This is a genomic window from Mucilaginibacter arboris, assembly GCF_009754915.1.
GTDB lineage: Bacteria > Bacteroidota > Bacteroidia > Sphingobacteriales > Sphingobacteriaceae > Mucilaginibacter_A > Mucilaginibacter_A arboris.
In genome coordinates this window covers 57,672-114,413 of record NZ_WPIK01000002.1, presented here as the reverse complement: position 1 = coordinate 114,413, position 56,742 = coordinate 57,672, and the positions used below count along the sequence as shown (strand labels likewise).

The 56,742-nt window shown below is 39.3% G+C and carries 61 protein-coding genes and 1 other RNA gene (2 of these 62 running past the window's edge); 26 read left to right on the top strand and 36 right to left on the bottom strand.

Annotated elements, in window-relative coordinates:
- From GO621_RS02455 to GO621_RS02435, 5 genes are all read left to right on the top strand, one after another.
- Positions 1-351, top strand: partial view of a prephenate dehydratase gene (locus GO621_RS02455; protein WP_157563873.1) — the 3' end only. It extends 480 nt beyond the left edge of the window; only the last 351 of its 831 coding nucleotides appear in the window; the start codon falls outside the window, past its left edge; the stop codon is at positions 349-351.
- 56 nt (positions 352-407) lie between these two features.
- The gene (locus tag GO621_RS02450) at positions 408-1,514 is read left to right on the top strand and encodes a chorismate mutase (protein WP_157563871.1); all 1,107 of its coding nucleotides are present in this window, start codon (positions 408-410) and stop codon (positions 1,512-1,514) included.
- Positions 1,514-2,806 (top strand): 3-phosphoshikimate 1-carboxyvinyltransferase, encoded by a 1,293-nt coding sequence (aroA, locus tag GO621_RS02445; protein ID WP_157563869.1) that lies wholly within the window; start codon positions 1,514-1,516, stop codon positions 2,804-2,806. Before GO621_RS02450 ends, aroA begins: the two co-directional genes overlap by 1 nt.
- A 124-nt stretch (positions 2,807-2,930) precedes the next feature.
- A complete protein-coding gene (gene aroC, locus GO621_RS02440) occupies positions 2,931-4,022 on the top strand; it encodes a chorismate synthase (RefSeq protein ID WP_157564114.1) in 1,092 nt (363 codons plus the stop codon).
- Between the two features lie 604 nt (positions 4,023-4,626).
- Positions 4,627-5,061 (top strand): hypothetical protein, encoded by a 435-nt coding sequence (locus GO621_RS02435; RefSeq protein ID WP_157563867.1) that lies wholly within the window; start codon positions 4,627-4,629, stop codon positions 5,059-5,061.
- Between the two features lie 10 nt (positions 5,062-5,071).
- On the opposite strand, the gene GO621_RS02430 is transcribed toward GO621_RS02435, so the two are convergent.
- Positions 5,072-5,539 (bottom strand): RES family NAD+ phosphorylase, encoded by a 468-nt coding sequence (locus GO621_RS02430; RefSeq protein ID WP_157563865.1) that lies wholly within the window; start codon positions 5,537-5,539, stop codon positions 5,072-5,074.
- Positions 5,540-5,546: 7 nt separating this feature from the next.
- The gene (locus GO621_RS02425; RefSeq protein ID WP_157563863.1) at positions 5,547-6,023 is read right to left on the bottom strand and encodes an antitoxin Xre/MbcA/ParS toxin-binding domain-containing protein; all 477 of its coding nucleotides are present in this window, start codon (positions 6,021-6,023) and stop codon (positions 5,547-5,549) included.
- A gap of 156 nt (positions 6,024-6,179) precedes the next feature.
- Here GO621_RS02425 and GO621_RS02420 point away from each other — a divergent pair, with 156 nt between their 5' ends.
- Complete coding sequence (locus GO621_RS02420; RefSeq protein ID WP_157563861.1) at positions 6,180-6,617, top strand: hypothetical protein; 438 nt, start codon at positions 6,180-6,182, stop codon at positions 6,615-6,617.
- Between the two features lie 161 nt (positions 6,618-6,778).
- Here GO621_RS02420 and GO621_RS02415 read toward each other — a convergent pair whose 3' ends face one another.
- The gene (locus GO621_RS02415) at positions 6,779-9,214 is read right to left on the bottom strand and encodes an alpha-ketoacid dehydrogenase subunit alpha/beta (protein WP_157563859.1); all 2,436 of its coding nucleotides are present in this window, start codon (positions 9,212-9,214) and stop codon (positions 6,779-6,781) included.
- A 143-nt stretch (positions 9,215-9,357) separates the two neighbouring features.
- Here GO621_RS02415 and GO621_RS02410 point away from each other — a divergent pair, with 143 nt between their 5' ends.
- The 3 genes from GO621_RS02410 to ssrA all read left to right on the top strand — a co-directional run bounded on the left by GO621_RS02410 (position 9,358) and on the right by ssrA (position 11,668).
- Positions 9,358-9,759 (top strand): DUF1573 domain-containing protein, encoded by a 402-nt coding sequence (locus tag GO621_RS02410; RefSeq protein WP_157563857.1) that lies wholly within the window; start codon positions 9,358-9,360, stop codon positions 9,757-9,759.
- 150 nt (positions 9,760-9,909) lie between these two features.
- A complete protein-coding gene (locus GO621_RS02405) occupies positions 9,910-11,109 on the top strand; it encodes a pyridoxal phosphate-dependent aminotransferase (RefSeq protein WP_157563855.1) in 1,200 nt (399 codons plus the stop codon).
- A 190-nt stretch (positions 11,110-11,299) separates the two neighbouring features.
- Positions 11,300-11,668: a transfer-messenger RNA gene (gene ssrA / locus GO621_RS02400) on the top strand.
- A gap of 49 nt (positions 11,669-11,717) precedes the next feature.
- Here the strand turns inward: ssrA and GO621_RS02395 are convergent.
- The 3 genes from GO621_RS02395 to GO621_RS02385 form a co-directional block, all read right to left on the bottom strand.
- On the bottom strand, positions 11,718-12,551 hold the full coding sequence (locus GO621_RS02395) for a Cof-type HAD-IIB family hydrolase (protein ID WP_157563853.1): 834 nt from the start codon (positions 12,549-12,551) through the stop codon (positions 11,718-11,720).
- A gap of 174 nt (positions 12,552-12,725) precedes the next feature.
- Positions 12,726-12,947 carry a DUF1456 family protein gene (locus tag GO621_RS02390; RefSeq protein ID WP_157563851.1) on the bottom strand — a complete coding sequence of 74 codons (222 nt, stop codon included), beginning with the start codon at positions 12,945-12,947 and terminating at the stop codon, positions 12,726-12,728.
- Positions 12,948-12,966: 19 nt separating this feature from the next.
- The gene (locus tag GO621_RS02385) at positions 12,967-14,268 is read right to left on the bottom strand and encodes a DEAD/DEAH box helicase (protein ID WP_157563850.1); all 1,302 of its coding nucleotides are present in this window, start codon (positions 14,266-14,268) and stop codon (positions 12,967-12,969) included.
- 245 nt (positions 14,269-14,513) lie between these two features.
- On the opposite strand from GO621_RS02385, the gene GO621_RS02380 reads away from it, so the two are divergent.
- Positions 14,514-14,963 carry a KTSC domain-containing protein gene (locus GO621_RS02380; RefSeq protein ID WP_157563848.1) on the top strand — a complete coding sequence of 150 codons (450 nt, stop codon included), beginning with the start codon at positions 14,514-14,516 and terminating at the stop codon, positions 14,961-14,963.
- Positions 14,964-15,299: 336 nt separating this feature from the next.
- Here GO621_RS02380 and GO621_RS02375 read toward each other — a convergent pair whose 3' ends face one another.
- From GO621_RS02375 to GO621_RS02365, 3 genes are all read right to left on the bottom strand, one after another.
- Positions 15,300-15,668 carry a hypothetical protein gene (locus tag GO621_RS02375; RefSeq protein WP_157563846.1) on the bottom strand — a complete coding sequence of 123 codons (369 nt, stop codon included), beginning with the start codon at positions 15,666-15,668 and terminating at the stop codon, positions 15,300-15,302.
- A gap of 58 nt (positions 15,669-15,726) precedes the next feature.
- A complete protein-coding gene (locus GO621_RS02370) occupies positions 15,727-16,308 on the bottom strand; it encodes a hypothetical protein (protein WP_157563845.1) in 582 nt (193 codons plus the stop codon).
- 407 nt (positions 16,309-16,715) lie between these two features.
- Positions 16,716-17,129, bottom strand: coding sequence for a winged helix-turn-helix transcriptional regulator (locus tag GO621_RS02365; RefSeq protein ID WP_157563843.1), 414 nt, complete (start codon positions 17,127-17,129; stop codon positions 16,716-16,718).
- 83 nt (positions 17,130-17,212) lie between these two features.
- Here GO621_RS02365 and fabF point away from each other — a divergent pair, with 83 nt between their 5' ends.
- Positions 17,213-18,457, top strand: coding sequence for a beta-ketoacyl-ACP synthase II (gene fabF, locus GO621_RS02360; RefSeq protein WP_157563841.1), 1,245 nt, complete (start codon positions 17,213-17,215; stop codon positions 18,455-18,457).
- A 257-nt stretch (positions 18,458-18,714) separates the two neighbouring features.
- Here fabF and GO621_RS02355 read toward each other — a convergent pair whose 3' ends face one another.
- Together GO621_RS02355 and GO621_RS02350 are read right to left on the bottom strand one after the other, a co-directional pair.
- Positions 18,715-19,416 carry a TMEM175 family protein gene (locus tag GO621_RS02355; protein ID WP_157563839.1) on the bottom strand — a complete coding sequence of 234 codons (702 nt, stop codon included), beginning with the start codon at positions 19,414-19,416 and terminating at the stop codon, positions 18,715-18,717.
- A 153-nt stretch (positions 19,417-19,569) separates the two neighbouring features.
- The gene (locus GO621_RS02350; RefSeq protein ID WP_157563838.1) at positions 19,570-20,019 is read right to left on the bottom strand and encodes a DoxX family protein; all 450 of its coding nucleotides are present in this window, start codon (positions 20,017-20,019) and stop codon (positions 19,570-19,572) included.
- 201 nt (positions 20,020-20,220) lie between these two features.
- Between GO621_RS02350 and GO621_RS02345 the strand changes: the two genes are divergently transcribed.
- On the top strand, positions 20,221-21,258 hold the full coding sequence (locus GO621_RS02345) for an aldo/keto reductase (protein ID WP_157563836.1): 1,038 nt from the start codon (positions 20,221-20,223) through the stop codon (positions 21,256-21,258).
- A gap of 263 nt (positions 21,259-21,521) precedes the next feature.
- Here GO621_RS02345 and GO621_RS02340 read toward each other — a convergent pair whose 3' ends face one another.
- Positions 21,522-21,719, bottom strand: coding sequence for a hypothetical protein (locus GO621_RS02340; RefSeq protein WP_157563834.1), 198 nt, complete (start codon positions 21,717-21,719; stop codon positions 21,522-21,524).
- A gap of 63 nt (positions 21,720-21,782) precedes the next feature.
- On the bottom strand, positions 21,783-24,524 hold the full coding sequence (locus GO621_RS02335) for a YncE family protein (protein ID WP_157563833.1): 2,742 nt from the start codon (positions 24,522-24,524) through the stop codon (positions 21,783-21,785).
- A gap of 531 nt (positions 24,525-25,055) precedes the next feature.
- Between GO621_RS02335 and GO621_RS02330 the strand changes: the two genes are divergently transcribed.
- Positions 25,056-25,664, top strand: coding sequence for a redoxin domain-containing protein (locus tag GO621_RS02330; protein ID WP_157563831.1), 609 nt, complete (start codon positions 25,056-25,058; stop codon positions 25,662-25,664).
- Positions 25,665-25,786: 122 nt separating this feature from the next.
- On the opposite strand, the gene GO621_RS02325 is transcribed toward GO621_RS02330, so the two are convergent.
- Positions 25,787-27,037, bottom strand: a complete 1,251-nt coding sequence (locus GO621_RS02325) for a DUF2130 domain-containing protein (protein ID WP_157563829.1) — start codon at positions 27,035-27,037, stop codon at positions 25,787-25,789.
- Positions 27,038-27,158: 121 nt separating this feature from the next.
- Here GO621_RS02325 and GO621_RS02320 point away from each other — a divergent pair, with 121 nt between their 5' ends.
- The 5 genes from GO621_RS02320 (at position 27,159) to GO621_RS02300 (ending at position 32,266) form a co-directional block, all read left to right on the top strand.
- Entirely contained in the window at positions 27,159-27,887 is a 729-nt protein-coding gene (locus tag GO621_RS02320; RefSeq protein ID WP_317163376.1) for a class I SAM-dependent methyltransferase, read from the top strand.
- Positions 27,888-27,962: 75 nt separating this feature from the next.
- A complete protein-coding gene (locus GO621_RS02315; protein ID WP_157563827.1) occupies positions 27,963-28,328 on the top strand; it encodes a SpoIIAA family protein in 366 nt (121 codons plus the stop codon).
- A 280-nt stretch (positions 28,329-28,608) separates the two neighbouring features.
- Entirely contained in the window at positions 28,609-29,889 is a 1,281-nt protein-coding gene (locus GO621_RS02310) for a neprosin family prolyl endopeptidase (RefSeq protein WP_198170102.1), read from the top strand.
- A 221-nt stretch (positions 29,890-30,110) separates the two neighbouring features.
- Positions 30,111-30,488, top strand: coding sequence for a BlaI/MecI/CopY family transcriptional regulator (locus GO621_RS02305; RefSeq protein ID WP_157563825.1), 378 nt, complete (start codon positions 30,111-30,113; stop codon positions 30,486-30,488).
- Positions 30,489-30,493: 5 nt separating this feature from the next.
- The gene (locus GO621_RS02300) at positions 30,494-32,266 is read left to right on the top strand and encodes a M56 family metallopeptidase (protein WP_157563824.1); all 1,773 of its coding nucleotides are present in this window, start codon (positions 30,494-30,496) and stop codon (positions 32,264-32,266) included.
- Between the two features lie 143 nt (positions 32,267-32,409).
- On the opposite strand, the gene GO621_RS02295 is transcribed toward GO621_RS02300, so the two are convergent.
- Both GO621_RS02295 and GO621_RS02290 read right to left on the bottom strand, forming a co-directional pair.
- Positions 32,410-32,910, bottom strand: coding sequence for an FKBP-type peptidyl-prolyl cis-trans isomerase (locus GO621_RS02295; protein WP_157563822.1), 501 nt, complete (start codon positions 32,908-32,910; stop codon positions 32,410-32,412).
- An 81-nt stretch (positions 32,911-32,991) separates the two neighbouring features.
- Positions 32,992-34,986 carry a thioredoxin domain-containing protein gene (locus GO621_RS02290; RefSeq protein ID WP_157563820.1) on the bottom strand — a complete coding sequence of 665 codons (1,995 nt, stop codon included), beginning with the start codon at positions 34,984-34,986 and terminating at the stop codon, positions 32,992-32,994.
- 200 nt (positions 34,987-35,186) lie between these two features.
- On the opposite strand from GO621_RS02290, the gene GO621_RS02285 reads away from it, so the two are divergent.
- Positions 35,187-36,233, top strand: a complete 1,047-nt coding sequence (locus GO621_RS02285; protein WP_157563818.1) for an NAD(P)-dependent alcohol dehydrogenase — start codon at positions 35,187-35,189, stop codon at positions 36,231-36,233.
- Positions 36,234-36,304: 71 nt separating this feature from the next.
- Here the strand turns inward: GO621_RS02285 and GO621_RS02280 are convergent, their stop codons facing one another.
- From GO621_RS02280 to GO621_RS02270, 3 genes are all read right to left on the bottom strand, one after another.
- Positions 36,305-36,646, bottom strand: coding sequence for a YMGG-like glycine zipper-containing protein (locus tag GO621_RS02280; RefSeq protein WP_157563816.1), 342 nt, complete (start codon positions 36,644-36,646; stop codon positions 36,305-36,307).
- A gap of 131 nt (positions 36,647-36,777) precedes the next feature.
- Positions 36,778-37,491: a hypothetical protein gene (locus GO621_RS02275; RefSeq protein WP_198170101.1), complete on the bottom strand. Its 714-nt coding sequence runs from the start codon at positions 37,489-37,491 to the stop codon at positions 36,778-36,780.
- A gap of 31 nt (positions 37,492-37,522) precedes the next feature.
- Positions 37,523-38,245 carry a dienelactone hydrolase family protein gene (locus GO621_RS02270; RefSeq protein WP_157563814.1) on the bottom strand — a complete coding sequence of 241 codons (723 nt, stop codon included), beginning with the start codon at positions 38,243-38,245 and terminating at the stop codon, positions 37,523-37,525.
- Positions 38,246-38,446: 201 nt separating this feature from the next.
- On the opposite strand from GO621_RS02270, the gene GO621_RS02265 reads away from it, so the two are divergent.
- Positions 38,447-38,653 (top strand): hypothetical protein, encoded by a 207-nt coding sequence (locus GO621_RS02265; protein ID WP_157563812.1) that lies wholly within the window; start codon positions 38,447-38,449, stop codon positions 38,651-38,653.
- Complete coding sequence (locus tag GO621_RS02260) at positions 38,653-38,817, top strand: hypothetical protein (RefSeq protein ID WP_157563810.1); 165 nt, start codon at positions 38,653-38,655, stop codon at positions 38,815-38,817. The genes GO621_RS02265 and GO621_RS02260 overlap by 1 nt, the downstream gene beginning before the upstream one ends.
- Positions 38,818-38,826: 9 nt before the next feature.
- Here the strand turns inward: GO621_RS02260 and GO621_RS18980 are convergent, their stop codons facing one another.
- Together GO621_RS18980 and GO621_RS02250 are read right to left on the bottom strand one after the other, a co-directional pair.
- Positions 38,827-38,985: a type II toxin-antitoxin system RelE/ParE family toxin gene (locus GO621_RS18980; protein WP_317163382.1), complete on the bottom strand. Its 159-nt coding sequence runs from the start codon at positions 38,983-38,985 to the stop codon at positions 38,827-38,829.
- Positions 38,986-39,141: 156 nt separating this feature from the next.
- The gene (locus tag GO621_RS02250) at positions 39,142-39,357 is read right to left on the bottom strand and encodes a hypothetical protein (protein WP_157563807.1); all 216 of its coding nucleotides are present in this window, start codon (positions 39,355-39,357) and stop codon (positions 39,142-39,144) included.
- A gap of 237 nt (positions 39,358-39,594) precedes the next feature.
- Between GO621_RS02250 and GO621_RS02245 the strand changes: the two genes are divergently transcribed.
- From GO621_RS02245 to GO621_RS02235, 3 genes are all read left to right on the top strand, one after another.
- Positions 39,595-40,497, top strand: coding sequence for an ABC transporter ATP-binding protein (locus GO621_RS02245; RefSeq protein ID WP_157563805.1), 903 nt, complete (start codon positions 39,595-39,597; stop codon positions 40,495-40,497).
- Between the two features lie 4 nt (positions 40,498-40,501).
- Positions 40,502-41,833, top strand: coding sequence for an ABC transporter permease (locus GO621_RS02240; RefSeq protein ID WP_157563802.1), 1,332 nt, complete (start codon positions 40,502-40,504; stop codon positions 41,831-41,833).
- A 378-nt stretch (positions 41,834-42,211) separates the two neighbouring features.
- Positions 42,212-43,156 (top strand): Ppx/GppA phosphatase family protein, encoded by a 945-nt coding sequence (locus GO621_RS02235; protein ID WP_157563801.1) that lies wholly within the window; start codon positions 42,212-42,214, stop codon positions 43,154-43,156.
- A 47-nt stretch (positions 43,157-43,203) separates the two neighbouring features.
- On the opposite strand, the gene GO621_RS02230 is transcribed toward GO621_RS02235, so the two are convergent.
- The 15 genes from GO621_RS02230 to GO621_RS02160 all read right to left on the bottom strand — a co-directional run bounded on the left by GO621_RS02230 (position 43,204) and on the right by GO621_RS02160 (position 53,835).
- The gene (locus GO621_RS02230) at positions 43,204-43,782 is read right to left on the bottom strand and encodes a Maf family nucleotide pyrophosphatase (protein ID WP_157563799.1); all 579 of its coding nucleotides are present in this window, start codon (positions 43,780-43,782) and stop codon (positions 43,204-43,206) included.
- A 128-nt stretch (positions 43,783-43,910) separates the two neighbouring features.
- Complete coding sequence (locus GO621_RS02225; protein WP_157563797.1) at positions 43,911-44,426, bottom strand: KdsC family phosphatase; 516 nt, start codon at positions 44,424-44,426, stop codon at positions 43,911-43,913.
- A gap of 96 nt (positions 44,427-44,522) precedes the next feature.
- Positions 44,523-44,765 carry a Fe-S cluster assembly protein IscX gene (iscX, locus tag GO621_RS02220; RefSeq protein WP_157563795.1) on the bottom strand — a complete coding sequence of 81 codons (243 nt, stop codon included), beginning with the start codon at positions 44,763-44,765 and terminating at the stop codon, positions 44,523-44,525.
- Positions 44,766-44,790: 25 nt separating this feature from the next.
- A complete protein-coding gene (locus GO621_RS02215) occupies positions 44,791-45,123 on the bottom strand; it encodes a 2Fe-2S iron-sulfur cluster-binding protein (protein WP_157563793.1) in 333 nt (110 codons plus the stop codon).
- Between the two features lie 25 nt (positions 45,124-45,148).
- A complete protein-coding gene (locus GO621_RS02210) occupies positions 45,149-45,925 on the bottom strand; it encodes a Rossmann-like and DUF2520 domain-containing protein (protein WP_157563791.1) in 777 nt (258 codons plus the stop codon).
- 37 nt (positions 45,926-45,962) lie between these two features.
- Positions 45,963-46,412, bottom strand: coding sequence for an RES family NAD+ phosphorylase (locus tag GO621_RS02205; RefSeq protein ID WP_157563789.1), 450 nt, complete (start codon positions 46,410-46,412; stop codon positions 45,963-45,965).
- Between the two features lie 2 nt (positions 46,413-46,414).
- Positions 46,415-46,936: a type II RES/Xre toxin-antitoxin system antitoxin gene (gene parS, locus GO621_RS02200; RefSeq protein ID WP_157563787.1), complete on the bottom strand. Its 522-nt coding sequence runs from the start codon at positions 46,934-46,936 to the stop codon at positions 46,415-46,417.
- 276 nt (positions 46,937-47,212) lie between these two features.
- A complete protein-coding gene (locus GO621_RS02195) occupies positions 47,213-47,644 on the bottom strand; it encodes a nuclear transport factor 2 family protein (protein ID WP_157563785.1) in 432 nt (143 codons plus the stop codon).
- A gap of 21 nt (positions 47,645-47,665) precedes the next feature.
- A complete protein-coding gene (locus GO621_RS02190; RefSeq protein WP_157563783.1) occupies positions 47,666-50,128 on the bottom strand; it encodes a heme lyase CcmF/NrfE family subunit in 2,463 nt (820 codons plus the stop codon).
- Between the two features lie 8 nt (positions 50,129-50,136).
- The gene (locus GO621_RS02185; RefSeq protein WP_157563781.1) at positions 50,137-50,550 is read right to left on the bottom strand and encodes a cytochrome c maturation protein CcmE domain-containing protein; all 414 of its coding nucleotides are present in this window, start codon (positions 50,548-50,550) and stop codon (positions 50,137-50,139) included.
- Positions 50,551-50,700: 150 nt separating this feature from the next.
- On the bottom strand, positions 50,701-51,006 hold the full coding sequence (locus GO621_RS02180) for a hypothetical protein (protein ID WP_157563779.1): 306 nt from the start codon (positions 51,004-51,006) through the stop codon (positions 50,701-50,703).
- Positions 51,007-51,279: a hypothetical protein gene (locus GO621_RS02175; protein ID WP_157563777.1), complete on the bottom strand. Its 273-nt coding sequence runs from the start codon at positions 51,277-51,279 to the stop codon at positions 51,007-51,009.
- A gap of 121 nt (positions 51,280-51,400) precedes the next feature.
- Positions 51,401-52,837, bottom strand: a complete 1,437-nt coding sequence (locus tag GO621_RS02170; RefSeq protein WP_198170100.1) for a Glu/Leu/Phe/Val family dehydrogenase — start codon at positions 52,835-52,837, stop codon at positions 51,401-51,403.
- Between the two features lie 113 nt (positions 52,838-52,950).
- On the bottom strand, positions 52,951-53,157 hold the full coding sequence (locus tag GO621_RS02165; RefSeq protein WP_157563775.1) for a CcmD family protein: 207 nt from the start codon (positions 53,155-53,157) through the stop codon (positions 52,951-52,953).
- 3 nt (positions 53,158-53,160) lie between these two features.
- Positions 53,161-53,835, bottom strand: coding sequence for a cytochrome c biogenesis protein (locus GO621_RS02160; RefSeq protein ID WP_157563773.1), 675 nt, complete (start codon positions 53,833-53,835; stop codon positions 53,161-53,163).
- A 275-nt stretch (positions 53,836-54,110) separates the two neighbouring features.
- Here GO621_RS02160 and GO621_RS02155 point away from each other — a divergent pair, with 275 nt between their 5' ends.
- Positions 54,111-55,046, top strand: coding sequence for a glycosyltransferase (locus GO621_RS02155; protein WP_157563771.1), 936 nt, complete (start codon positions 54,111-54,113; stop codon positions 55,044-55,046).
- A 112-nt stretch (positions 55,047-55,158) separates the two neighbouring features.
- Positions 55,159-56,742, top strand: partial view of a glycosyltransferase gene (locus GO621_RS02150; RefSeq protein WP_157563769.1) — the 5' portion only. Its footprint extends 291 nt past the window's final position; 1,584 of the gene's 1,875 nt are visible here — the first part of the coding sequence; it begins with the start codon at positions 55,159-55,161; the stop codon falls past the right edge of the window.

The following is a 56,742-nucleotide window of genomic DNA, read 5'->3' as shown; positions in this document are numbered from 1 at the left end:
AATGCTTTGGAGAAACGCATAGAATCCAATAAAAAGAATTATACACGCTTTTTGATTATGGCTGATAAACATAACGGTACAATTGCTGATCCGAATAAAGCTTCACTTTGCTTTCAGGCTGGAAATGAGGTTGGATCTTTAGCCAAAGTGCTTAATATCTTTGCAGAAAACGAAATTAATCTCAGCAAAATTCAATCTATGCCGGTTTTAGGAAAACCAAACGAATATAATTTTTATGCAGATGTGGAATGGCAGGAGCCAAAGCAATACGATGCTGCTATTAAACAAGCTTTAAAATACACCCATAACTTTAACATTTTAGGCGAATACCGTAAAAACGACAAAATCTAACATACTTCTTTTACCCGATAAAAATCTACAATCCTACAAAATAAAACTCCATCATTATGAAACTCGATCTTAAAATACAACCGCTAAACTCCTGGATGAAGATCAACCACGAGCCTTTGCTGATTGCCGGCCCTTGCAGCGCAGAAACCGAAGAACAATTACTTGCAACTGCACATTTATTAGCTAAAACAGGAAAAGTAAGCGTTCTACGCGCCGGAATCTGGAAACCGCGTACGCGTCCGGGCGAATTTGAAGGCATCGGAAGCATTGGTTTAGAATGGTTAAAACGCGCCAAAGCAGAAACTGGCCTGCCAACTGCTGTTGAAGTAGCCAATGCGAAACACGTAGAAGAAGCTTTAAATGCTGGCGTTGATATTTTATGGATCGGTGCACGTTCAACCGTTAATCCGTTTACGGTGCAGGAAATTGCGGATGCTTTAAAAGGTGTTGATGTGCCGGTAATGGTCAAAAACCCGGTAAACCCTGATCTTTCTTTATGGATTGGTGCTTTGGAACGGATTAATGCTGCCGGAATTACCAAACTGGCTGCTATCCATCGCGGATTTTCTTCTTTCGAAAAATCTGCTTTTCGAAATGAACCACATTGGGATTTAGCGATCAGCTTAAAAACTTTAGCGCCGGAATTGCCAATGATTAACGATCCAAGTCATATTTGCGGTAACCGCGAACTGATCCCATACATCGCACAAAAAGCGTTGGATATGGATATGCAGGGCTTAATGATCGAATCGCACATTGACCCTTCTGTTGCCTGGACGGATGCCAAACAACAACTTACACCTTCTGCTTTAAGTGAGTTGATGGACCATTTAACACAGCGCAAACCGGAAGTGAAAAATGCAGAAGTAAAGGATAAAATGGCCGAACTGCGCAAGGAAATTGACAAGATCGATGATCAGATCATTTCTAAAATGGCAGAAAGAATGGCCGTTGTAGAAAAAATAGGTGCTTATAAAAGAGATAATAATGTAACCATTTTACAAGTAACCCGTTGGGACGAGATTTTGCACAAACGCACTTCTTACGCCAAAGCATTAAAATTAAGCACCGATTTTACTGAGAAATTGCTGGAACTGATGCACCACGAATCTATCCGTAAGCAAACAGAGATCATGAATAATTCCACTGTTGCCGAAGCGTAATGGAAGCCGGGAATTTGATTTTAAGTAAGCCTGAAAAAGCCATTAAGACCGAGATCAGGCTTACCGGTTCTAAAAGCGAATGCAACCGCGCCCTGGTTATTGCAGCTTTAAGCGAAAGAAAAGTTAAGGTTGAAAACTTATCAGAAGCGGCAGATACGATTACGTTGGCGGGGGTTTTGGAGGGAAGATCAGGGAGCGGAGAGCGAGGATCAGGCCAAGAGCCCGTACCTCTTACCCCGCACCTCGCACCCGAAATAAACATCGGCCCTGCCGGTACAGCCATGCGTTTTTTAACAGCATTTTTTACCTTGCAAAAACAGCATCAGGTTATTTTAACTGGAACGGAACGGATGAAGCAGCGGCCAATTGGAATTTTGGTTGATGCTTTGCGAACTTTAGGCGCTGAAATTTCTTACGAAGAAAAGGAAGGTTTTCCGCCAATTAAAATTACCGGAGGATTTGAGCAAAAAACGGCTGAAATTAATATTAAAGGCGATATCAGCAGTCAGTATATAACGGCTTTATTGTTGGTTGCTTCACAATTGCCGCTAGGTTTAAATTTGCATATTGAAGGCGAATTAACTTCCCGGCCTTATGTAGAAATGACTTTATCCATGTTGCAGCAATGCGGCATCCGGCATCAATGGAACGGGAATGTTATCTCCATCAAAAATCAACCTTTTCAACCCGCAACCATTTATGTGGAACCAGATTGGAGCGCTGCTTCTTACTGGTATGCCATTGCTGCTTTGTGTGATGAAGCAGAAATTTTTCTTCCGGGATTAACGCTTTACAGTTTGCAGGGCGATAGTACAATTACGGAGATTATGGCTAATTTCGGTATCACTTCTCAATTTAAAGACGGTGGTGTGTGGCTAAGAAAAGAACCAAAAGTGGTTGTCCGCAAGATTTTTGATTTTAAAACCTGCCCTGATTTGGCGCAAACTGTAATTGTAGTTTGTGCAGCTTTAGGCCACGATGCTTCTTTTACCGGCCTGGAAACTTTAAAAATCAAAGAAACAGATCGCGTAAAAGCGCTGCAAACAGAACTTGCAAAAATTGGCGTGGAACTGGTAGAAAAAGGCCAGGTTTACAAATTAAACTGTGCTAAAAGAAGCATTCCCGAAAAGGTTTTCATCAACACTTACGAAGACCACCGCATGGCTATGGCTTTTGCGCCGCTGGCTTTGATTATTCCTGAAGTGGAGATTGAAGATTTTAATGTGGTGGAAAAATCATATCCGGGATTTTGGGATGATTTGAAAAAAGCTGGATTTAAAGTAACTTATTAAAACGCATTGTTATTTCGACCAAAGGGAGAAATCTTCATCAAAGCGAACTAATTTGTTGTTCGATGAAGATCCCTCCTATCGTCGGGATGACAGAAAACCTGATACCTCAAACCTCATACCTCAAATGGCAGGCAATACTTTCGGACAAGCGTTCCGCATTACAACATTCGGCGAATCGCACGGCGCGGCAATCGGTGTTATTATTGATGGTTGTCCGGCAGGATTAGAAATTGATCCGGATTTTATTCAATCCGAATTAGACAAACGCAAACCCGGACAATCCAAAATTACCACGCAACGCAAAGAAAGCGATACCGTACAAATCCTTTCAGGCATTTTTGAAGGAAGGTCAACCGGAACGCCAATCGCGATGCTGATCCCGAATGAAGATCAGCGATCGAAAGATTATTCCCACAATGAAAATACTTTCCGCCCTTCTCACGCAGATTTCACCTATCAAACGAAGTATGGCATCCGTGATCATCGTGGCGGCGGCCGTTCTTCTGCACGGGAAACTGCAGCACGCGTAGCAGCCGGAGCAGTAGCAAAATTGCTGCTTCAAGCACAAGGAATTGAGATTTTAGCTTCTGTAACCAGCGTTGGCAAAATGAATGCGCCGGAAGTAAAAATTGAAAACGCGAAAGATTTTTTACGTATCCGGGAAGAAAATATAGTCCGTTGTGCCGAGCCGGAAACGGCAGCTAAAATGATTGATTATATTGATGACATCCGCAAAAAAGGCGATACCGTTGGCGGGAAAATAAGTTGTACCATTTTAAATTGTCCGGTTGGTTTAGGCGAACCTGTTTTTGATAAATTACATGCTGATCTGGGCAAAGCCATGCTTTCCATCAATGCCGTTCATGGTTTTGAATATGGTTCTGGTTTTGCCGGAAGTGAAATGCTGGGTTCGGAGCATAATGATATTTTTAGGAAAGATGAAAAAGGAAATATTCAAACGTTAACCAATAATTCCGGCGGCATTCAGGGTGGCATCAGCAACGGAATGCCAATTACTTTTAAAGTTGCTTTTAAACCGGTTGCCACCATTATGCAAAATCAGGAAACGGTTGATGCCGAAGGAAATGCAGCCGAAATAAAAGGCAAAGGGCGTCATGATCCTTGTGTTGTTCCGCGTGCGGTGCCGATTGTTGAAGCGATGGCGGCGTTAGTTTTGGCGGATTTGTGGTTGCGGAATTTTGGTGCAAAGTTGTAGTTTAATGCTTCTTTTATCAGATAAAAATTAGTGTGCTAAAAGAAGCATCTGTTTTATAGTTCAAAGTAACCAAATTTGTACTACGCTTTAAGGCTGTGTCCATTTCGTGCGAATACGCAACTTAGATTTTATACTACGACGTACCACATTATCAGCTTTAAAGCGTTTTTTTATGCTTTTAAATTTTAGCTTGATGCTTCTTTTATAGGATAAAAATTGGGACCATAAAAATCATTTTATTTTTTCCTTATTGTAATTCAATATTTAGGGCCTGTTTAAATTTCATTCTATGATTTTTTGGCTAAAGCCAAACCTGATTTTACAAATTCCACGGCCTAAAGGCCATGGCAATTTAGTTATCTTTGTTTTCCAAATACCTTTCCTTTACACCTAATAACAGAACCCACAGCATAACATACTTATATAATTGCCACGGCCTTCAGGCCGTGGATAAAGGGAACAAGAATTGGCTTTAGCCAAAAATACAAGCTGTAAAATGTTTGATGGAATAAAAGAAGCATGAAAACCAGGAAGGACAAAATTTAAACAGGCTCTTAATATTCTCCATATAAAGAATGGAATTACAAATCCAACTAATAGAAATATGATGAATATTGAACTTAACAACTTAAAACCAATTAAGTATTTCTTGTACATTTTGCTTGTGTTTTGTGCAAGTTGTACAGAACCAAAACCACCTCAAGTTACATTTGATATTCCTGCTTTAATTGGAAAGAATATTGATGAAGTAAGGAAAGTTTTAGGTAAATCTGATGATACTTCTCCTGATCCTTCTGATTCTAGTGTAAAAGGTTATACGAATTGGTATCACAAAAACGGGCAAGAATTACTAATAGATTTTGATCCTCGTACCCGCAAAATAACTCGCTTTTATATTCATCCAGATGTACCTTATGATAATCTTGAAGATGTAATGAAAGTAGGAAATTTAGATTCTATTGAAACAATGAACTATAGAACAGAGCCAAGGTATAGTTTTTTGAGGTCTTATAGCGGCATTGAAGTAATCATAAGGTGAATAGTAAAAACTACAAATTCCCTTTCAACCTATCATCAAATCTAAACCGATCAACCTTTACTATTTTTATACCGGTAAAAGAAGCATGGTTTGGATTAATCAAATAATTATATTCCAGATCAATAATAGCAGAAGGAACTTTTAAAATTGCAGCAGTATTGGCATTCAACCAATCATCGCCAAGCTTTTGGGTTAAAGGATATTGATCTACGGAATTCCAATTTAAATGAGCGCTTGCTAAGTCCTCGCTCCTTACCTCCTCGATCTTTAAATCATCTTCCACCTCAATAATCGCTAAAGAAAAATTTCCGGCAGCCAAAGAAGCACCACTTTTGTGAGCCAGATTTTCTAAACAAGCCAAAGCAACAGAACCAGCCGTGTAAATCATTTTTTGATTCAAACTGTTCCATCTGCCGTCAATCCCGGAAGCGGTTAAACTATTGGCATATTTAGTCTGACTAATCCTGTATAAAAGCATCAGAAAATTAAGCAGTTACACCATAATCAATACGGATGAGTTCGCTTTTGATGATATTGATCCCGGTAAGCGTATCCAACAAATCCATCGGAACAGCATCGATGCCAATGTTATGGTGCGGAAGCCAGTTCTTAAATTCTTCCAGCGAGCCGAAAGTATCCATGCCTTTATCAAACAACTCAAAAAGCTGAATGAGGTGTTCACTTAAACCGGTGTTCAGTTCTTTTCCTGCTTTGATGTATTTTCTTAACGTTGGTTCGGTTAAATCCAGGATGTGCGCGGCATCCGTTTGCGTAACGCCTGCTATTTCAATCCAATCCTGAATGGCTTTCGGTTCCAAACCTTTTTTAATGGCATCATGCTTTGCCTTCGGCGAAGTGAAAAGCTTTTCGTAAGGTTTGATTAAGGTTAAAGCTTCCTGCGTCCTTTCTGATAAAAGGGAAGGTTTAATTTCTATGGTTTGATATTCCTTGCTTGCTTTCATAAACAAAAGTAATTATTTTCTTTTTAAATAGAAAATCTTTACGGATACTATTTTTATGCCGATAAAAGAAGCATTTGCTTTTTTTCTAAATTTACAAATTCAATAGTTAATATTCTCCGTATAAAGAATGGAATTACAAATCCACAAAACAGAAATATGATGAATGTTGAATTTAACAGCTTGAAACCAGTTAAAAATTTCCTGTACATTTTACTTTTGATTTGTGCCAGTTGTAAAGAACCAAAACCACCTCAAGTTACATTTGATATTCCTGCTTTAATTGGAAAGAATATTGATGAAGTAAGGATAGTTTTAGGCAGACCTTTAGAAAATCCTCCTGGTCCTTCAAAACCCCAGAAAAGACTTTTTGAAAATAATTATGACAAAGAGGGACAATCACTATTAATTTATTTCAATCCTAACAATAGAAAAATAGAGTCATTTCATATTGTTTCTTCTGTAGGTTATGATAGTGTTAAAACTGTATTGAAAATAGGTAATTTAGATTTTAAGAATACTAACGATTATTGGATTGAGCCTGGAGAACGTTACTTTACTGATACTTATAATGCTGTTACAATACATCTTAAATAAAGATCGTCATTCTACAAATTCCCTTTCAACCTTGCATCAAAAGTAAACAGATCAACCTTTACTATTTTTATACCGGTAAAAGAAGCATGGTTTGAATTGAGCAGATAATTATATTCCAAATCAATAATGGCAGCAACAATTTTATGCTGATAAAAGAAGCATCAATAAATCTTTGGAAACAAATCCGGCTTACTCTCGCCCATCATCTCATAAACCATCTCAATAATATCATCAACAGAAGGTTTGCTAAAATAATCACCATCAGAACCGTAAGGCGGACGATGATCTTTTGCAGTTAAGGTGCGTGGCTGGCTATCCAGATAATAGTAAGCATTTTGCTTTTCCACAATCTGCTGTAAAATATAAGCCGAAGCGCCACCCGGAACATCTTCATCAACTACCAACAGTTTATTTGTTTTTTTAACGGAAGCTGCACAAAGCTGGTCCAGATCAAAAGGATAAAGTGTTTGCGGATCGATAATTTCTACAGAAATGCCCATTTGTTCCAGTTCTGCAGCTGCATGTTGTACGAACTGCAAAGCAGAACCATAAGTAACAATGGTTAAGTCCTTTCCTTCTCTAATCACTTCAGCTTTACCTAACGGAACAGTGAAATCGCCTACATTTGCCGGTAGTTTTTCTTTTAAACGGTAACCATTCAGGCATTCAATTACTAAAGCAGGTTCATCTCCACGGAGTAACGTATTGTACATCCCGGCAGCCTGCGTCATGTTTCTTGGAACACAAATGTGCATTCCACGCAGTGCATTTACAATTGTTCCCATCGGCGAACCGGAATGCCAGATGCCTTCCAGCCTGTGCCCTCGTGTACGAACAATAACCGGAGAAATTTGTCCGCCAAAAGTACGGTAACTCATCGTGGTCAAATCGTCCATCAGTACATTCATAGCGTAAGGCAGGTAATCAATATATTGTATTTCTGCAATCGGCCTTAATCCCCGCAGGGATAAACCAATGCCCTGGCCAATAATGGTACTTTCGCGTATGCCGGTATCTGTTACCCGCAATACACCAAACTTTTCCTGCAAACCGGCAAATCCCTGGTTTACATCGCCTATGGCGCCTACATCTTCCCCAAAAGCAATAATGCGCGGGTCGCGGATAAAATTGGCGCTAAAACAAGCATTCAATATTTCACGGCCATCTATCATTTTAGCATCAGCATCATAAACCGGAGGCTGAATGACAATATTTAAAGGTGATTCTGGTGTATTGCTGAATTGACGGGAATGATAACGAACATTATTTTTTTCGCTTTCCTGGTGGAAAAACTCCATCAGCTTTGCGCGTTCTGGCGTATTTTCCTTTGCTGTAAACAGCATCACTTTTCTTACAGTAGAAATAATGTCTTTTCGTCCCAGGTCAATCGAATTAGTTAGCTGCTGTACAAGTACTTCCAGTTGCTTACCAACAGCAGAAACAGCAATTAAATCCTGGATCACTTCAATTGTTTCATCTCGTTCTGCAATATATTCCTTTTGCAGGTTGTTCCAGGCTTCCCGCTGGCAATCGCGCACATATTTTTTGGCCTGACCTTCCAGTTCATCCAGTTCTTCGACAGTTGCAATGGCAGAATCAATCATCCAGGAACGCATCCGCAACAAGCAATCATGTTCTTGCTCCCATTGCAGCCGGTCTTTAGTTTTATAACGTTCGTGCGAGCCGGAAGTAGAATGTCCTAAAGGCTGTGTTAGTTCCGTAACATGGATGAGCACCGGAACATGTTCTGTACGACAAAATTCCGCTGCTTTTTCATACGTTTCGCACAAACCTGGATAATCCCATCCCGGAACTTTAAATATTTCAAAACCTTCTGCTGTTTCATCGCGCTGAAAGCCTTTCAGTATTTCGGAAATATCTTCTTTAGTCGTTTGGTATTTAGACGGAACAGAAATGGCATAACCATCATCCCAGACCGAAACAGCCATCGGCACCTGCATTACACCAGCAGCGTTAATTACTTCAAAGAAAATACCTTCGGAAGTAGAACCATTGCCGATTGTGCCGAAAGCAACTTCGTTTCCGTTAACAGAAAACGAACCCATATCAGCTAATTCTTTGTTTTCGCGATATAGTTTTGAAGCCCAGGCCAAACCAATTAAACGCGCCATTTGTCCGCCGGTGGTCGAAATATCTGGAGAAGAATTCTTCATTTCCACCTGGTTCTTCCAGGTTCCGTCTTCATTCATCGAACGCGTGGCAAAATGACTGTTCATTTGCCTGCCGCCAGATGAAGGCTCCTGCTTAATATCCGAATGGGCGTATAATTGTGCAAAGAATTCGATTACGTTAGAAATCCCGGTAGCAAAAGCAAAGGTTTGATCACGGTAATAACCGGCACGCCAATCGCCTTTTTTAAAAGCCTTTGCCATAGCCAATTGGGCTACTTCTTTTCCATCACCAAAAATGCCAAACTTAGCCCGGCCAGTTAATGCTTCTTTACGGCCCAAAATACTGGTTTGCCGGCTTTCTACAGCAACGCGGTAATCGTTGATAACGATCTGCTTAAAGTCATCAAAACTTAATTCAGGTTTATCCGGCTGAGCTATGGCACTTGAGAGTTCTAATTCTTGCATTTCTGGTTTCTGTACCAGCAAAAATACTATTTCCTGCGGAATGTTTTTTTTAGAAAAGGATAACCAAAGGATGAATTTGCCGTATCAATAATTTTATTTATTAAAATTGACTTATATTTGTTTTAACAGTCTGATAAAAAGCTATGAAAAAACTAATGATGATTTGCGCAATGGTTGTAGGATTTGCCATTAACGCATCGGCACAAACTGACAACAAAGCCGAATTTAAATTTGTTGAAGAAAAACATGATTTTGGCAAAGTACCGCAAGGGAAACCTGTTACTACCGATTTCGTTTATACTAATATTGGTGAAGAACCTTTGATTTTAACAGAAGTAAAACCTACTTGCGGCTGTACTATTGCCGATTATACCAAAACACCGGTTAAAAAAGGCGAAAAAGGAAGTATCAAAATTACTTACAATGCTGCTGTTGAAGCGCCTTTTAACAAAACCATTGTGGTAACTTCTAACGCTAAAACGCCGACAAAATATCTGGTAATTGTGGGCGAAGTAGTAAAAGCTGCTACGCCTACCACCCGATAAGCAATACTGTTTTTACCACCTAAAAAACTTCGCCTTTGTAAAAAGGGGCGAAGTTTTTTTATGCCATAAAAGAAGCATTTGCAGAATTATTAATCTGATTTAACGGAAACCTGCAACTGCATCCCATGCAACTTTTTGTACTTTTGTTGCATGCCAAAAATCTCTCAAAAAGGCCAGCAAATGCCAGCTTCGCCCATTAGAAAATTAACGCCGTTTGCAGACAAGGCAAAATTGGATGGCAAAAAAGTATATCACTTGAACATTGGGCAGCCGGATATTGAAACACCGGAGGTGATGCTGAATGCGGTTAAGAATATTGATTTTAAAGTTTGGGCTTATACCGCATCAGAAGGCACGTTGGCTTATCGTAGCAAACTTACCGAGTATTACAATAAGTTAGGATACAACATCAAGCCGGAACATATTTTGGTTACTACCGGAGGTTCGGAAGCGATCACAATTTCAATGATGTCTTGCTTAGATGCCGGAGATGAAGTAATTATCCCAGAACCTTTTTATGCTAATTACAACGGCTTTGCGCACCAAACCGGCGTAGTGGTTAAACCCATTCTTTCTTATATTGAAAATGGCTTTGCCTTACCTCCAATAAGTGATTTTGAAAAGTTAATTACTGAAAAGACCAAAGCCATCATGATCTGTAATCCGAATAACCCAACAGGTTATTTGTATTCAAAAGAAGAAATGGAAGCGTTAAAGCAACTGGCTTTAAAGTACGATCTGTATTTGTTTTCGGATGAAGCTTACCGCGAGTTTTGTTATGACGGACGGGAATTTATTTCGCCAATGCACCTGGAAGGTTTGGAAGAGAATGTGATGGTACTCGATACCGTTTCTAAAAGATACAGTGCTTGCGGTGCGCGTTTGGGTTGTATCATCACTAAAAATAAAGCAGTGCTGGCAGCAGCTTTAAAGTTTGCACAGGCAAGGTTAAGCCCTGGAATGGTAGAACAAATTGCAGGAGCAGCAGCGGTAGATACACCGGATGCTTATTTTATCAACGTAAAAAATGAATACACTAAGCGACGTGATATTTTAGTACAATCACTGAATAAGATAGAAGGCGTTTTTTGTCCGAATCCCGGCGGCGCATTTTATGTTGTTGCTAAATTCCCGATTGATGACACCGATGCCTTTTGCCAATGGATGTTAGAAACATTCAGTTATGAAAACCAAACGGTTATGATGGCACCGGCAACCGGCTTTTACAGTACACCAAGCGGAGGTTTAAATGAAGTGCGTTTAGCATATGTTTTAAATGCTGATGATCTGGAAAAAGCAATGGTTTGTTTGGAAGAAGGATTGAAAGTTTATCCGGGCAGGGTTGAATAAGGTTGATAGTTTGTGGTTAATAGTTCATGGTATAACTGCACTAAAATTATAGACATTTGAACTGCTGTTTGTTTTTCCATTAACTATTAACCATAACCCATCAACTATAAATTTTTTCTTTTTTTATTGATAAAAACAGTATTTTTGCATCCACTTAAAACCTTTTGCCTTTAACCTTTCTGCCTTAAAAGGGCCCGACCGGAATTGACAGGATGGAGATAAGTAAGTAAGCATGCAGCGCGTTGGGTGAATTAGCGCTTTAATCTGAACGCTCAAACTTTCAAATGGCGAAAATAACTACGCCTTAGCTGCCTAATTTAGAATTAGCATAGCTTTCGCTCCGGTGGTCTGCGGTTTCTTAGGATCATCACCAGGAGCGTCGAAATAAGAAACTGGTTTGCTTAGGGTGTGATAAGCGAACGAGATAAAGCACCTACGGAAAACGGTACAGGTACGCGGCTGACCTTCCCTTTCCCGACAATTAAACAGTAGCTAAGCATGTAGAAGGCTTACCTTATACCATGTTTGGACGAGAGTTCGAATCTCTCCGGGTCCACAAAAAGGCGTTTCTGAAGCAGAAACGCCTTTTTTAATTTACGCTTTTCGTATTAGGCTTTATCAAAAAAATTATCCAGATAAGTTGCTACGCCATGTTCAACATTCGGTTTTGTAACGGCATAAGCAATTTCTTTAATCGCCTGCACGCCGTTACCAACTGCTACACCAAACTTTACGTCTTGTATTAGCTCCATATCGTTATAATTATCTCCGAAACTCATTACTTCTTCTAAAGTGATATTTGCGTATGGCGGAAATTTTTTTAAGAGTGTTTTTAATCCTTCACTTTTATTTGTTGGAGGCGTTATTTCCAGATAAATATCCTTTGACCGCCATATTGCAACTGCAGGATCTGAACTTAAATTCTTTTCGATCAAATCAATTAAATCCGGCTTGCCCATCAACATCATTTTATGGGCGCCGTTTTTGATAAAATTATTTAATTCCTCCTCCGAAAAATCGCCTAATAAACCATCAGGATGAACACGTGTATTGCTGATTTCTCTTTCAGCATAAAAATCCATAGCAGATGCTAACCAGGTATTATTCTGATAAATACTGATATGAACAGCATGAAAACGTGCCAGGTTAATTATAGCATAAACATTTTTTGCAGGAATGGTAATGGAGGAAAGTACCTTTCCGGAATCAAACATTTTGCCCTGAGATAATATCAAACCACCATTATAACAAATCAACGGCATGTGTTCCATATTTAACGTTTTTTGAATATGCCAGAGTGCTTTCGGCATCCTCGAAGATGCCAGCACAAACTGGATGTTTTTGTCCAGTTGCCCAACTACTTTTACGGTATAATCATCTATTGCCCTGTTTTTGTTTAAAAGTGTTCCGTCAACATCTGTACAAATCAGTTTTACCTTCATTCAAATACTGTTTTTATGCTATTAATTCTATATCCTTATTTATAAAAATACGAAACCGAGAAGCAGTTTAATTTATGTCTGTATGATTGATAATGCTTCTCTTATGCCTGTATTTTTTGCTTTGAGTAAAATTAAAGCAGTGCTAATTTTTAGGCGATAAAAGAAGCATTGCGCTTATGTTTTTGGCCCGCGTTTATAAATAATCAACCCATTTAAAAAGTTGCGCAGTATCTGGTCGCCGCAGGGTTTAAAATTTGGATGGTCTTCTTTACGGAATATGGCACCAATCTCTGTTTTGGTGATCCTGAAATTAGCCAGCTCCAAAACTTTTATAATATCATCATCTGTAAATTCTAAAGCTACACGCAGCTTTTTCATGATATCATTATTGCTCATGCTATTGTATTTTATTAATTTACCTTGAAATTTCTATTTTAACTTTCTTGTTTTTTAACTTTTCGGTTTTGATAAGCTGTACGGCACGATCAATTACGTTTCGTTTTACCGCAGCGTAAGAGGAATGGTCTAATACTTCTATCAACCCAAGTTCTTCTTTGGCCAGCCCTCCTTTTTGAAGCAGCAAACCAACAATATCTACGTTGTTTACCTTATCTTTTTTACCGGCGGCAATATACAATGTGGTCCAGTGCGATGGTTTAGGAACAACGAGCTTTTCGGGCAAAGCCTCGATTTCTGGCAATTCCTTTAGATAAGCGGGCTTTTCATCGGGCGTTAAAATAAGGTAAGATGTACCTTTGGCGTGCATTCTTGCGGTACGGCCGTTGCGGTGCAAAAACGCCTCTTCATTATGCGGTAGCTGATAATGCACCACATGCTCTATTTCCGGAATATCCAGGCCACGCGAAGCCAGGTCAGTTGTAATTAAAATACGGTGACTGCCGTTCCTGAACTTTAATAAAGCCCGCTCGCGGTCTTCCTGTTCCATTCCTCCATGAAAAATATCATTTGGCAACCCTTTTTCCCATAACAAATCACTAATCCGTTCCACTGCTTCGCGGTGATTGCAAAAAACAAGTGTTGCTTCATCTCCTATTTTACAAATAAGGGCAAATAAAGCATCCAGTTTATCTGCGGATTCTGATAGCACAACTTTTTGCTTTAAATCTGGTGTAGAAGCTGTATTGCCAAGATAATTAAGCGTTACAGGTTTTACCATGCCAGTAAAAGACGGGATTTCCTGCATTTTTGTAGCTGAAGTAAGCATTCGCCTTTTTACATTTGGAAGTTGTTTGATAATAAAAGCCATATCATCCTGAAAACCAAATTCGAGCGCTTTGTCAAATTCATCCAAAATCAAAGTATAAATAGTAGCCGTACTAAAACTTTCCCTGCGCAAATGATGGGCAATCCGGCCGGGCGTACCAATTAAAACTGCAGGTGGTTTCGATAAATTGTTCATCTCAATTTTTACAGGATGGCCGCCATAACAGCAATTCACCTTAAAACCACTGCCAATTGTCCTGAAAACCTGTTCAATCTGCAAGGCCAGTTCCCGGGAAGGCACCAGGATCAATACCTGCACGGTAGTAATATCAGATTGGAGCATCCCGAGCAAAGGCAATAAAAATCCAAGTGTTTTGCCTGATCCTGTTGGAGAAAGGAGTATCACATCGCTTTTTTTAGCAGCACTTATTGCTGCTTCCTGCATTTCGTTTAGGGCAGTTATTTTTAAGTTTTGAAGGGCTTGCCGGATCATTTTAAGTATTTGCTTGAGGCCAAAGTTAAGCTAAATAACACGCTGCTGTTAATTGCTTTATCTTTCTGCGCCTTTTATCATTAAAGAAAACCTAACCAATTAATTTCTTAGTTCTGCTGTCACAGTTCTAATCGCTTTTGAAGAACAATTTTGTTAGACAGAAGATGTACCTTTGCAAAATTATTTTCTTGAGAGAACGGCTTCATCCTTTATTTCGACGACAATAACAAAAATGAATTAATGCTATGAAAAAAATTGTCGATTACAGGAAATTATTGGGTGTAAACAATGATGCCGAATTGCAGGAGTTGAAATCGGTTTACAGAAATTTAATGAAAACCTGGCACCCGGACAAGTTTCAGGACAGCCATGAGGATAAACTGGCGGCCGAAGAAAAAAGTAAGACCATTATCGAAGCTTATCACTTTTTAATAAGCATTGCTCCCGAAACCCGCAACCAAACATTTGCCGACTATACCAATACCATAACAACTTCCGGTCTGACGGATTTTGAATATAAATCGCAAGTGTTAACCGTAAGTTTCTCCGATGGAAGCAATTACGAATATTTTGATGTGCCAAAAGCTGTTTACGTAAAGTTGGTTAATGCAGATTCGCCCGGGAGGTTTGCCAGAAGGCATATTTTTAACGCTTATGTTTATAGAAGCACGAGTAAATTAGTTGCGGCGCAATAAATCCAACTTTTTCTCTTCCTATTGCAAAAAGGTTTATTTGGAAGAGAACTCAAAAACTACTTCGCAAACATAAAATGCCTCCGATTAAATAAGTATCGGAGGCATTTTATGTTTAGGTTGAAATCTAACCTAAAACTACTATAAATATATTTTGAACCTTCTTTTTAAGTTTTTCTAAGCTTTCTGCAAACAGTAAACAATTCGGATTTTTAATAAAGGAGGCAGAACTGCTGCCCCCTTCTGGAATCGTTTAAAAAATTAACACTGTCTGGTTTTTATAATGAAGCTATTGGTTTTACGGTTAAATAAATTGTGAAAGGTTTAGTAGAAATTGTTTTATCGTAAGATGCTTAGTTTAGGTTTCTGTTGTGTTTCTAAAGGTAAAGACAGTTCTAATTCTGGCCCGGCTTCCTGAATGTACAACCTGTAATAGGCCATTCCTTTAGCAGTAAGCGAAGCAGAAATATTCAGGCATTTGATATCGGATACTGTTTTTGCCCGTATAAAAAGGTTAATATCGCCGCGCAGTTCAATCAGCCCTTTGTAGTACAACTCGTTCAATATTACTGATTTATATTTTTTGAAGAACAACGTGGTACACAAGATCAAATAAAAACCCCTGATGTCTGTATTGCGGTAAGGAACCGGGTTTTCCATCATTAACCGAATGATCTGATGGCGCAAAGGGCTTGGTTTAAAAAACATGGCTTGCTTGGATAGATTATATATGATCGATTTTAATAAGTTTCTTCTTTCTCCCGGATTACATTTTTACATAAGTAAGCTTGGCGGTATTTACGGCAGCAGCAGTTTCAGGGTCTGTTGGTGCATAGTAAGAGCTGAAGGTAAGGATGTCGGTTTGTTTCAGCATCTGGTTCAATACCATTGTTGCATCTGCTGAGGATTTGTATAATTTTTGGTAGATGAAAGAACGGGTGATGCGTTTTTTCACAAATATTTTGTTGTTGATCAGCGTGTCCTTGCTGCTGTGGATTACTATATTGTTCAGGTTATCATCGACCCAATTGGTGGCGTTCACACCATATTTTGTCATCGAGTGGTAATCGAAATTCGAAAGCTGTGTGCCAGAAAAATCTTCTTTTAAGTGTACCGCCCAGCTTTGCCCCAGTTTGTCCGAATCCAAAAGCAGCGTCACGTCTTCGTTATAAATAAGGTTTAGCATATTAGCCGTAACAGACATTTTAACAACCTGGCCGGTAGTTTTGATGTTCAGGGCAGCATAAGTTCCGGTAACCGGAAGGGAAGTTGGAGGGGTAGTGCCTTTGTCTTTTTTGCAGGAAACGAATGCCGGGGCAGAAAGGGCGAAGAGTAATACTTTTTTCATGACGGTGTTTTTTTAATTTTTTAAACTTTTTATTGATTGATCCCGCAGAGGGATAGCCAATAAAAATGCCAGGGGAAGGAACAGCAAAACTTCATGCTTCTTTTACCAGGCAAAAGTCAGCAGGATGTTAATAGCAGGAATAAAAACTATTTCACCAAAGGAAACAGCAGCAGACAAAACCGTTTTAAAAAGAAAATAAGTCAAACCAAAAGTCAAGTTTATTTCCGAGGAGGAAACATTGGGCGAGAAAAATCAATCACTCCAAAAGGGAAATAAATTTGGCAACAGTACCCTATTTATCGAACCAAAACCAAAGCAATTTTTATCTGGGGAATTTCGGGGAAGAATAACTTCGTTCATATCCACAATTTGTGGATTTTTAAAATTGAGGTTCCAGAAGTTGGTGTTTAACCTTTAATATGCGTTTGGTAAAGCCTTTCTTTCATGGCCAATACTCCTTTTACCCCATCTTTTTTTACTTCGCCCAGGATAATTTCTTTTTTTTCGTTTAAAAACGAGCCGGCATATTTATCAGACCATAGACCAATTTCCAGAATGATGGGCAATAGGTCAATCCCTTTTTCGGTTAAACTGTAAATTATTTTTTGCTTATGCGCTCCGTCTTTGCTTTTTTTGATGAAGTTTTCTTGCTCCAGCAAAGCCAAGCGATCTGCCAGTATATTGGTAGAAATACCTTCGGCAGAAGCTAAAAACTCGTTATAATGCCGTTTTCCGAAAAACATCAGGTCGCGGATAATTAACAAAGTCCATTTATCTCCAAAAATTTCCAGTCCAAAATTGAGCGGACAATTAGATCGCATACTTTTAATTTTTCTGCTTGCAAATATAAAGTGGTTTTAAATATATTTGCAACCCTTGTAAAAAAACAAGCGGTAAAAAAAGCATGAAAAGAGTTGTTGTAACAGGCTTAGGCGCACTTACGCCAATTGGTAATGATGTAGAAACTTTCTGGAATAATTTAATTGCCGGAAAAAGCGGCGCTACGAGGATCACCCGGTTTGATCCTTCCTTATTTCGCACGCAAGTGGCAGCCGAATTAAAAGATTTTGACCCTGCTAAATATTTAGATAGAAATGAAATTAAACGTACTGATCCGTTTACTCAATATGCTTTAACAGCAGCCGGACAAGCGATGAAGGATTCCGGACTGGATGTTTCTACAATGGACCCTTACGATATCGGCGTGATCTGGGGAACCGGACAAGGAGGCATGACGGTTTTTGAAGAGCAGGTAAAAGAATATACCCAAAACGGGTTTCATCCGCGTTTCAGTCCGTTTTTTGTTCCGAAACTGATTCCTAATTTGTCTTCGGGTATGATCTCGATCAAATACGGTTTAATGGGCATTAATTATACAACTGTTTCTGCATGCGCTACATCCAACACCGCCATTATGGATGCTTTTAACTATATTAAATGGGGAAAAGCTAAAGTGATTGTAACCGGCGGATCGGAAGCGCCCATTACCGAGGCTTCTGTTGGAGGCTTTGCAGCAATGAAAGCCATGACAACGCATAATGACAGTCCCGAAACCGCTTGTCGGCCTTTTGACTCCAATCGTGATGGTTTTTTAATGGGCGAAGGTGCGGGCGCTTTGATATTAGAAGAATATGAACATGCAAAAGCGCGGAATGCAACGATTTATGCTGAAGTTGCCGGCGCAGCAATGACAGCCGACGCTTACCACATGACTTCTACACACCCGGAAGGAAGCGGCGCACTTAAAGCGATGCAATTAGCTTTGGAAGAGGCAGGTTTAACACCAGCAGATGTAGATTACCTGAACGCACATGCAACATCGACACCGGTTGGCGATTTAAGCGAGATCAAAGCCATTACTAGTTTATTACAAGGTGATTACTCAAATTTACATGTGAGCGCCACCAAATCCATGACAGGGCATTTACTTGGCGCCGCCGGAGCGGTAGAAGCGATTGCCAGTATTTTAGCCATTAAAAACAGTATCATTCCGCCAACCATTAACGTTACCGAACCGGACGCCGCAATTCCTGCTGACCTAAAGATCGTTTACGATCATCCTTTAGCAAAAGAAGTAAACGTAGCCATGAGTAATACTTTTGGTTTTGGCGGGCATAATGCAATTGTGGTTTTTAGAAAGATTAAATAGAATAAGCCCCTAAAATTATATCGCTCCTATAAACGCCTGTTAGTTCTGCATTTTCCAGAAAAAGAAAATAAGGATACTAACCGGCGTTTTCTATTGATACTGTTTTTACCAACTAAAAATCCCGGTCCTTCGAATTCTATCATTTGTTAACCTGCTAAAATTTCAATCAGGCAAAACCGCCTTTATACTTTTATTAACAGAAGTCCACGTTTTGATATGCAACAAAAAATTAATCCACTTCGAAAATTTCCCTCAACTTAAACAAGCGATGTTTTCAACATCTCACGTTTGGCTTTATTCAATTTTGCCCTGATCAGCCTCACTATTATAGCTACCGGTATTACCCAAACAATAGCAAGTTCTTTGCTTGCAGGATCTGTAATCAGCCAGTTTGTTATGGCAATGAGCATTAGTCCGGTACCTAAAACAAACAGCACATTTCGCTGGCTTTTATATGTTAATATTTCTGCAGCTACCGGCCTGTTATTTCTTAACTCGGGATGTTTGATCAAAACATAATATCTTAAGTAAAGCTGTGAGGCAATGCATAAGCCCAAAATTCCGAAGTAAATGATAAAATTGAGATAAGATTTTACAATATGCACCAACACAGAAGCTGCAAAAGGAAACAAACCAATGCTAAACAGCAGCAAGAGGTTGCAAAAAACCAACCCGCCGTTATACTTCTTAATGAAACCAAAAAGCTGTAAATGTGCATACCACGTTCTGCCGATAAAAAAGAAACTAAAGGCATAAGCCAAAAATACCGGTAAAAGATGCAGCAGGTAATGATTGAACTGCCCTGATGTTAACTTATAACCCTCTGTATCAGGAATTCTGATTTCGATAGCCATTAAAGTAATAACGATCGCAAAAACAGCATCGCTAAAAAGGATCATCCTTTCTAATTGAAACTCCTTTTTTACTTCTTCTACAATTGCAGGTCTTGAGTTTTCCATACAGCTTTTAAAGAAGCAATTTAAACATCTTTAAGCAAAAAAAGAATTTTGGCCGGCAATGCTTCTTTTATCACCATAAATTCAGAACAGCCATTTGCCCTCATTTTTTCCCTCATCACTTCTAAATTTTTAAATCAAAAACTCCCTTATCCTTTATACAGCTTTTTCTTTTCCTTGCCCAACAAATAATACGCCGTTGCCTTCTACCAGAAAACAAATTAATAAAAGAAGCACAAATACAGATAACCATAATTCGGCATAAGGCCTGAATACAACTTCCTGCATATTGACAAAGAAAACCGCAACAATAAGTACAGGCAAGTTTAACAGGCAAAATAAACGTGTATTTATGCCGAATGCAATACAAAAACCGCCGAGTAGGTGTAAGGTAATAATAAGATGAGCTAATAAACTCATAGAAAGAGACATACCAAACGTATCGTCTATTCTGCTTTCAATTAAATAAGCAGTTAACGCATTTAGGTTTAGTATAAATGCAATACCTTTCCAAAAAAGGACCAAACCTAAAGTAATCCTAAAAAAGTCGAGCCATTTAGGATGATGGCTATCACCCCAATTTTGAATTTTAGCGAACATTTTCATAATTGTATAATTGGTGATATAAATTTACAAAGTTTATCAGGTTATACCTACAATTTATTGGGGGGAACTTATTTGCCATGCTTCTTTTATCAGCATAAAACCGTAATCAGTTTGGCACTTGTTTTTATAGGGTAAAAAAAGCATTGTCATTAAACATATTAAGCAGATTTGCCTTTCTACTTCAACACAAACAAAGCAATTATGGAATTCAGACAATTAGGCGCATCCGGTTTACATGTTCCGGTTTTAAGTTTTGGCACAGCTACTTTTGGCGGCAGCGGCGAGTTTTTTAAAGCCTGGGGAAGTACGCAGGTAGAAGAAGCCACGCGTTTGGTTAACCTTTGTTTAGATGCCGGCGTAAATTTATTTGATACGGCAGATATTTATTCGGATGGTTTATCGGAAGAAATCCTGGGCAAAAGTTTAACTGGCTTGCGCGATAAAGTAATTATCTCTACCAAAGCTACTTTCCCGATGGGAAAAGGGCCGAACGAGCAGGGTTCTTCCCGCTTCCATCTCATCAAAGCATGTGAAGCCAGCTTGAAACGTTTAAATACGGACTATATCGATATTTACCACATGCACGGTTTTGATGGTGTTACACCAGTTGAAGAAACGCTGCGTACTTTAGAGGATTTGGTTGAAAGCGGCAAAGTGCGTTACATTGCCTGCTCCAATTTTTCGGGCTGGCATTTGATGAAATCTCAGGCAATTGCTGATCGATATGGCTGGAACAAATACATCGCACATCAGGTTTATTATTCGCTAATCAACCGGGAATACGAATGGGAACTGATGCCTTTGGGTTTAGACCAGAAAGTTGGCGGCATTGTCTGGAGTCCGTTAGCAGCGGGACGTTTAGGCGGAAAATATAGGCGTAACCAACCTTTTCCTGCTGATAGCCGGATAGCGCAAGGCGGAAGTCCGGTACCGGAATCGGCCATTGCAGAAGAAACTTTTTATAAGATTATGGATGCATTGGATGAGGTAGCAGAAGAAACCGGCAAAACAGTAGCACAGATTTCTTTAAACTGGCTTTTACAACGTCCGACTATTTCTACGTTGGTTATTGGTGCAAGAAACGAAGAACAATTAAAACAAAACCTGGAAGCAGTTGGCTGGAATTTAACCAAAGATCAGGTTAAAAAACTGGACACTGCAAGCGAAATCCCTCCTATTTATCCTTACTGGCACCAGCGGCAAAATTTAAAGCTGAACCCATTGCCTAAGTTTTATTAATTGGATTTAGAAAAGCCTTCTTGCATTAATTTTTTGCAGGAAGGTTTTTATCGGATAAAAGAAGCTTTGTATCTTTCCTCAAACTCATTATAATAAAGAACAGTAACCAGAGGAAACTTATTACTTTTTAGCTGATGTAGGTGCCGATCATTACTAACGATAAAATCAGATTGACTTTTATTAATGATTGATATATCCAATTATACTTGTATTTCGGAGCAAGAGAAACCAGAAATATATTCGTATCGAGAATAAGGCGTGGTTTATTCATTTATCCAACTATCCAAGTCATCTTCGGTAATATTTTTTTCACTTACAGCCTTTTGAATATTTTTTTGAAGTTTCAAAGAGAAATAATCCGCAAGTAATTTTTTTATTGCCAATAAATCTTCTTCTTTAGGTTCAAAAGAATACACTTTTAACAGCTCCAATTGTAAAGAATTTAATTTTTGACTTTGCATAGAAAATATCCTTTTAACAAAAATACAAATTTTAACAGTCTAAATGATGTTGTTAATACCTGATTAATCATCTTCGTCATCCATATTCTTTCCGGCCAGTTTAGCCGGATAAGCGCTATTCCCTTTCCGGTTAAACCATAAAATACGATTTAACAAATCATCATTTCCGCCATCCACATGGTCATACTCAGGTTTGGAGGATTGCCTGGCATAAAACAAAGCTTTTCCTTTTAACATAGAAAGCTTCGGGTTCATTTCATTGAGCGGAACCCGGTTTGCTAATTTTTGATAGGTAAAAGAAGCATCAGGCCGGCCGGCAAAACAATTAAACATGGGCAATGCGCTTGCATCCAGTAAATTCATGGGCGGAATTCCGAGGATTTGCTCGATAGAACGAACGATAGAAGTTTGATTGTAATTGGTAGAAACTGTTTTTTGCAACCTGCTGTATGGACTGATTACAAAACCTGTAGTCCGGTAAGCAGAAATATGGTCCCAACCCGCCTGAGAATCATCTTCCGTAACAAAAACAACGGTATTTTTCCAGAAACGGCTTTTTGTTAATGCTTCGATAATCCGGCCTAAAGCCAGATCATTATCGGCTACCATCGCCCGCGGTGTTGGCAAACCCGGCCTTGAACCTCCTGTATGATCTGTTGGCAAAGCCATTACCATTAGTTCAGGAAGCTGATCGCCTGGCTTGTTTTCAAATTCTTTTAATTCTTTGATAAAAGCTTCTGCCCGGACCTGATCGCTGATCTTGAAATTATCAAAACCCGGATAACCGGCAGCAAGCATCGGTTTTACCCTCGAAATAGTTGTTTTATTGGTAAAACTGAAAGGTTTACCGGCTTTATAATTTTCGTAAATATCTGTCCAGCTCAGTTTATTATCAAATTGCGGAATGCAGGCTTCACCATAAATCCTGACGGTTTTGCCATGATCTGCCGCATTATTCCAGATAAAACCTTTTTGGTTCACAACCATGGCATCAGTTTGTACGTGCGGATAACTGCGGAACCAGGCGCGCACGTTTTTCTCCACGTAATCGTTTACCATTGCTGCATCCGTCCACTGGTGGCCTTCGGCAGAACATTTCCCGGAAGCATAATAATTATCCAGCAACAAAAAATCCCTGGCCAACTGGTGCTGGTTGAGTGTGATGCTATCGCCGTAAATGCACAAATTTTTCATGCCTTTTCCTTCGGCCATATCGCCCAAAACCTGGTCGTAAGTGCGGTTTTCTTTGATAATATAAAGCACATGTTTAAAAACAGAAGGTTCGCCAATCCGTTCGGGAATTGGCCGCGCGGGCTGGTTTTTTCGCGGAGCTAAACGCGCCAGCTCAGTTCTGAAATTTAAACTAAGTGTTTTTACTTTTTTGGTGTAAGCTGCTAATTGTGCCGGATTTGGCAAATCAATTACAGAAACAGTGGCTTTTTGGTGATGCGAATTGTACGAACCGCCTTCTATATCCGGCACATCACGGTCAATTGCTTTATCTTCCTTACGGATTTCTTTACTGTTTACCCGTGCGCCTTCGCCTTCCAGGTTGGTTACAAATAATTTTTTTCCTTGTAAAGCCAGTCCTCCGGGATAAGCTTCCGTTGGGATAAAACCTTTGATACTGTTTTTACCGGTACTTTTTGATGATGCTGCTGCACCCAGTTTTACAACCGCAACCGCGTTATCCATTCCGTTGGCTACATACAAATGCGTACCATCTTCACTTAAAATCAAAGCATTCGGCGTATCGCCGATAAAGCCTTTTTTACCCGGATTAATTTGTACCGAAATAGTTTCAACCGTTTTTAAACTTTGTGTACTGATGACCGAAATAGCATCACTATTTCCGTTGGCAACATAAACGTACCTGTTATCCTTACTTGAAATCAGATCATTGGGATGCAGGCCAACCGGTATTTCTTTGATCAGGTTTCCATCCTTCAATCCAAAAACAGAAACGGTCCCTGCTGCTGTTGCACCAGTTTTCGGATCTGTATAAGCGCTTCCGAAAGGTACGCCTGCTGTTTCTTTCCCATCGTTATTTACTGCGATTGTTCCGCCCCAATTGCTTACATAAGCTTTATCGCCAGCAATGGTTAAACCGTAAGGCGCAACGCCGGTTGGAGCAGTCCAAACGGTTTTCTTTGTATCCAGATCGATTTTTACCAACTGGTTATTGCCGTTTAAAACCACATACAAATAGTTCTTTCCGTTTTCTTTGTTGATTGCAACTTCATTTGGCAGTGCTAACGGCGAAGGGCTTTCAGGTTTAAAGGCAAATGCTTCTTTTACCGCTATTTTTTCCTGATTAAAAACAGCCTGAAAAACGTACGACTGGTGGTTAGCATCGTTAGCAGCACTCCAGAATAGTTGTGTTGAACCGTTTTCGTTTAAGACCTGGATGCCCGAATACGTGCTCATCAAACCTTTGTAACGGTCTTCACTGTTGTAAGTCCATCTGGCAATAACTTCATTGCTTTGATGATCGATTATGGCGATGCCGTAACGGTCTTCAACAGCTAAAAGTGCGGTATTTGGAATAGGTTGTACGTCCAGACTATGATTTTCCAATTCCAGGCTTCCAAAAACAATTACTTTGCCTGCCGGATCAATTAAACGGTTATAAGGCATCATTACCGGAAGCACGCGGTTAGTTAAAGTGCTGTCATCATAAGCTGAATGATGGTTTAATTTTTCCTGCCCTGACTGGTTTTTAGGGTGATAAAAGAAGTTACAACTCGTTAAAAAGCACACTGTAACCAGCCAGGAAAATATAAAACAGAAACGATATAGATACATACGCGATAATTCTTTACAATAAAACCTAAACTTAATTTTTCTTTTAACAGAAATATTAACAGGTGCATAAATATATTCAGCTTATTTTAACTATTACGGATGTAGTGCCTATTTTACATAAAAGAACCCTTTGCCTAAGTATTTAAAGGGGATATACGCCCATAGTAAATTTTTCTCATTGATAATCAAACAATTTAAAATAATTTAAAAATTACTCTATAAAATTTGTAGATTATATATACTTTTGATTTGTCTATTAAAAAACAAGATGTCACAGCACTTAATTCTCCGCGCAATCCTGGTAGCAACTGATCAAAAATTCAGAAAAACGATCATGCGAATGTGTATGCGTTGCTGTTGTTAATGCTTCTTTTATGCACCTTTTTTATGGTGTCCATTTCCCTTAATTTATTTTGAAGATTACTTTATCAGCATAAAAAATCTTTCACCAAAAATATCTAAGTACAGTTTGCAGGATTTCAAAACCCTTGCTCATCATAACCTATTGTAAAACAATTTAAAAATATTTTTATGTTACCTGTTACCTATCAATTTCCTGTTTTCGATTTTACTGAATTAGTGCACGAACCAGTTATCAGCAAAAAATACCAGCCGCTGAAACCTTTGCAAGCCGGACAATTAACGCCGGATATTAAACTGATCAACAAAAACGGCACCTGGTTAAATTCTAAGATCAGGAATTACGAAGGCACTGTATTTACGTACCAACTGTTAAGCAAACCGCTGGTAATTAGTTTTTATGCCGAAGCCTGGAACCGTAAAGGCATCCATATTTTGAAAAAGCTGAACGCAATACAAAATGAAATTTTAGCAGCGGGAGGAAATTTACTGATTGTTACTGCCGAAGGGCCGTTTGCGCAAGCAGAAGTGAACTGGAAACACCACTTTAACCTTAGTTTTTACCATGATGTAAACCACGAAATTGCCCGGAAATTTAATGTATTTTCTGAGGAAGACCCGATCTGGAACAAGTTTTCGGGGATTGATGTAAACGCGCCTTTGCTGGCTACTTATGTTTTATCGCCAGCCGGACAAATTGTTTACGACCATATCGATACTGCTTTTAACGGTTCTTTTCCGGTGGAAGAAATTATCAACGCTACCAAAAATGCACGTTAAGTTTGATTTTTAAATTGATAAAAGCCTTTTTTTCTTAGTTTTCTTTTTAGCAGTTTTAGTTTAAAGCCTTGCCGTTCTTGTTAGAATAGCAAGGCTTTTATTTTTAGTCGATAAAAGAAGCATCACTCCAGCAGCAAATTGTCTTCTTCGCTGGTAAGGCTTAGTTTGATCGTATCGCTACCGGCAATTCCTTCAATCGAACCACGGATCCCCGTTGCGTTTAACAACACTTTATCCAATTGCTTTTCGCGCACTTTCCACATTTTTTCCATCGCCGTCCGCTCCTGGATAATAGAAGTGCGCATGCTTAAATAACCTTCCTGTATGGCCTTCCATTGTTCAGAAAACTCGCTGCTGGTTAAATAATTGTATAACAAGTGCATTTTATCGCCCCGGTTTTCCTGCGATTTCAACACGTTGGAAAGCCTTATCACGCCATCGCGCAAAACGCTTGCCACGGCTTTTGCTTCTTCAAAAGAACAGATCCAAACGCCATCTTTTTCTCCAAAGCAATTCATTCCTTTCGGGTAACACTGCGATACAATTACGGCAACATCCACCGCCTGACTGCGCATATCTTTTTTTAACTTTTCAATCCAGTCGCCGCCAAAATCTTTGGTGCGTTTACTTTCATAAATAATCCGGCCGCATTCCTGTCCGAACTGGTTGCGCACCGTTTGCACGCAATCCGCGCCGCGCACGCCTTTTCCAACTTCAGTTATCACATCAAACGGAAAGCTCTGCCGCAGCAATTCTTCCAGGATCAGTTCCTGCGCTTCGCCCTGCAGCTGCATGCTGCCCTGCTCGGCTTTGCGTTTCATTTCTTCGGCCAGCTTTTTCTGGTCGTCCAACTGTTTTTCGAGTTCTTTAACGCGCAGCTGATGTTCGGTTTCTTTGAGGTTATTTTTTTCTGCTTCCTGCCTGCGGATCTGTTCCGTCAGCTCGCCGCGCTGTTCCTGCAATTTGCGCTGCAAAGCGAGTTCCATTTCGGCTTCTTTATTCTTTAACTGCTGTTCCCGCTGCAAAAATTCCATTTCTTTTTGGCGGGAAAGTTTCAGTTTTTCTTCAGATTCTTGATTGGCGTTTTGCAGCATCACCAATTGATTTTCAAAATCCGAAGCAATGTTTTTGCGCAGCGTTTCTTCTAATTGTTGCTGTAATTGTTTTTTTTCGGACGCTAAACGCTGTTCAAAACCTAATTCCTGCTGTTTTTCTTTTGCTAAAAATTCTTCCTGTTTTTTGCGGAACTCATCTTCCTTTTGCTTGGTAAAAACCTGCATTTTTTGCCGAAGCTCCTTCTTATATTCCTCGGCCATCACTTCCTCAATCGGGAAAGCATAACCGCAACCCGGACACTTAACTTCTGTTGCCATTGCTAAAATATTTGGCTGAAAGATAGCTAATCCTTTAGAAACCTAAAAACATTGGTTTTTCATTTTACATTTTAAAAACGTGTGTTCCGGCTGATGCTTCTTTTACCACCTATTTTTTTGTGTGATAAAAACAGCATCCATATTTATTTTTTATTTTGTGCCTATGGATATTTACGGCCAGGCTTTACTGGATTTTTACAACCGGCAGCCCGAAGAAAAATTATGGCTGCACAATACTTACGGCGGACCGGAAGAAATGCCAATTGAAGTTTTTTTTAGGGGAGAAGAGGAAATGCCGGAAGCCGAATTATTAGCCCTGCAACTTTGCCGCGGAAAAGTGCTGGATATTGGCGCAGGAGCCGGAAGCCATGCTTTAATTTTACAACAACAAGGTTTTGATGTTGCCGCTTTAGAAATCTCGGCCGGCGCAACCGCAGTGATGCAAAAAAGAGGCGTAAAAAGAGTAGTGCAGCAGGATATTTATCAATACAAAACCGAAAAGTTTGATACGCTGCTTTTGCTGATGAATGGTATTGGCTTAACGCAAACTTTAGCAGGATTAGGCCGCTTTTTGCACCACACCAAACAATTGCTGCTTCCCGGCGGACAGTTAATTTTTGATTCTTCAGACATTGCTTATCTATACGAAGATGTGCCGCTGCCCAAAAACAGCTATTATGGCGAAATCAGTTACCAGTATCAATACAAAAACCAGAAAAGCGATTGGTTTAACTGGCTCTACATCGACCAAAAAACATTGCTAAAAACAGCATTAAAAAATGGCTGGAACTGTGAGGTTTTATATGAAGACGAGATGGATTTGTACCTGGCCAGGCTGACCTTAGCTTAATTGCTGCCAGTTAACCTGCTGTTTTTACATGTAAACAAACGCTTTTATAAGCTGTTTATCATAAAAACTATTACTATGATTGAAGTGATGACAGACGTTCCTGCCAACGTAGTTGGTTTCAGGGCCACCGGAAAAGTTGAAAAAACAGATTATGATCAAACTGTCGTTCCGGAACTTAATAAACATGTATCTAAAAATGGTGAAATTAACTTTCTCCTGGTACTAAAAACAGATGTGGGCAATTACAGCTTGGGAGCTGTGGCGGCAGACCTGAAAGAAGGTGTTAAACATTTTACAAAATGGCACCGGATGGCAATTGTTACCGATCAGAAAGGATTAGAAAAGTTCTCTGATCTGGCCAGCTTTGCTTTGCCGGGAGAAAGCAAAGGTTTTGAACTTGCAGAACTGGAAGAAGCAAAAAAATGGGTTTCTGAGGGATAACTGCCGTTTTAAAAAGCATCTCTTTATACTAAAATCCTTGCTTGATAAGCAGGGATTTTGGGGTTAGTATTCCTAAATTCTTCTCACCTTATTTTACAAAAAAACAACTGCTGTTTACGTAGTTTTCCCTGTTTGTTCTTAGACAATTTTATAGTGTTTCTACGTGCGAAGTCGGGTGTCAGCACTGGTATTATAACTTTTTTTAGCCAATATCTTTGATCCATATCTACCGGTAAGCCGAAAACGGGATCAAAGAGTAGGCCTTTAAATTTTTGTTGTTATGCCAAAAAAACTAATTCCGTTTGGCGAATTTGTAAATTCGCTTAAACAAACAAACCTTGCAGCATTCAGGGAAGATCCTGCTACCAAAGTTAGCAGTACTGCTAACTTTGACGAGATGCGTTCTTACCTTGCAGACCATTACAGCGGTATAACTGTACCGCATAGTTTTATGGACGAAGACGGGCAGGTTTACGATTGTGTACCTATTGATCAGCAACCATCCTTAAAAGGCAGCGGAAAAAAAGCAGCAGCACCACCGCCAGACAAGGTGCCTGTAAACGACGGAAACCATTCTGCTACGGCTGCAAAAGAAGAAACATTAACCCTTCAGGCTCAGTTAATGCCAGACCGTAAAGATCATTTAGGAAATGCAATGTATTGTCCGGATGGTACCATTCCTATCCGACGCGTTACATTGGAAGAAATGTCGAGATTTGAATCGCTTGACCGTTTCTTTCATAAAGGTCCTTTTTTAACCCAAAAAGGCCATCCAAGGCATGGGCACGATAAGGTAGAGGACTTAGATAAAATTGCCGGAGTAGCTGCTACCCATAAATATGCACATGCCTACCAGAATGTGAACAACCTGGGCGGACATAGTTTTTTAAACGTATGGCAACCTGGAATAGGTTCCAATCAAATCTTTTCTTTGTCGCAGCATTGGTATGCCGGTGGTTCTGGCGCAAATTTGCAAACGGTAGAATGCGGCTGGCAGGTGTATCCGGGCAAATACGGCAACAGCAAACCTTGCTTGTTTATTTACTGGACTGCAGATGGTTATAACCATACGGGCAATTATAATTTGGATAGTAAAGCTTTTGTACAAACCAATTCTGCCTGGACACTTGGCGGTTCATTAAGTCCTGTCAGCACTTATAATGGCGGACAATGGGAATTGGAGTTTGCCTATTATTTATATCAAGGAAACTGGTGGCTGTATCTTAAAGGAACATCTTATAAAGAAGCGATAGGTTATTATCCTACTTCTTTATTTAAAGGTGGGCAACTATCCAGATATGCACAAGAAATAGATTATGGCGGCGAAACGGTTGGCACAACTTCATGGCCTGGAATGGGCAGCGGACATTTTCCTGCTGAGGGTTTTGGAAAAGCTGCCTATCAAAGAAATATTTATTATTTTCCAACAACAGGCGGAGGTTTAAATTCTTCACTTACCGCATCGCAGCCATCACCGGCCTGTTATAAAATTAGCGTTCTATCAGGTGGTAGCTGGAATCCGTACTTCTATTTTGGCGGCCCTGGCGGTTCCGGATGTTAGATGTTTAAAATCTGTAAAAATGAAAATAGCGGAAACAAGCTTTTGTTCTCCGCTTTTTTTATAGTTCATTTCTAAAAAAACTAACGTTCATTTTTATTCAATTTGATATTTGGAACAGTTCTTCACTTAAAAAGAGGTGTCTATAAATTATTTTTTAAAAATATTTGTTTTATACGAAACCCTTCGTACATTAGTAATACGAAAATATTCGTAATAAAATAATGAGCATTAAACCAACGGAAAGCGAACTCGAAATTTTACAGATCTTGTGGCAGAAAGGCGCAGGTACTGTTCGTGAAGTGAACGAGGAATTAAGCAAAATCAAACAAACCGAAATTGGTTACACTACTACGCTCAAACTAATGCAGTTAATGCACGAAAAAGGTTTGGTAGAACGTGATGCCAGTAACCGTACACATGTTTACAAAGCGTTACTCAATCAACAAAAAACACAGAAAAACTTAGTGAATAAACTGATTGATAGTGCTTTTAACGGTTCTGCCTCACAATTGGTAATGCAGGCTTTAAGTAATCATCAAACTTCTCCGCAGGAATTGGAAGCAATTAAAAAATACCTGGAACAACTCAACCAAAAATAAAAACTATGGAAACCAGCCTTTTCATATCTGCTTTAAGTAAAACGTTGCCCGAATCATTTCTGCAAGGCGTTGTAATTTATCTTGCGCTACGTGTTGCGTTCGCTGTTTTTAAAAATACTGCTTCTTCGGCTCAGCGTTTTAACTTGTATTATGCCGCCAATGTGCTGCTGTTTGCTGGTTTCCTGTTTACCTTGTTTAACCATTATCAGGAAGCACAGGCAAGTGCATTAACAAGCAGTAATTTGCCTGGTTTTATCACTAAAGATTCGGCAGTGGTTATTTCAAAACCAGCAATTTGGACGGAAATTAGTTATTGGACGAGCCGCTATGCTTACACCATTACCGGTTTATATTTAACCGGTTTGATTTTTTGTGCGTTAAGGTTAGCGATCGGAATAGTTAACATCAATTGGGTTAAAAACAACGGAAACTCGCAGCAAAACAATTACTGGAGCGAGCAGGTAAACAAGTTAAGCAAACATTTTAACCTGGTAAAAACAGTATCGCTTTTTCTGTCCGATAAAATACAAGTGCCTTTAACCATTGGTTTTTTTAAGCCGGTAATTGTGTTTCCGATAGCTTTAATTAACCAACTATCAGTAGAGCAAACGGAAGCAATTTTACTGCATGAACTGGCGCATATCAAACGTGCGGATTACCTCCTGAATATTTTGCTTAACATCATCCAGTCATTCTTATTTTTTAATCCGGCTGTTTGGTTGATGAATCGTGAAATTGATAAATACCGCGAGCAATGCTGTGATGATTTGGTAATTGAAAATTCAGCTGATAAATTGATTTATGCACAAGCACTTTTAGCAATTGAAGAATACAGAAGCACACAATTAAACCTGGCATTAGCTGCAAACGGAAAAAAATATACGCTCCTTAACCGGATTAAAAGAATCACGAATATGAAAACGACAAGTCCTTCGCCTCAAAATAAATTTGTTGTAATGCTATTGGCCTTTACAGTAATTGGCCTGTCGGTCGCTTGGAATGCACCTGCAAAAAAAGCATTGAAACGTTTAGTTGATCAGCATTTTAAGGTGATAAAAGAAGCATCAGATTCAATTAAGGCTGAGCAATTTATAAGTAAGACTGTTTATTATCCTGTTTCTAAATCTCCCCGAAAAAATAAATTAACGGAGAAACAGCATCCAGTTAACTTTTTTGCAGATACAGCAATCAGATCAAAAAACAAGTTCAAAATTGTATTAGAAGATTCACTTGGAAATAAAAAAGAATACAATTCTGTAGCAGAATTACCTGCTGATGCCCAAAAAGAGTTTTTGAAGGAGAATGGAAAGTTTGATAACAAGTTCACAAATGTTACTTTCACTTATAAACATCCTGATTCTACTAAATACTCTTATCACAGTAAATTTTATGATTTACAAGATTTGAAGAGACAAGCGGACGAAATAAAAAAGATGGAAGAGATGCGTGAGAACAGCCCGGAATTTAAAAAACAGATGGAAGAACTTCGAACGAAAAGAAAAGATCTTCTTGAAAAAGCATGGTTGCAGCTTAATAGCCAAAAGTTTAAAAAGCAGACGGAAGAACTTAGAGTGAAAAGAAAAGATCTTCTTGAAGAAATGAACAAACAGTTTGCAGAAATAACAAAATATTACAACAGTCCGGAATGGAAGAAATACGAAAAGGAAATGCTCAAATATTACCAAAGCCCGGAATGGAAGAAATACGAGAAGCAAATGCTTAAAAATTACAACGGCCCGGATACTGTGGCTGTACCAAAAAAAGAGAAGTTGAATTGATAATAATGAAAATTGTTATTCTTGCTTAATAAGTTGAATTACCAAGCAATTTTAAATTTTATCCATGAACAAAAAAATCCCGATCAAAACCTGACCGGGATTTTTTGTTTACAAATTTTTATTCGATAAAAGAAGCATCAAGCTTAATGGCCAGAATGTCCATCAGCGCCATGTGCATGGCCGTGTGATAATTCTTCTTCATTTGCCGGGCGTACATTTAAAATTTCTCCTTTAAAATGTAAAGCTTGTCCAGCCATTGGGTGGTTTAAGTCAACAATTACGGCATCTTCAGCAATCGAAACTACTTGTCCTTGTAAACGGTTTCCCTGGTTATCCTGCAAAGGCAGCATCGACCCAACCGGAGGGATTTCTTCTGTTCCGAACATTTCTTTCGGCAAGCTGGCTACCGCTTCATTATCGTACTCGCCGTAAGCATCTTCGGCTGTCAAGCGAAATTCATATTGGTCGCCAGCACTTAAAGTACTTAAATGTTCTTCAAATTTGGGCAGCATCTGACCGGCGCCGTATATAAATGTTAATGGCTGCTCTTGCGTGGCACTTTCTACCAAACCTTCTTCGCCATTTTCCTGGTTTACGTATAGATCATAAGTTAATGATACTACGTGCTGTGGTTCAATTTTCATTCTTTTTTCTTTTTAAGAAGAGCGAGGAGCGGGGGATTAAAGATATACATGTCTTTTAACTCCGCTCTCCGCTCTTTTTACTTATTCAATTTGTTTAAATGCTTCAGATACTTCGTTAACCGGCAGTTGGCAGGTTTTGTCTTTACAAACAAAAATGCTGTTTTTACCACCGAATTTATCCTGCAACAAAGGTAAACTTCCTTTTGTTCCGCCCAAGATAATTTTATTAGGAAGATATTTTTTCTCGAATTCTTTTCTTTTTTCTTCGGATTGATTGCCGGTGACCACGATTTCGTAAACGCTAAAAACTTCGTCTAAAAGAAGCATTGCCCAGTTGGAAAATGACGAACCATAAGGCGCCATCGTTTTTTCTACATTTCTAAGTAATTGTTCCGCTAACTGATGATATTCTTCGTGATCAAAAAACAAACCTAACTTCTTCAGATTTCGGGCCATGACCGAATTGGAAGAAGGAATTACGTTATCCATCACTTCCGTTTTTCGGGCAATCAATTGTGCATCTTCATCCGAAGTGTAAAAGAACATGCCGGTTGCCAGGTCGTAAAAATGATCGATGGCATAATCGTTAATTTTTCGTGCTTCCTGCAACCATTTTTCATCAAAAGTAACTTCGTATAAACTGATCAAAGCATCGGCAACCGAAGCATAATCATCCAGAAAAGCAGGCGAATCATTTTGGTAAACGCGGTTCAGTTTGCCGTTTCCGTCCGACAGATTTTGCTGGATAAAAGAAGCATTGCGGATTGCCGTTTCCAGATATTGCGGTTCGTCCAGCGCGCGGTAAGCATCGCAATAACCTTTTAACATTAAACCGTTCCAGCTTGCCAGGATTTTATGATCTAATCCCGGACGAACACGCATGCTTCTTTTATCGAGTATTTTTTGTCGTGACTGATTGATTTTTGCTTGCAATTCATCTGGCGATAATCCGAACTTTTCGTCCAATTCATCTGTATCATCTTTTCGGAAAAAAATATTGGTTTGCTCCTCTTCCCAGTTTCCATCTTCGGTTACATGAAAATAAGTGCAGAAAAGCTCGGCATCTTCACCTAAAACCTCTTCTACTTCTGCTTTGGTAAAGGTGTAAAACTTTCCTTCCACACCTTCGCTATCCGCATCCAAAGCAGCATAAAATCCTCCTTCGGGAGAAGTGAGTTCGCGTTCGATAAAAGTTAAAGTTTCGGCAATAATTTTCGGATACAAAGGATCAACCGCCCAGGTAAAAGCTTCTGCATACAAACTCACCAGCTGCGCATTATCGTACAGCATTTTTTCAAAGTGAGGAACGTGCCATTTTCCATCAACTGAATAACGTGCAAAACCGCCGCCAATCTGATCGTAAATCCCACCGAAAGCCATTTTTTCTAAAGTGATGCGTACGCTCATTTGTACCGCTTCATCTTTCATCAAATGTGAATAACGCATTAAAAACTGCCAGTTGTTGGGCATTGGGAATTTTGGCGCTCGGTTTAATCCGCCTTCTACCATATCAAAATGGCGTTTCCAGGGCGTTACAATAGCTTCCAGATCGGTTTTTGAATATTCTTTTTGCTCTTTTACAAACTCAAATTGTTCGTATTTGTGGATGCCTTCTGTTAACCGAACGGCGTAATCTTCTGCTTCTGCCGACTTTTCTTTCCAGAATTCGGCAAGGTTTACCAGTAAGTTTAGCCAGTCTTTTTTAGGGAAATATGTTCCGCCGTAAACCGGGCGCTGATCGGGCAAGCAAATGCAGTTGAGCGGCCAGCCGCCGCGGTTGGTCATTAATTGTACAGCGCTCATATAAATCTGATCTACATCCGGCCGTTCTTCCCGGTCCACTTTTATGCACACAAAAAACCGGTTCATTACTTCTGCAACCTGTTCATTTTCAAAACTTTCATGTTCCATTACATGGCACCAGTGGCAGGCAGAATAGCCAATACTGATGAGCAATAATTTATTTTCGGCCTTTGCTTTTTGCAGCGCTTCTTCTCCCCAGGGAAACCAATCCACCGGGTTATTGGCGTGCTGCTGTAAATAGGGCGAGGTAGAATTAATCAATCGGTTTGACATGATGCTGTTTTTATCGATGTAAAATTGGTGTTATAAACACTACCAGAAAATTTGGATTTAGTTTGAGCCTCTCCTGGTGAGAAGGAGACAACGCAACTAACTTTTCATTCGCTCTCCATTTTAGAAGAATTTACGTTGGGCTCTTGATATTTCTCAAACAATAAAAGCTTGATACTTGTTGTAACATCAAAATCAAAACAATGAATTCAGTACATGCCTACGCGGCGCACGAAGCCGATAAACCATTAGCACCACATCAGATTGACCGGCGGGAACCCGGCGCTGATGATGTAGAAATAAAGATTTTATATTGTGGTGTTTGCCACTCTGATATCCATACGGCCCGTAACGAATGGGGCGGAACACAATACCCGATTGTTCCCGGACACGAAATTGTAGGAAAAGTTACCCGAGTTGGCGAAAATGTTACCCGTTTTAAAGCAGGGGACACCGTTGGCGTTGGCTGTTTTGTGGATAGCTGCGGCCATTGCAATAATTGCAAGGAAGACCTGGAGCAGTACTGCGAGAACGGACACACACAGACTTATAATTCACTTTCACAGGATAAAAAAACAATTACGCAAGGTGGTTATTCTTCGCATATTGTTGTTAAGCAACATTTTGTGTTAAACGTTTCCGATAAGTTACCCTTAGAAAAAGTTGCGCCTTTATTATGTGCCGGTATCACTACTTATTCTCCCTTAAAACATTGGGGCGTTAAAGCAGGCGATAAAGTTGCCGTTGTTGGTTTAGGCGGATTAGGCCACATGGCGGTTAAACTGGCTGCTTCTATGGGAGCTGAAGTTACGATGCTGAGCCGTTCTCCTTCTAAAGAAAAAGATGCGCAGGAATTAGGCGCCCATCATTTTGAGTTGACTACCCAACCTGAAAACATGCAGAAACTGGCTAATACTTTTGATTTTATTGTGGATACTGTTTCTGCCGAACACGATTACAATGAGTATTTAAATTTATTGCGTACCGATGGTGTGATGATCTTGTTGGGCGCCCCGCCAAAGCCATCTCAAGTACCTGCTTTTCCTTTAATCATGGGCCGCCGCAGCCTGGTTGGTTCTCTGGTTGGAGGAATTAAAGAAACACAGGAAATGCTGGATTACTGTGCAGAACATGGCATTACTTCTGATGTGGAAATGATTAATATTGACCAAATAAACGAAGCGTACGAGCGTACTTTAAAAGGCGACGTGCATTATCGTTTTGTAATTGATATGGCTTCTTTAAATTAATCAGGAAAAATACTTCATAAAAAAAGCATGTCAGTTTTTTGACATGCTTTTTTTATGAAGTAAAAATTGGATTAATGAACTACTTTACGTTTATAAACCGTATGGGTTCCGGCGCGGGATTTTCCTTTGTCAGTTTCATTTCCAACCACGTAACCTGCGCCTGCACCTAACGCGCCGCCAATTAAGGCACCTTTAACGCCATGGCCAATTAAAGCGCCGCCAACAGCACCCGCGCCGCCGCCAATTAATGCACCTTTAGCACGTTTAGACATGCCATGGCGGGTTTTGGTTGTGTAAACATACTTTTTGCCATTTTTGTAATAAGTATGTTTTGTAGTCTGTGCCTGTACAAATGCGGCGTTAACAGCAGATAAAGTAAAAAATACAGCAAAAATTAAAATCAGGTTTTTCATGAATTTTAGGTTGATAGTTTTTAATAATGAAAACAGGATAAACAAATACCTTACCAGTTTAACGTAAAGTACGGGTTAAGGTTTAATACTTGTTTTTGGGCTACTCTAAAAAACAACCGGTAAAAGAAGCATCAATCAACTTTTACCAACTTATCTTCTGCTATCCGTTTTAAAAACACAAACATCAATGCCGTTGCAATGGCGCCGAAAGTATGCCATAAAAAATGTGTTCCCACAGTAAGCAATGCCCAGCCATCCGCAACGCGAAAAAACAAAGCAATGCCAAAAGAAATTAAAGCTGCAACAATAAACTGCCAGTTGTGCCCTTTCATTTTGAGCAGCAGTAAAACTAAAGGCAGCAGAACCATTAACACCATAGTTGCATAATTTAAGCTGATGCCTAATTGTAAACTGTTGCCGTGCATCAGTTTCCTTATTTGAATTTCAATGAAAATAAAAGCTATCAGTGCGATAACGCCTATAAACCATTTGCCCGAAAATTTGATCCAGAAGTAAACACTGGCGAGTAAACACAAAATAGAAATAGGCAGCCAGTCCATCATGATATATATTGGATAGCGCCGCAAACCGTGGTAAAGTGTTCCGCCGATACTTCCAATCAGTAAAATCCAGGAAGCAATGCTGAGAAAAACATATTGTTTAGAAAAGCCCTTTAACCGGAAAATCCAGTAAAGGGCCAACAGGAAAAAGAAGCAGGAGGTGATGGTGTTTAACGGTTCGGGGAAACTATGGTTGAGGTTGGTTTCCGTATAGATCATTCCACCATCGGCAGGATGTTGCATCGCTTTAAGTGTGAAGTAAGAGGTGAGAGTTATGAGGTTCAAGGTCTGTAGCAGGTACCTCAAACCTCGCACCTCATACCTGTTTCATCTTATTGATAAAAAATTCCAGCGTTAATCCCCAGGCCAGTTCTGCAGCATCAGCGTTAAAGCTGGCGCGTTCATCGCAAAAGAAACCATGATCGGCATCAGAGATCTCTACGTTAATAAATTTCTTTTGGGCATTTGTTAATTCTGTTTTAATGGTTTCAATCTGTTCTTTCGGAATGTGCTGGTCTTTTCCTCCCCAAAAAAATAAATGCGGTGCATTTAAAGAAGGAACCCGCTTGATCAGTTCGGGGGCAATACCGCCGCCGTAATAAGAAGCTACCGCTTTAAACGGAAACATAGTGTTTGCCAGAAAACTGACGCGGCCACCAAGGCAATATCCAGTTGCTACAATATGTTCATGAGTAACTTGGTTGTTATTTTGCAGCCAACTCCATGCAGCTTGAATATCTGTTTCCAGCCCTTCTGTGGTAAGCGCTTTCATGTGCGGCGCAGCCGAAGGAAAATCGGTATAATCAATAGTAACACCCGGAGGGCCGGAACGATGAAAAAGCTCCGGGGCGATAACCAGATAACCTTCATCAGCAAAACGATCAGCTAATTTGCGGATGTGGTGGTTTACGCCGAAAGCTTCTTGAAATAGAATTAAACCTGGAAACGGACTTTTGCCTTGTGTTGGAATAGAAGTATAAGCCTGCATGGTTGTACCATCAGCAACCTGCAGCTGCACGAAATTTTGTAAACCTGACATAAATTTTTTATTGATAAAAGAAGTATTTGGGGGAAATGGTTTTGGGGAAGTGAATGCTTTTTTTATCGTAAGAAAAATATTACGATCAGGACTTTTCTTAATTTTCCTGTATTATTTATTTGTAAAACAAGTTGTTAAATTAATTTGTAGCTTTGAGAGTATTAACTGCATTTGCATCAGGTTAAAAGAATTTATACCAGTATGACTACCTTAAACATTAAAATACCAGAAAATAAAGTAGCTGATGTTGCGTCTTACGTGCAAAAAATTGGTGGCGAAGTAACGCAAAATGAAACTCATTCTGTTACTGCTGCTGCACCAAAACCAGAACAGGACGAAGATGAAGTTACCCACGAATCTTTTTTTGGGGAAAATATCAAAAGGGCAATCCGTGCTTTTAAATCCTGATGGCTGCTACTCCTTCTAAATTAAAAATTCAGGCACAAACTGGCATCACCGCTGTTTTGCTGGTGTTTTGTATTTATATTATCGCTACGGAGCCTTCTGAAAGTGATAAATTAAAATGGGCATTTGGTGTGGTTGGAATTATTATTGGTTATTGGTTGAAGTAGGGAGAGAAATCAAGTCACAAGAGCAAGTAATCTTAAAAGTTCGTTATCAGTAATATCCGATTGATCTGCTTTATCATAAATAGATAAAAGATATACTTTATTATTATTAACAGCTAAATAAGTAATTATCCTTGCCCCTCCCGATTTTCCTTTTCCTTTAGAAGCAATTGCAAGCCTTATTTTATAACAATCGTTACCTAAAGCTGTTCCGGTAGAAGGATTTTCCTGTAAATCTGCTATTAACCTCGCTATTTCTGTTTTTAAGGAAGGAACTTTTTAACCAGCCGTTTCAATTGTTTATCAAACGGCAGAATTGTGAGAACATTAAAGCTCATTTAACAACTCTTGGGCAGAACGGCCCTTTAACTTGCCAGCTTTAATTTTAGTAACATTTTTAAAAGCTTTTTTAATTTCTTTTATTTCGGCTAACAACGCAGCATCTGGCGCAGAAATAGGCTGAGCTTTAATATGGCTTAAAGATTTTAGCATCTCAATAAAATCAGCCGCCTGATTATCTTTTACATCAACTAATAATTTCATTGCTTTAACTTTTAAAAGGATTTAAAATTTAATACGGGCAAAAGCCCGGGCTTATACAAATATAAGCTAAATTAAATAACGGATACTGAAAAGGGCGGACGCAAACTGAAGGCAGAATACGAAAAATTAATTTAAAAAATCTTGTCATGGTTTCTACTTTTTAAAGTTTTAATTTAAAATCTGTAACATTTAAAATCAACTATCCTCTAACCTCAAAAAACCATCGATAAAAGAAGCATGCTAAGTATCCGCAACATTGTAAAACAATACGCCGGCCACCGGGCGCTGGATGATGTAAGTTTAGAAGTTGAAAAAGGAAAGATATTTGGTTTGCTCGGCCCAAACGGTGCCGGGAAAACTTCTCTCATCCGCATTATTAACCAGATTACAGCACCGGATTCGGGCGAAGTTTATTTCAACGGAGAAAAATTAAACCAGTCGCACATCGAGCGCATCGGCTATTTGCCCGAAGAACGCGGCTTATACAAGAAAATGGAGATTGGCGAGCAGTTGGTTTATTTAGCGCGGTTAAAAGGATTGGATAAAGCTGATGCGGAAAAACGTATTAAAACCTGGTTTGAAAAGTTGGGCATGAGCGACTGGTGGGGCAAAAAGATTGAAGAACTTTCTAAAGGCATGCAGCAAAAAGTGCAGTTTGTAAGCACGGTTCTGCATGATCCGGAACTGATTATTCTGGATGAACCTTTCAGCGGTTTTGATCCGGTAAATGCAGAAATTATCAAAGATGAAATACTCGAACTTAACCGAAAAGGTGCTACGATTATTTTTTCTACGCACCGGATGGAATCGGTAGAGGAATTGTGCGATTCTATTGCCTTGATCAATCTATCGCATAAAATATTGGACGGGCCGGTAAAACAGATCCGCAATTCTTACCGCAACAATACTTACAAAATAGAATTTTCGGGGAAATTAGTTTTCGATGGAACAGAACCATTTGATCTGCTGCATCATATTCCTGGTGCCGAAACTGATCTGATCCAAATTAAACTTAAAGAAAATTATACGGTAAACGAAGTATTGCAGTACCTCATTCCTAAAGTAAGCATCAACAAACTGGAAGAAGTGATTCCGACTATGAACGAAATTTTTATTCAGAAAGTAAATCAAAACCGCTAAAAACATGAACAAAACTTTACTTATCATTCAGCGTGAATATCTGGCGCGGGTAAAAAAGAAATCTTTTATCCTGATGACTTTCCTGGTTCCGGGACTAATTTTGGCCATGTACGGCGTGATTTACCTGATTGCCGCCAACAGCGACAGTTTAAATAAAGTGCGGCAGGTTAAGGTGATAGACGAAAGCGGCGTATTTGCAGGGAAACTGAAAGATCATAAAAATATTCATTTCACTACTGCTAAACAATCACTGCCGGAAGCAAAAAAATCGGCCAAAAAGAATGAGGATTTATTCATCCTGTTTATTGGAAAGGATTTTACGAACAAGGGCAATGTTCAGATCTTCTCCGAAAAGAAACCAAATTTTGCATTGGTAAACGAAGTAGAAAACCAGTTGAATACTATTGCAACCAGTAATAATATGGCTGCGGCAGGTATTGATGTGATGAAAATAAGCACGCTGAAAAGTAATATCTCCGCAGAAACCAAACAATTAACTGATGACGGCGAAAAAGACAGCAACCTGGCTTCTGCTTATGGTATTGGTGTTGCGTCTGCTATATTAATCTACATTTCCTTATTTATTTACGGTTCGCAGGTGATGCGCGGCGTGATTGAAGAGAAAACTAACCGTGTAATTGAAGTGATCGTTTCTTCCGTTAAACCTTTTCAATTGATGTTAGGCAAAATTTTAGGCGTTGGTTTGGTTGGCTTAACGCAGTTTTTACTTTGGATTATCCTCTCAACAACGGTTACTAATATTGCCGAAAAAGCCTTTACCAAAAACGAAACTACTACCGAGCAAAGCAGTAACCAAACACAAATAAAAGGTGGTAAAAACAGCACGGCACAAGCTCAAATGCCAATTGGTAATCCGGTTATGAGTTTCTTAAAAACTCTGGAAGGCGTTAATTACGTTTACATTCTGGGCTGCTTTATCTTTTATTTCCTGTCGGGATATTTACTTTACAGCGCACTTTTTGCTGCCGTCGGTTCTGCAGTTGATAGCGAAACGGAAACACAGCAATTTATGTTCCCGATCACACTGCCACTATTGTTTACCTACATTTTATCCTTTGCTTTCTTAGTCAATAATCCTGATAGCACATTGGCATTCTGGCTTTCCATTATTCCGTTTACAGCGCCTATCGCCATGATGGTCCGCGTTCCGTTTGGCGTACCCGACTGGCAACTGGCTTTATCCATGGTGATGATGATTGCCGGTTTTCTGTTCACCACCTGGGTTGCCGCACGCATTTATCGCGTTGGCGTGTTGATGTATGGCAAAAAAACCAGCTATAAAGAGTTGGCTAAATGGTTTTTTTATAAGGAGTGAGGATTTTAGGTGGATAAAAGAAGCATGGGTAAATTGTATTTAACGTTCTTTTTCCTTGATGAAAAAGAACCAACGAAATCAAGACAAACCCGGTTCCTCCGGACGTTTTGTCGGCCCTTTCCGCACCTAAGCGATGACCTTTTAAGTAGCCCTAAAAGCGCATAATGAAAGATAAGTTGTTAGACTGAATATAGAGATCGGTGCTTGAAAGGTATCTACCCAGGCCGGCAGAGGCCTGAAGACCGCCCGGCTGAGGGATTCGGGATTCTTGAATTTTTGGTTCTTTTTGTTCAAGCAAAAAGAACGGACAAAGAGAATCCTTCGGCAAACTCAGGAAGACTAAGAAGTAAAAACAAATTATTTCTGCATTTTCGGGACATGAACAAACGCATGGCCGTGATGGACCTCGGCACCAACACTTTTCATCTTTTAATTGCAGAAAAAGCAGAAAACGGTTTTAAAGAAATACTGCATCTAACAGAAGCGGTAAAACTTGGCGAAGGCGGCATGAAAGATGGTTTGATTAAAGCTGATGCTTTTGAACGCGGCTTGAAAACGATGGAACTTTTTGCCGAAAAAATACGGCTAAAAGAAGCATCAGAAATTCGTGCCGTTGCTACTTCCGCTATCCGGAGCACTACCAACGGAAACGATTTTATACAAAAAGTTAAGGAACGTGCAGGAATTGAAATTGAAGTGATTGATGGTTTAAAAGAAGCCGGACTGATTTACAAAGGCGTCAAAAGTTCGGGTATTTTATCCGCAGAAAAAGCCATGATTTTGGATATTGGCGGAGGCAGCGTAGAATTTATTTTGTGCGATAACCAGAAAATTTACTGGAAACAAAGCTTTGAAATTGGGGCGCAGCGTTTACGGCAACTTTTCCATCAGGTGGATCCAATGACTGCAGAAAATGTGACCAAGCTAAACCAATATCTGGAAGAGCAATTGCAGATGCTGTTTTTATCAGTAAAAAAACAGGATGTCCAACATTTAATCGGTTCTTCCGGATCGTTTGAAACTTATACCGAAATGATCGAGGTTGAAAAAGGGGATCAGTTTAATATTAAAAATATCAAAACCTATAATTTTAAAATTGATGATTTTAATGAAGTTGCTAACTGGTTACAGCATTCCAGTCATCAAGAAAGGCTGGCTAAAAGAAGCATTATTCCGCTTCGGGTTGATATGATTGTGGTTGCTTCACTGATTACTTCTTTTATCATGCAAAAATTAGAAATTCAAAAGTTAAGCATGACTACTTATTCTCTGAAAGAAGGTGTTTTAGCTGAGATGATGGAGGTGCAGGGTATGAGCAATTAGCTGCGAGGTATGAACTGCAAAGTTAAAGTTGGTGCATACCTCGTACCTCACACCTCATTGCTAATAGCCAAAAGCTGCTGATACAATTTCTCTGTTGGCAAACCAACAACATTGGTATAAGAACCTTCAATGCGTTGGATGCCAATCAAACCGATCCATTCCTGGATACCATAAGAACCGGCTTTGTCCATTGGGTTAAAGTTCTCTACATAATACCGGATTTCCTCATCCAATAATGGACGAAAAAGCACTTCCGAAACATCAAAAAAAGTATTCTGCTGATGCTTGTACAACAAACATACGCCTGTAATTACCTGGTGTTTTCGGCCGGAAAGCAGTTGCAACATTGCTATGGCATGTTCTGGTGTTTCTGGTTTTCCCAGGATTTGATCGTCTATAGAAACAATCGTATCTGCGGTAATTACAATTTCATCATCTACTATTTCATCAAAAGCTGCTGCTTTTTTTTGGGCGATAAAAACAGCAATTTCTTCCGGTTTCAGGTTTTCAGGATAAGATTCGTCCACTTCTTTTAAAACAATACGAAAGTTGAAATTCATCAACCTTAACAATTCCTGCCGACGCGGAGATTTGGAAGCGAGAATGATGGGAGGGAAATTTTGCATGATTCTTTTTTAGCCTCACCCCGGCCCTCTCCGGTGGAGAGGGAGGCATGGCGGATACCGTTTTACTTTTTAACCTTTTGCCTTTCAGCTTTTAACCTTTAACGTTATTTGCCTTTCAGCTTTCAACCTTAAAAACTCGTTGCGTTTTCCTTCATCCATTGATCCTGAATTTTCAGCACTTTTTCAATCACATCGCGTACACAACCTTTTCCGCCTAAAATTGGCGAAATGTATGCTGCCACTGCTTTTATTTCTTCTACCGCATCAGCCGGACAGGTTGGCAATCCTACTTTTCTCATGATGTCCAAATCAGGGATATCATCGCCCATGTACAAAATTTCTTCCGGTTTTAGCTTCATATCTGCTATTACGCGTTCGTAAACTTCTAATTTATGGCTGATTCCCAGAAAAACATCTTTCACGCCTAAACCACTTAAACGCGATAGAACACCTTGCGAACGCCCGCCGGAAATACAGGCAACATAATAACCGGATTTAACAGCGTGGTTAATAGCATAACCATCTTTTACGTTAAAATGCCGCATCTGGTCGCCATTTTCTGTAACGGTTACATCGCCGTTGGTTAAAACGCCGTCAACATCCAGAATAAATGCTTTGATATTTTTTAGTTTTTCGAGGAACATGCAGAAAAGAGAAGTTGTAAGTTACCGGTTACGGGTTGCCTGTTAAGCATTGCTAAAGAAACCGGCAACAGGCAACTGATAACCGGCAACCGAATACTACTGGTTATCGCGCCACTCGTGTACCCAGGCTGATTGGATCTGCTCCAGGTGCCCTTCGTTGGCTTCTTCGCGAGTGCCTTTAAAATCAGGAAGGGTTAAAACCCATTCCAATAAATCGGTAAAGCGGATACGGTATATTTTGGATTCGTCGAAATCATCACCGAATTTCTCGTATAAGCCCATGGCAATATCTTCGTGATCGTTCCAGTGAATGGGCAGGGCAAAATCTTTATTTAACATAAAATAAGGTAAAACTTGAGTTTTTTTAATGGCCCAGGAATTGGGATTGGTCGGGGATAGTTACTTCGATGTTACCGTCTATCATTACACACTGGCAACCCAAACGCGAGTTAATGCGCGGATTAACAGCACGGTCTATAAAATCCTCTTCTTTATCGGATATTTCCTGCACATTGTCCATGCCTTTGTTCACATAAATATGGCAGGTACTGCATCCGCAAACACCGCCACAGTTATGTTGCAGTTCAATGCCATTTTCCAGGCAAACATCCAATACAGATTCTCCTTCGGCAATCGGTAGTTCAACAGGTTGCACGCCTGCTTCTTCAAAGTTAATCTTGACGTTATAAATTTCCATCACACGCAAAAGTAATAATTTTAGTTCAGGCTGAACGTGATTTGGCCATTTTGATAATATCCTGACTAAGCATTCGATAAATCTCCTGCAATTCAGGGTTTTGTTCCAGTAAACTTAGGTGTGCAGCCATGGTTTGTTCATCCCCACGAATTGCCGGTCCGGTTTGTACTTCTTCCGGTAAAAACTCCTGTACTTTTAAAGCTGTTTCTAAAATTAAAGGTTTTATCAGGCTGAAATCCATTTGCTGTTCCTGCAACAGTTTTGTTGCTATCGAATACAAATAATTAGGAAAATTACAGGCAAAAACCGCAGCAAGGTGCAACGTTTTTCTTTGTGCCGAATCGATATAAGTTACCTGATTACTAATCGTTCTTCCAAGTTCAAACAAAATTTCAGTGCTGTTTTTATCGGTACTTTCTATACAAAGCGGAACAGAACGGAAATCAATTTCCTGGCTTTTAGAAAATGTTTGTAAAGGATAAAAAACGCCACAATCGATAAAATGCTTTTCCAAAGTTTGCATACTTACCGCGCCACTTGTATGCACAACCAATACATTTTTTATGTTGATAAAAGAAGCAACGTCTTCAACGGCATCATCTTTTACAGAGATAATAATGAGATCGGTATCAGCATGAATAGCATCAAGCCGATCAATTGGTTCAGCTTTTACATGATATGCCAGCAAAGCCGCATTTTGCAAATTCCGGCTCCAAACCTGTACAATTTGATGGCCGGCATTTTTAAGCGCCGCGCCTAAGTGCGTAGCAACATTGCCCGAACCAATAAGTGTGATGCGCATTTTTAGTCGATAAAAGAAGCATGCATAATACAGAAAATTACAGCTTAATCCGTTGATCGAATACAAAAGGATCTGTTTTGATGATCTCGATCAACTTAAAATCAGCATGGTTAGGATTAATTAAATAGTTCACCTCCTCATCTATAATAGAAGAGGGAACTTCCAGAACTGCCGTCCGGTTTGCCGTAATCCATTTTTCTCCAAGCGTTTGCGTAAACGGCATCTGATCAAATTCTTTCCAGTCTTTCGGCAGCTCGCTTAAATGTACTTTTTCCTTTTTGATCTTATCATCTATTTCGATGGTCATGATGCTAAAAATCTGACTCAAACCTAACTGGCCACGGTGTACCACGTTCTCCAAACAAGCCAAAGAACGATTAGAAGCCGTATAGATCATCTCTGTTTTATTGGGGTTCCATCTTGCCGCCCTGCCAGATGCTTTCAATACATCAGCATAAACGCTTAAAGTAATCCTGTAAACAAACATCTTTAAGCTAAATCACCATACGCTATCCGGATTAGTTCTTCTTCAATCAAACCAATGCCGGTTATGGTGTCCATCATTTCAACCGGAACTTGGTTTCCTAAGCCATAAGCTGATACATGAAGCCAATCATGAAAGGCTTGAGCAGAACCAAACAACTCGATCCCTTTTTCAAACAGAGCAAAAGATTTAAGTAATTTCTCACTTAAAGAAGCATCCAGTTTCAGCTCCTGACGGTCATAATTTTGGATTGTTTTGATCGTGGTTTTAAAAGTATCCTGAAATTGTTCCTGCGTAAAACCAGACAGGTTAATAAAATCTAAAGCGGCTTTGGCATTTAATCCTTTTTTAGAGCTGTTTAACAGGCTGATGGGATTAGCGTATAAAGGTTGATAAGCAACAGCGGGCTCGTTAACTAAATTTTTATTGCCAACGCCACTTTTTGCATAAGTTGCAGTAGTTTTTCCTTTAGATGAGGCACTGCCGGAAATTACGCTCTTTTTGGATGATATTTCTTTTTTTGCCATGATACTTTATTGTATAAAACAAATATAAGAAATTTTTCCATCTAAAACAGAAATTTTTCCTACAATAAATATCAGGGATTTGAGAGGTTGCTTAAACCTCGTTCAATTTATTTCTTATGCTTCTTTTATCACCTAAAAATCTGCAAGTTATTTGCTTTTGATTAATACAGGCAGCAGGACTAAATGCGGATTTTATAGTGCTAAAAGAAGCATCAGTATCAGTCCTGGGAATACCGAAAGGATCTGAGATAAATTTAAACAGGCTTTTTAGACAGCTTAAAGTTTATAAGCCTGCCGACCAAATAACTTCCAGTTACCTTTTTCTTTTACCCAAACCAGCATAATTCCCAAACTTACGTTTCCAGGTTTTCCGCCATCGTTGGTTTGTGCCGATAGTTTATGCCGAACAATTGCAGTTTGATCTTTTACGATGATGGTTTGTTCTGTTAGGTCAATTGTTACAAAATCTGATTGTCCGCTAACAATTGCATCTACAAAAGCAGCTTTATCCTGAATTTTTCCGCTCGAATGGCCATAACTTAAAGCATCAGAAGCAATGTTTTCCAAGGCTGTTTTGTTGCCATCGATCATTGCTTTGGTTAACGTTTGAACGGCTTCGGCTACCTGTATTTCTTCTTTGGATTGCGCTTCTACAGTCATGGTAATGGTGGTTATCAACATTAAAATTAAGCCTGCTATTTTTTTCATGGTAAAAGAAGTATCTGGTTTTTAAACAGTTTTCAATTCTTTATTTCTGCGGAAGATAGAAAGTAAAAAGCCAATTACCATGATGATTGTTCCTGACCAGAAAAAATTAATCGACGGAAATTCTATTGCTTTCATTACGATATATGGCTTCTCGCCTTCTGGTTTAACGTAAGTTGTAATTTCCATTTTACCTTTTTCGGGCAAAATATTGGTAAAACGCACTTTCAGATCGGCACTATCAACTTTCTTGCTGAAATCAAATTTACTTCCGCCTTTAATCATAAAAATTGGCTCCGTTGTAAATACCTTGCCGTTGCTTTGTACTTCCAACTGCGCACCAACTGCAACATCATTTTTAGCCATTGGTATATCGCGCACTTTTGCATCTTTATTCAGCGCTTTTAAAATAATCAAACCTGCACGGTAACGAATGGTATCGCCGATATTTATTTCGTGGGCAACCGGTTTGGCGTATTCTTTATCGTCATTACTTTCTCCGTGGCCTTCTTTTTCTGCGATCTGGTCTTCCTGAAATTTCATCGGCCAGGCAATACTTACGTACGAATACATGTCTTTAAACACATAATGTTTAGTATCGGGAGAACAAACCAAACCCATTTTACGGTTAGCCTGTGCATTTGGAAGCAAAGTAAAATTTTCCCTTATTTTTCCGCTTTTGCTATCAATCAGCTTATAATTTACCTTGAAATAATGGTTTGGGCCATTTAAAGAATCGCCTACATAAGTTGCGGTATAAGGGCCAACTTTGGTTGGTGTATTAAAATCGAGACGAAGGTTTTCGCGGGAATTACCTACTTTTTCAAACTCACTTCCAAAACCAATCCCGCTATCATTAACAGTAATTACTTTACTTGTTCCGGAGGAAATAACAGCGCCAATCAGCAATAAAGCAAAACCAATGTGCGCAACAGCAGAACCAACCAGCTTTGTTTTGCCTTTAAAAATATCAGCAAGATATTTGGTATTGGCCAATACGGCATAAACTGAACCAAAAATAACCAGCATATAAACCAGTTGTGTATGATAAAGACCAGATACCCAAATAATCAGGCCACTGATTAAAGCAGCAAACAACAAATAAACAACAGACCGGATGAGGAAAGTAGTTGCATCAGAGCGTTTGTATTTCAAGAATTGGGCAAATCCCATCAGCAGTGTAATTACGACAGCAAACGACGATTGTATAATATTATACAACTTAACAGGTTCTGTTGGCGGGGCAGTTTTGGTTCCGAAAATAGCATTCCAAACCGGAATAGAAGTTACAACAATTAGTTGTAAACAGGATAAAGCCAGGAAGATGGCACCAACAAACATCCAAAATTCGCGGGAATAAGTTTCTTCATCTTTTTTGGTGATCGGTAATTCTTTCCAACGGGAAACAAGCATCCACACAGCAATTGCAATAAAGGCAAACAAAAAAACCAGCAGTTGCCAGCTCATGCCCAAATCTGTAAAAGCATGTACGGAAGTGCTGCCTAAAATACCGCTTCTGGTTAAAAAAGAAGCATATAAAACCAGTATAAAGCTTATGATAACCAAGAAAGCAGCCGTAAAATAAGAGTGACCAGTATTTTTATAAACTACCAGCACGTGTACACCACCAATTAAGGTTAACCATGGGATAAAAGAAGCATTTTCAACCGGGTCCCAAGCCCAGAAACCGCCAAAGTTTAAAGATTCATAAGCCCAGAAAGAACCCATAATAATGCCTGTCCCCAAAACCATTACGGCAAAAAGGGAATAGGAAATTGTCGGCTTGATCCACTCTTTATACCGCCGCTGCCATAAACCGGCAATTGCGTAAGCAAAAGGAACAACCATGGAAGCAAAACCCAGGAACAAAGTTGGTGGATGAATTACCATCCAATAATTTTGCAGCAAAGGATTTAACCCGTTACCATCTTTTACATAATTTAAATAATCAGGACGGCTAAAAATTGGTGCTTCAATGGCTTGCCTAAGAAGAATAAAGGGTGAACTTCCTACGCGCGTACCAAACATTTCTACACCAATCAACATCGAAGCGATGAAAGCTTGCGATAAAGCTACAACTGCCATTACCGGGTTTTCCCATGATTTTGCTTTCCAGATTAGAATATTTCCTAACAAAGCCTGCCAGAAACCCCAAAGCCAGAAACTGCCCTCCTGACCTTCCCAGTAACTGGAAATGATGTAGTAAACCGGCAACGTTTTAGAAGAGTGCGCCCAGGCGTAATGGTACTCGAATAAGTTGGTATAAATGATATAGAACAGGCAGGAACCAATCCCTATTACTGAAAGTGTATTGATAAAATAGCTGTACCGGGCCATTTTTTTCCAGCTCTGATCGAGTTGATTTTTATTTACAGTAGCGAAATAATAGCTGATAGCAGAAAACAGGGCCGAACCAAATGCCAGAATAATAAAGAACTGGCCGAGTTGTCCCGGCAAAAGGTGCTCACCTTTGAATTGAATATCCATTAAAAAAATTAAATTGAGGCTTGTTTGGTTGCTTTTGCCTCTGTAACATCTATTTTGTCTTGTGTGTATTTAGACGGGCATTTCATCAGGATTTTAGAAGCATGAAACTCGTTGCCAACCATTTGTCCGGTTAAAACAATTTGTTCGGAACGTTCAAAATCCTGTGGCTTGGTTCCAGCGAAAACAATTTTACACTCCTCGCCTTTGTTATCTTTCATAAAAAACGAAAAATAATTTGCGTCTTTTTTAGCGTCGTAAATCAGTTGTTTTTGTTTATTGAGATGACCAACTACGTGAAGTTCGCTGTGTGTTGTTTTGGCTTCTTTAAAAGAACCGTAAGTGCTGGTATCCGCATAAGTACTAATAATGATACAGATAGCAACCGCGATTACTATAATACCTAAAATCGAACTTTTTTTCATGGAATAATCCTTTGTTTTAATTAAGGATACAAAAGTACAAAACAAAGTTCGTAATCAATTTTTTAGGATTAGTATATTCTATTTAGAATCGTTCTAAAACAAAAGAAGCATTCCCCAAAAAAGAGAAATGCTTCTTTTACCGGATAAAACTTATATCTTTCTTTTACCAGAAATTGATGTTATTTCATTCGGGACTGCATTAGCTAAACTTTTAATTATCAACGGGGAAGAAGCACCGATTTGGATAGCTAACATTTTATTTACGTCAGCTTTACTATCAAAATAAGCATAGGCAATAACAGCTGATATTACAGGATATATAATGAACGGCAACCAATAGGCATAGTCTTTAAAATCAGGCCTTCTACTTTTTGGTGTTTTACTTAATTCTGCCAAATTAAGAAGCTGAGCACAAATACTTCCAAAAACCGATAAAAGAATGGCTTGCCAATTCATTTAATCTATCCGGTTTTTAAAAGCACCTACTAACTTCCTTAAAAAAGGCTCTTCTTTTCTAAAGCGGTTTCTGGTGGTAATAATGGGTTGCTTTTCTTCATTTGTAGATAAAACAAACTTATTCGACTCATTAATCGTTTTGAATATATCGTTAGATGTAACGCCAGTAACTGATGCAACCTCATTAACACTATGCCATAAACTTTCATTATCGTTCAAGACATCATAAATCTTACTTTCGATCTCTGTATTGTTCTCAACAATGTTTTTCATAATTATATTATTTAGCTGTCTTAAAAATAATTATCTAAATTAAGTTTAATTTCAATAGCAATCAAAGCTATAATTGTTTAACATTTAAGAGAAATGCTTCTTTTATCGCCTAAAAATTTACTTATGGCCACACACCCAGGTTTTTGTAGGAAACGGCAATCTTGTTAATTGCAACTACAAAAGCGGCTGTACGCAAAGTATCAATTTTAGGATTTTGAACGAGTGTTTCGCGAATTTCATGGTAAGAACGAATCATGGTATCTTCTAAACCGGAGTTTACCAATTCCAGTTCAGATGCCCCTTTTACAATAGTAGAACGTTGCATTGGTGTTAAAGCCACGCCGGTAATCCCTTCTACCATATTTACTAAATTTAAACTTGCTGTTTCTTCAAAACGACGATTGATACGGCCAAAAGAAACGTGCGACAAGTTCTTCAACCATTCAAAATAAGAAACGGTTACACCACCGGCATTGGCATACATATCCGGAATAATCATTCCGCCACGGGCAGTAAAAACAGCTTCTGCCTCTGGCGAAGTTGGTCCGTTTGCACCTTCTGTAATGATTTTTGCCTGGATACGATGAATATTATCAGCTGTAATCTGGTTTTCAAGAGCAGCAGGAACTAAAATATCACAAGGTTGCTCCAAGCCTTCCATAGTGTTTTTAAACTCTTTAGTAGCCAAAGGATAACCCAAAATAGAACCTGTAGCTTTTCTATGCTCAAAAACAGTATTAACATCGAGGCCACCTTCATTGTAAATTGCGCCTTCAAACTCGCAGATACCAACAATTAAGGCACCAAACTCAGCTAAAAACTTTGCTGAATAAAATCCAACATTTCCTAAACCCTGTACAATTACGCGTTTGCCTGAGATTCCTGGCATTAAGCCAATCTTTTTCATGTCTTCTGCAACGCTTACACATTCACGGGTAGCAATAGCAACACCGCGGCCGGTAGCTTCCCGCCTTCCGGCTATTCCGTGTAAAGCAATTGGTTTTCCGGTAACGCAACCTAAAGCGTCTCCTTGTCCGGGGTTCATGGTTGCATACGTATCAGCGATCCAGCCCATTTCGCGTTCCCCAGAACCATAGTCAGGGGCCGGAACATCAATACTTGGTCCGATAAAGTTCTTTTTGATCAGCTCTACCGTATAACGGCGCGTAATATTTTCCAGGTCCTGAACAGAATAATTTTTTGGATTGATCTTGATTCCGCCTTTGGCACCTCCAAACGGAACGTTTACAATAGCGCATTTATAGGTCATTAAAGCAGCAAGCGCCATTACTTCATCTTCATTAACCATTTCGCTGTAACGGATGCCTCCTTTTGTGGGCGATTGGTGGTGCGAATGTTCTACCCGCCAGGCATCAATCACTTCAAACCCATTTCCTTTACGGATAGGGAAACGGAAACGGTAAACGCTGTTACAGGATTTTATCTGATCTAATAAGCCTGCATCGTGCTGGGTAAATTGTGCTGCATGGTCAAAAAACTGACAAACATCACTAAAAAAGTGATTCTCAGTTTCTGACATAATAAGTGAATTACTCATAATAAATTTTTGTTATGTTAACTGGTTTATAAAAGGTGTACAAAGTTGAAGGAAATTATTCCAATTACACAACTTCTTTATTGCCAGCGTATACGTTATAACATTGGGTAGGGTTAATTTTCGCGTTCGATCTTTTTTAAACGCTTATCAATAGTGAACAGATAAATTGCCAAACCAATAAAAATGATGACAATAGTTGCAATAACAACATATATTTTTCCGGAGCTCCGCATCTGATCGGCCATTTCAACATCGTTGTTTTGTGCATACAGCAATGTTGCCGAAAATAATAGTAAAAGGGAAAGCAGTATTTTTTTCATCAGTTATTCTATCGTATTTCTTTTGTTTTCAATTAAACGGATACGGTAACGAAGTGTGGCAATCCAAACAGCAATAAGCGGCCATGCAATAAAAGCCGGATAAAGCACTATACGCATCCTGCTGTCCAGGTCATACTTGCCAAAAGCAGGATTTCCGCCGTTTCCAGGATGGAGTGAATCTGTTAAACGTGGTAAAATAAAGATCAGCACGATCATGATCGGAAAAGCAAAAATATTATAAACTGCAGAAATTTTGCCGCGCTTTTGCTCTTCGTCAATAGAATTACGAAGTACTAAATAAGCACAATACAATAAAAAGGCAATGGCAGCGCTGTTCTGTTTTGGATCGTTGCTCCAGAAATCTCCCCAGGTATATTTTGCCCAGATCATCCCGGTAACCAATCCGAAGATAAAAAACACTACGCCGGTATTTACGGATTCGACAGCTATCAAATCATATTCTTCTTTACCAGTACGTAAATATTGAATGCTGTAAAAAACAGAAATACTAAAAATAACCAGCATGGCCATCCACATAGGAACGTGAAAATAAAGGTTACGAATAGTTTCGTGCAGGATGGGCAACGCTGGTACGTGCAGCAATAAACCTGCAATCAGGGTATAAATTACCATAACCACAGCAAGTAATTTCCACCAGCTTTTATAAATAAACTTCATTTTAAAATTTGTTAGGCAAAGGTAGCACTTGCATCTTCATTTCAGGATATTTTACTATTTTACCCACTATTTTTTATGCTGTAAAAGAAGCATACGCGGTTTTTAACGATGATAAATTATCAACATATAAAACCAAATAAAATAATACAGTGTTAGCAATTACAAAAAATCAAATTTACATGTTTGGTTAAAAATGATCTATTTAATTTAAGGTGTCATTTTTGTAAAAGCAATTAAGAATTAATTTAGACTATTATTTGAATTATAAACTATACATGGACCAACGTTATAAAATCTTTACCTGGCCTTTTAACCAACAATATTTGTTTGAGTTAGCACAGGGAGATTTTGATATATATATCCCGGAAGGGCAGAACAGCTCTTTTCAGCAGCAGTTTTCTTCTCAAAAAAATGTGATAGAAACAAACGAAGCAGCCATAAAAGACCTTTCATTAGATTGTATTTTGTTTCAGGATGAATACAGTTATAAAACCGCGCAATACGAGGTTTTGTCTGATCAGCAACGCCAGCTTCCTAAAATTTACTTAGAACATCATCCTCCCAAACAACATCCCACAAATGCGAAACATCTGGTAGAAGACCAGGATGTTCAGTTAGTTCATGTAAATCATTACAATGCCTTAATGTGGGACAATAACCAGTTACAGGTTACTGTAATTGAAAACGGTGTAACAACCAACACGGTTAATTTTACCGGAGAAAAAGCAAGCGGCGTAGTTGTTTTAGAAGAATTTCCTGCTGACGGCCGTGTAACCGGACGGGATATTTTTATGCAGGTAAAAGAAGCATTACTCTTGGAGGTAGTTCAAATTGGTAAAGAAGATGTTACTTACCAGAATTTACCCGAAAAATTGAGCCAGTACCGATTTTTATTCTGCCCCGACCGTTACGCAAGTCCCGGATTTGCTGTTTATCTGGCAATGATGACAGGCATGCCAGTTGTAGGGTTGGCTACTACAGATTTGCCTGCTTTAATAAGCAGTGAAGTTTCAGGTTTTGCAGATTCTGATTTGAATTACTTGATTTGTAAGATGAAGGTATTATTGGATAATCAGCAATTAGCCATACAGATGGGTTTAGAAGCCCGAAAAACAGCCTTACAACGTTTTAACCAGAACCGCTTTTTAAAGGATTGGAAACAAATGTTAGAAAACACAATTGCCAGCAAACCTTTACTTATTAAAATTTAAGACCTTTTGAACCTAAATATTATTTGATGGGCCAGCATGATTTACAGTACAAAAATCTAAAACAATTATTGTTTATGGCAGACTCATCATCTTTAAAAAACAAATTAAACGAATGAAAAACAGGATAGCCTTCATCAGTGAACATGCTTCTCCTTTGGCTATGCTGGGCGGTGTGGACAGTGGCGGACAAAATGTGTATGTGGGAGAACTTGCCAAGCATATTGCACAATCCGGATATGAAGTCGATATTTTTACCCGTAGGGATGATGCGCGTTTCCCTGAAATTGTTTCCTGGGTGCAAGGCGTGCGTATTATTCATATTACGGCTGGGCCGGAGAATTTTATCCCAAAGGAAGACCTGTTGCAATACATGCCGGATTTTACAGCCGAAATGGTTGCTTTTATAGCACGCGAACAAGTGGATTATGCACTGGTCCATGCTAATTTTTGGATGTCTGGACTGGTTGCGTGCAATTTAAAAAAGCAGTTAAAAATACCTTTCGTTATCACTTATCATGCTTTAGGGCATGTTCGCCGTATCCATCAGGGCGAACAAGATAAATTTCCGAAAGAACGTATTTTAATAGAAGAAGATATTGCCCGAAAGGCAGATCAGATTATTGCCGAATGTCCGCAGGACCAGGAAGATTTGATTAACTATTACAACGCCGACCCGAATAATATCACCATTATTCCATGTGGTTTTTGTCCGACAGAATTTTATCCGATCGATAAAAAGCTGGCCCGGATGATCCTCAACCTCGAAACCAACGAAAACATTATCCTGCAGTTAGGCCGGATGGTTCCGCGAAAAGGAATAGATAATGTGATCCGTGCTTTGGTTAAAGTTAAAAAAACAGATACACCTTTACGTTTAGTGGTTGTGGGCGGAGAAACAGACAATCCGGACACGGATCAAAACCCGGAAATGCTCCGCCTGAAAAAGCTTGCTGCAGATCATGGCGTTTTGGCTGATGTTACTTTTGTTGGCCGCAAAAACCGCGATATTCTTAAATATTATTATGCTGCTGCCGATATTTTTATCACAACGCCCTGGTACGAACCTTTTGGCATTACCCCTTTAGAAGCGATGGCTTGTGGCACGCCGGTAATTGGTGCAAACGTAGGCGGAATTAAGCACAGTGTAGCCGATGGAAGAACAGGCTTTTTGGTCCCGCCAAATAACCCCGATGCACTTGCCCAGAGAATATTTGAACTGATAAGCGATAAAAAGCTGCTGAACGATATGCGTGATAATGCCATCAGGAGGGTCAACGCTTTGTTTACCTGGCATAAAATTTCGGAAATGGCCATCAGCATGTACGAGAAAATTATTCACGGAAACGCTTTTGGAAGCGAAGAAGACAATGAGTTGATGCTAATCGATCAGGCATTTGATAAAGCTGCCGATACTTTTTTACGTGCAAAAAGAGCCTTGCGTATTCCCGTTGCCCAGGCAGCAACATTAATCAGCAATGCTTTAGCTGCCGATAAAAAATTACTGGTTTGCGGCAATGGCGGCAGTGCAGCCGGAAGCTTACATTTTACATCAGAAATGATGGGCCATTTTGAAAGTTCAGAAAGGCAAGGTTTACCAGTTATTTCGCTTGCTGCAGATACTTCTGTACTTACAGGTTTCGCTAATGATATTGGTTTTGACGATGTTTTTTCCCGACAAATAGAAACTTACGGTAAA

Bases quoted from the DNA above. Each gene is read 5' to 3' on its own strand.
- GO621_RS02450 (WP_157563871.1), top strand. From the start codon at position 408: ATGAAACTCGATCTTAAAATACAACCGCTAAACTCCTGGATGAAGATC.
- aroA (WP_157563869.1), top strand. From the start codon at position 1,514: ATGGAAGCCGGGAATTTGATTTTAAGTAAGCCTGAAAAAGCCATTAAG.
- aroC (WP_157564114.1), top strand. From the start codon at position 2,931: ATGGCAGGCAATACTTTCGGACAAGCGTTCCGCATTACAACATTCGGC.
- GO621_RS02435 (WP_157563867.1), top strand. From the start codon at position 4,627: ATGATGAATATTGAACTTAACAACTTAAAACCAATTAAGTATTTCTTG.
- GO621_RS02430 (WP_157563865.1), bottom strand. From the start codon at position 5,539: ATGCTTTTATACAGGATTAGTCAGACTAAATATGCCAATAGTTTAACC.
- GO621_RS02425 (WP_157563863.1), bottom strand. From the start codon at position 6,023: ATGAAAGCAAGCAAGGAATATCAAACCATAGAAATTAAACCTTCCCTT.
- GO621_RS02420 (WP_157563861.1), top strand. From the start codon at position 6,180: ATGATGAATGTTGAATTTAACAGCTTGAAACCAGTTAAAAATTTCCTG.
- GO621_RS02415 (WP_157563859.1), bottom strand. From the start codon at position 9,214: ATGCAAGAATTAGAACTCTCAAGTGCCATAGCTCAGCCGGATAAACCT.
- GO621_RS02410 (WP_157563857.1), top strand. From the start codon at position 9,358: ATGAAAAAACTAATGATGATTTGCGCAATGGTTGTAGGATTTGCCATT.
- GO621_RS02405 (WP_157563855.1), top strand. From the start codon at position 9,910: ATGCCAAAAATCTCTCAAAAAGGCCAGCAAATGCCAGCTTCGCCCATT.
- GO621_RS02395 (WP_157563853.1), bottom strand. From the start codon at position 12,551: ATGAAGGTAAAACTGATTTGTACAGATGTTGACGGAACACTTTTAAAC.
- GO621_RS02390 (WP_157563851.1), bottom strand. From the start codon at position 12,947: ATGAGCAATAATGATATCATGAAAAAGCTGCGTGTAGCTTTAGAATTT.
- GO621_RS02385 (WP_157563850.1), bottom strand. From the start codon at position 14,268: ATGATCCGGCAAGCCCTTCAAAACTTAAAAATAACTGCCCTAAACGAA.
- GO621_RS02380 (WP_157563848.1), top strand. From the start codon at position 14,514: ATGAAAAAAATTGTCGATTACAGGAAATTATTGGGTGTAAACAATGAT.
- GO621_RS02375 (WP_157563846.1), bottom strand. From the start codon at position 15,668: ATGTTTTTTAAACCAAGCCCTTTGCGCCATCAGATCATTCGGTTAATG.
- GO621_RS02370 (WP_157563845.1), bottom strand. From the start codon at position 16,308: ATGAAAAAAGTATTACTCTTCGCCCTTTCTGCCCCGGCATTCGTTTCC.
- GO621_RS02365 (WP_157563843.1), bottom strand. From the start codon at position 17,129: ATGCGATCTAATTGTCCGCTCAATTTTGGACTGGAAATTTTTGGAGAT.
- fabF (WP_157563841.1), top strand. From the start codon at position 17,213: ATGAAAAGAGTTGTTGTAACAGGCTTAGGCGCACTTACGCCAATTGGT.
- GO621_RS02355 (WP_157563839.1), bottom strand. From the start codon at position 19,416: ATGGAAAACTCAAGACCTGCAATTGTAGAAGAAGTAAAAAAGGAGTTT.
- GO621_RS02350 (WP_157563838.1), bottom strand. From the start codon at position 20,019: ATGAAAATGTTCGCTAAAATTCAAAATTGGGGTGATAGCCATCATCCT.
- GO621_RS02345 (WP_157563836.1), top strand. From the start codon at position 20,221: ATGGAATTCAGACAATTAGGCGCATCCGGTTTACATGTTCCGGTTTTA.
- GO621_RS02340 (WP_157563834.1), bottom strand. From the start codon at position 21,719: ATGCAAAGTCAAAAATTAAATTCTTTACAATTGGAGCTGTTAAAAGTG.
- GO621_RS02335 (WP_157563833.1), bottom strand. From the start codon at position 24,524: ATGTATCTATATCGTTTCTGTTTTATATTTTCCTGGCTGGTTACAGTG.
- GO621_RS02330 (WP_157563831.1), top strand. From the start codon at position 25,056: ATGTTACCTGTTACCTATCAATTTCCTGTTTTCGATTTTACTGAATTA.
- GO621_RS02325 (WP_157563829.1), bottom strand. From the start codon at position 27,037: ATGGCAACAGAAGTTAAGTGTCCGGGTTGCGGTTATGCTTTCCCGATT.
- GO621_RS02315 (WP_157563827.1), top strand. From the start codon at position 27,963: ATGATTGAAGTGATGACAGACGTTCCTGCCAACGTAGTTGGTTTCAGG.
- GO621_RS02310 (WP_198170102.1), top strand. From the start codon at position 28,609: ATGCCAAAAAAACTAATTCCGTTTGGCGAATTTGTAAATTCGCTTAAA.
- GO621_RS02305 (WP_157563825.1), top strand. From the start codon at position 30,111: ATGAGCATTAAACCAACGGAAAGCGAACTCGAAATTTTACAGATCTTG.
- GO621_RS02300 (WP_157563824.1), top strand. From the start codon at position 30,494: ATGGAAACCAGCCTTTTCATATCTGCTTTAAGTAAAACGTTGCCCGAA.
- GO621_RS02295 (WP_157563822.1), bottom strand. From the start codon at position 32,910: ATGAAAATTGAACCACAGCACGTAGTATCATTAACTTATGATCTATAC.
- GO621_RS02290 (WP_157563820.1), bottom strand. From the start codon at position 34,986: ATGTCAAACCGATTGATTAATTCTACCTCGCCCTATTTACAGCAGCAC.
- GO621_RS02285 (WP_157563818.1), top strand. From the start codon at position 35,187: ATGAATTCAGTACATGCCTACGCGGCGCACGAAGCCGATAAACCATTA.
- GO621_RS02280 (WP_157563816.1), bottom strand. From the start codon at position 36,646: ATGAAAAACCTGATTTTAATTTTTGCTGTATTTTTTACTTTATCTGCT.
- GO621_RS02270 (WP_157563814.1), bottom strand. From the start codon at position 38,245: ATGTCAGGTTTACAAAATTTCGTGCAGCTGCAGGTTGCTGATGGTACA.
- GO621_RS02265 (WP_157563812.1), top strand. From the start codon at position 38,447: ATGACTACCTTAAACATTAAAATACCAGAAAATAAAGTAGCTGATGTT.
- GO621_RS02260 (WP_157563810.1), top strand. From the start codon at position 38,653: ATGGCTGCTACTCCTTCTAAATTAAAAATTCAGGCACAAACTGGCATC.
- GO621_RS02250 (WP_157563807.1), bottom strand. From the start codon at position 39,357: ATGAAATTATTAGTTGATGTAAAAGATAATCAGGCGGCTGATTTTATT.
- GO621_RS02245 (WP_157563805.1), top strand. From the start codon at position 39,595: ATGCTAAGTATCCGCAACATTGTAAAACAATACGCCGGCCACCGGGCG.
- GO621_RS02240 (WP_157563802.1), top strand. From the start codon at position 40,502: ATGAACAAAACTTTACTTATCATTCAGCGTGAATATCTGGCGCGGGTA.
- GO621_RS02235 (WP_157563801.1), top strand. From the start codon at position 42,212: ATGAACAAACGCATGGCCGTGATGGACCTCGGCACCAACACTTTTCAT.
- GO621_RS02230 (WP_157563799.1), bottom strand. From the start codon at position 43,782: ATGCAAAATTTCCCTCCCATCATTCTCGCTTCCAAATCTCCGCGTCGG.
- GO621_RS02225 (WP_157563797.1), bottom strand. From the start codon at position 44,426: ATGTTCCTCGAAAAACTAAAAAATATCAAAGCATTTATTCTGGATGTT.
- iscX (WP_157563795.1), bottom strand. From the start codon at position 44,765: ATGTTAAATAAAGATTTTGCCCTGCCCATTCACTGGAACGATCACGAA.
- GO621_RS02215 (WP_157563793.1), bottom strand. From the start codon at position 45,123: ATGGAAATTTATAACGTCAAGATTAACTTTGAAGAAGCAGGCGTGCAA.
- GO621_RS02210 (WP_157563791.1), bottom strand. From the start codon at position 45,925: ATGCGCATCACACTTATTGGTTCGGGCAATGTTGCTACGCACTTAGGC.
- GO621_RS02205 (WP_157563789.1), bottom strand. From the start codon at position 46,412: ATGTTTGTTTACAGGATTACTTTAAGCGTTTATGCTGATGTATTGAAA.
- parS (WP_157563787.1), bottom strand. From the start codon at position 46,936: ATGGCAAAAAAAGAAATATCATCCAAAAAGAGCGTAATTTCCGGCAGT.
- GO621_RS02195 (WP_157563785.1), bottom strand. From the start codon at position 47,644: ATGAAAAAAATAGCAGGCTTAATTTTAATGTTGATAACCACCATTACC.
- GO621_RS02190 (WP_157563783.1), bottom strand. From the start codon at position 50,128: ATGGATATTCAATTCAAAGGTGAGCACCTTTTGCCGGGACAACTCGGC.
- GO621_RS02185 (WP_157563781.1), bottom strand. From the start codon at position 50,550: ATGAAAAAAAGTTCGATTTTAGGTATTATAGTAATCGCGGTTGCTATC.
- GO621_RS02180 (WP_157563779.1), bottom strand. From the start codon at position 51,006: ATGAATTGGCAAGCCATTCTTTTATCGGTTTTTGGAAGTATTTGTGCT.
- GO621_RS02175 (WP_157563777.1), bottom strand. From the start codon at position 51,279: ATGAAAAACATTGTTGAGAACAATACAGAGATCGAAAGTAAGATTTAT.
- GO621_RS02170 (WP_198170100.1), bottom strand. From the start codon at position 52,837: ATGAGTAATTCACTTATTATGTCAGAAACTGAGAATCACTTTTTTAGT.
- GO621_RS02165 (WP_157563775.1), bottom strand. From the start codon at position 53,157: ATGAAAAAAATACTGCTTTCCCTTTTACTATTATTTTCGGCAACATTG.
- GO621_RS02160 (WP_157563773.1), bottom strand. From the start codon at position 53,835: ATGAAGTTTATTTATAAAAGCTGGTGGAAATTACTTGCTGTGGTTATG.
- GO621_RS02155 (WP_157563771.1), top strand. From the start codon at position 54,111: ATGGACCAACGTTATAAAATCTTTACCTGGCCTTTTAACCAACAATAT.